Genomic DNA, 57,671 nt, shown 5'->3' on the forward strand with positions numbered 1-57,671 from the left:
AAGGGTGGTCGACACCTGGGATGGAGAGTATTCCATTTTAAAAGACCCATATAATCTATTGCAATTAAAGAGTTATGTGGATACCTTCACCGATGGAAGCGGACTGATTAAGAATATGAAACTGCACCGTAATTCGGGGATACCTCATTATGAGTCCATATTAGGTTCCAGCATGCATTTAAATCACAGACTGAATATTGTACCTTCCAAAAACATGATTTCCAATATTGGTATATCTGCGGATGCCACCCATTCGGTTGCAGACATTAGAATGATACCTGGTGGAATCCGAAGAATATTTTATATGGAAACCTATGAACTTGAATTTCCTGTAAAACATCCTCCTTATGTATTGGAGGATTATGAATTTCTAAACCGTATCGACAGAATCATGGGCAGAGGTCATCCTCTCATTCGGCTGTATCGCAAGTTCTTAAGTATCATCCTTCGTTTAAAATACAAGGATTACAAAGGATTAAAACAAAGCTTTCTCAGTAAGTTTAAAAGAAAACCTAAACTGAAATAAGAAATTATTTCTTGAATCTTATAAAGCATCAGAAAGCGGTGAGTATGGCATGATTATGATAAATGAAGCGGAAAGTACCAGACAGATCAAGGCTGGTGCAATTCTAGGTTATCTCACCATTGGAGTTAATCTTCTGGCAGGATTAATCTATACACCCTGGATAATACGGAATCTGGGACAGGATAATTACGGCCTTTACACCTTGTCCGTATCCATAATCAGTATATTGGTAATGGACTTTGGTCTTGGAGCTGCTGTTACCCGTTTTCTCTCATTATATAATTCCAAAAATGATCAGGAGGCAATTAATAATCTTCTGGGTATTATTTATAAACTGTTTATTTTTCTGGATTTTATCATTCTGCTGGTGCTGGCAGCTGCCTATTTTAACATAGGCAGTATCTACAAGGAACTCTCCTCCGCAGAGATTGAGAAACTGAAAGTAATCTTTATCATATCCTCCTGTTACAGTTTACTGTCTTTTCCTTTTGGAACCTTAAACGGTATCTTAACCTCCTTTGAGAAATTCATTCCTTTAAAAATAAGCGAGCTGGTAGCCAAAATACTTAATATGGGACTGATTTTTGGAGCTCTGCAGATGGGGTATGGTCTGAATATTTTAGTGATTGCCAATGCGGTTACGGGCGGAATAAGTATTTTGTTAAAACTGGTGTTTGTAAAGAAATACACCTCAATCAAAGTAAACTTTCGATATAAAGCAAAGAAAATAACCCGGGAGATTTTTCAGTTTTCCATATGGACGACAGTTATTTCCATTGCACAGAGATTCATCTACAATATTATCCCAAGTATTCTTGGCATATACAGCGGTTCTGTCAGCATCTCAGTCTTTGGTGCTTCAGCCACCATTGAAGGAATGGTTTACACCTTTGCTACAGCTATTAACGGCTTATTTCTGCCCAAGGTATCAAGAATCCTGAATGAGGAAAACAGAGAAGAGTATCTGCTGAATCTTATGGTAAAGGTGGGAAGAATTCAGCTCGTTCTCATTGGAATGATCTTTACCGGCTTTCTGGCTGTTGGCAGGGATTTTATAAACTTCTGGCTGGGAAGCGGATTTCGTAATGCTTATATTTGTATTCTCCTTCTGGTATTGCCCAGTGTAATTGAACTCCCTCAACACATTGCGGCTTTGACAGTTACAGCCTCCGGGATGGTAAAGATGCAGTCCATCGTTTATACCATAATGGCTGGTATTAACATTCTTTTTTCCATGCTGTTGACCAGTGAATATCAGGAGATCGGTGCAGCTGTCTCTGTATGTATTGCCTACCTCTTTCGCACCGCAGCAATGAATGTGGTTTATCATAAAAAGCTTAAAATAAATATCCCTGTATTTTTTCGAGAATGTTTTGGGCGATTATGCCTTCCCTTAGTAATTTCATTGGCAGCAGCTATTTTTATTGCTTTTTTACCAGGTGGTAAAATTATGCTGTTTCTGGCCAAAGGTGCAGCCATGGTAGTTATCTATCTGGGGGTGTTCTGGTTCTGCGGACTTAATACCTATGAAAAGGGATTGGTCTTCTCCGTATTTAAAAAGAGTTTAAAAAAATAAAAGTCCAGATGCTTCGCTATTGAAAGGATTGTATTATGAAAACCAGATTAGCAGTTATTATTCTGCATTACAAGAATTATACAGAAACCATAGACTGCATCCACAGTGCGCTTAAGCAAAATGGTTCCGGTTATGAAATTGTGGTAGTGGATAACGGTTCCGGGGATAATTCCCTTAAAAAGCTTAAGGAAGTATTTGCAGGGGCTGCACATATTACCTTTAAAAGGCTAAAACAAAACACAGGTTTTGCACGTGGAAACAATGCCGGTATCCGTTATGCAAGAACTTATCTGGGGGCTGAAAACTGTTTTGTGTGTAATAGCGATATTGTGTTTGAGGAGAATCTCTTTGAGGAATTATTAGCTGCTGCAGTTAAGGGAGTCGGTGTCATATCACCGGCTGTTTATGATAGAGAGTATCATAAACAGCCAATCTCTGTTAATACCAGGAATCCTTATATCTCAATGCTTTTCAGCTTTCTGTATCTTTATTACCAAAGTGTTATTGACAGGGTGAAAGAAAGATTATATAAATTATTACCCTTTCTGCCGGTTTTGCTTTCTGGCTTAAACGACTCCCCTAAACCTTCTGAGCCTTTGGCGGAAACTGAAACGAAAAAGAAGGCCTATTGTATACAGGGCTGTGCCTTTTTGCTGACCAAGGAATTCTTCAGTCATTATGATAAACTATATCCAAACACCTTTCTTTACTGTGAAGAACTGAACTTGGCTGTCTACCTGAAAAAGGCAGGGATTAAAGGAATTATTGCGGATACCTCCCCGGTAATTCATAAGGGAGGCCAATCGACTTATAGTCAGAATAACAGGGAAAGAATTCTGATTCGAAGAAAATATGCGAAGAAGAGTCTTTTAAAATCGCTGCCCTTACTCCTTTTACCTTACACTGGAATAAGAAGAATATAGCCTATGGAGGATATCCGATTATGAAACGGTTGAAATTAATGACAATTTTAGGAACCAGACCTGAAATTATTAGACTTTCACAAATCATAAAGAAAAGTGACAGCTATTTCGATCATATCCTGGTTCATACGGGACAGAACTGGGACTATGCTCTGAATCAGATATTCTTTGAAGATCTAACTTTAAGGTCACCGGATGTATATCTGGATGCAGTGGGAGATAATCTTGGCAGCACGATAGGAAATATTATCTCCAAAAGCTATGAGCTGATGCTGACAGAAAAACCGGAGGCCCTTTTGATTCTTGGGGATACAAACTCAGCTCTTTCAGCAATTGCAGCAAAAAGATTAAAGATCCCAGTTTTTCATATGGAGGCCGGAAACCGATGCTATGATGAGAATCTGCCGGAAGAAATCAACCGGCGGATTGTAGACCATATTGCGGATGTGAATCTTTGTTACAGCGAACAGTCAAGGAGATATCTTTATGGGGAAGGCATACCAAAGGACAGGTGTTTTGTAACCGGCTCCCCAATGGCAGAAGTATTATCAGCAAACCGCTTAAAAATTGAGAATTCAAAGATATGTGAGAAGCTGGGGTTATCCGAACAGCAGTATATTGTCCTGTCAGCCCACAGAGAAGAGAACATTGATAATGAGAAAAATTTCTTTGAACTTATGAAATCAGTTAACGTACTTGCTGAGACCTATAACATACCTGTAATCTATTCCACTCATCCAAGGTCTGCAGGCTTTATCGAGAAGCGGCAGTTTCATTTTCATCCCAAGGTAAGATCTTTAAAACCCTTTTCCTTTTCAGACTATAATAATCTGCAATACCATTCCTTCTGTACGGTTTCCGACAGCGGCACTTTACCGGAGGAAGCGGCCTATTTCAAGTCATTTCCTGCCGTTTGTATCAGAACCTCGACAGAAAGGCCGGAAGCCTTGGAAAAGGGAGCCTTTATACTGGGTTCCATCTCTTCGGAAGAGGTATTACAGGCCGTAGATCTTGCGGTCACCATGACAGACAGAGGGGAAAAGATTAGTCCGGTACCTGATTATACGGATGAAAATGTGAGCACGAAGGTGATAAAGATTATACAGAGTTATACCGGGATTATTAACCGTATGGTCTGGAGGAAGGATTCATAAGACAAAAAGAGTATTATTTCTGTTGTAACTTGTAATACCCACTCATATAATTTATAATAAAAAGCAAGAATAAGATAAGAAAATGAATCAGATAGGAATGAGTGGTTTACAAATGTCAGAATATATCAATGAACTTTTAGAATCGTATGGGATTAATTCCAGATTATCCTTATACCTGACAACAGGAATAATGATAGTACTTATTATAGTAATCAGTACCCTGCTGTATGTTGCAGCAAAGAAAATATTATTAAAGGTGCAGTCAGGTCTGGCCGCCAGAAGCAAATCAAAATGGAGTGACATTTTAATCAATAACAAGGTGCTGGAACGGCTTATACGTATTGTTCCTGCAATTACCGTGCATGCTTTTGCGCCTACCTTTCCGGCTTATCAGATAATTATACAGCGGCTGGTATTCTGTTATATTGTTTTTGTGATTCTGCTAACCCTTGACAAATTCCTTGATACAGCAGATGATTTGTATCAGACCTTTGAAGTATCAAAGGTCAGGCCCATTAAAGGATATCTTCAGGTAGTTAAAATTATAGCTTATGTTATAGGCACTATAATCGTAATAGGAGTATTGCTAAACCGTTCTCCCTGGATATTATTAGGCAGTATCGGTGCTGCATCCGCGGTACTTTTATTGGTATTCCAGAATTCTATTTTGGGTTTTGTAGCAGGCATACAGTTAACCTCTAATAATATGCTCCAGATAGGAGACTGGATAGAAATGCCGAAATATGGTGCAGACGGAGAAGTAACAGAACTTTCTCTCCATACCGTCAAAATCAGAAATTGGGATAATACCATTACTACGATTCCTACCTATGCAATGGTAACAGAATCTTTTAAGAACTGGAAAGGCATGCAGGAGGCAGGCGGAAGAAGAATCAAGCGATCCATATGCATAGATATGACAAGCATTCGGTTCTGTGACGAGGAGATGCTTCAAAAATACAGCCGTATTCAATATATAAGCGAATATCTTGAAAAGAAACACAATGAAATACAAGAGTATAACAAGCAAAACGGAATTGATCCTGTTAATATGGTAAATGGCAGACATCTAACCAATATCGGTACCTTCCGTGCATATATTGACAGTTATCTGAAACATCATCCCAAGGTACATAAGGGAATGACCTGTATGGCCCGGCAGCTGGAACCCACAGACAATGGACTGCCCATTGAGATCTATGTATTTATTAATGATACAGCCTGGGCAAATTATGAGACTGCTCAGGCAGATATATTCGATCATATCATGGCGGTTATACCGGAATTCGATTTAAGAATATTTCAGAATCCAACCGGCTATGATTTTAGGAAAAATCTAAATCAGCTGTATTGATAGGAACAAAAAAGGTAGTTATCCAATGACTTATGTTAAAGGTAACTATCTTTTGCTATCTTAGCTCCGGTGAAACATCAAAGACACATTCCAGTCCATGGCGAATTTCCTCTAACCACATAAATTCACCCTTTTTGATACACCAGGTAACCTCTTGTCCCAGAAACATATAGGAGGCTGCCTGGAATAAGGTCAGGGCATCATTTTTATTTCTGAACTGTCCGGCTTCCTGCCCCTTTTGAATGATCATAACTACAACCCTGGTCAATTCCTTTTGAAAATCATAACTTCCATAGTCCACTTTCAAATTACATGTAAGCATTTGACTCATGAAGTCTGTACCGAACTTACTGGCTTCTCTGATCAGACTCTCAAAGCAAATCAGCAGCTGATCCCAGTAATTATCTTTGGACAAAATAGAAATGAGAAGATTTGTGATGTTCTTGGTGACTGCGTCATAAAAATTGAGTATGGCATCCTCTTTGGACTTCAGATGATAATAAAAGGCAGTTTTGGAGATATCACAGGCATTACAGATATCAAGTACGGTTACATTTTTATAACCATTGTTAAGAAAGAGTTGGTTCGCCTTTTCTATGATAATATCCCTGGTTACTTTATCAGACATATTTCCTCCACAAGTATATATACATTAATAATATAAAGTATTAATAATGTAATTTATGTTTCCTATATCATACCATAAATCTTTCTAAAGTTCTATATTGACAAAAACATGACAATAAAAATTAACGAGATAAGAATCCCTCTATCCGGGTAATTTGTATGTCCTGCTACCGCTTGTGAGAGATAGGAATAAGCAGCAGCTATGCAATAATAAAATTACTAATTGACATAATAAGGCATATGCTTTATGATGTAATTGTTGCAAAAAGGCAATGGTAGAATTCCATTGCCTTTTTGCATAGAGACACTGGTTTTTGCATTTGATTTTAGAAATAGATAGATTCTAAGTACTATAGTAAATGCTGTGTATACCAATCTTTCAATTGAAAATGGAGAGTATATGTCTGATAAATTAAAGAGAGACAATTACATAGAAATAATTAAGAGGCACCTCATACTGAGGTGCCTCTTTTGACTTTATTGTGATAAAGCATTAGTAATATAAATTATTAATAATTGCAACGCGTATTATATATTATCTGGAGGTTCATATGGAAGCTGTATTGATTAATGGAAGTAGTTTAACTCTTGAGGAAGTAGAGAAGGTATGCAGGCATAATGCACCGGTAAAGCTTGCGCCGGAACAGGAGAAGAAGGTTATAGAATCACGGAGCGTCGTTGATAAACTGGTGGAAGAGGGACAGGTGGTATATGGTGTAACTACAGGATTTGGAATGTTCTGTAATCAGGTGATATCAAAAAGTGAATCCAAAAAGTTACAGCGTAATCTGATTATTTCACACGCAGTTGGTGCCGGTAATAATCTGAACCAGGATGTGGTAAGAGGAATAATGCTGCTGCGTGTTAACAATCTGGTAAAAGGGTATTCAGGCGCAAGGCTGGAAACCATTAACACTCTTATTCAAATGCTGAATACAGGAGTAACACCCCTTATTCCTGAAAAAGGGTCTCTTGGTGCAAGCGGTGATCTGGTACCTCTGGCACATATGGTGCTGCCTATGATTGGAATGGGTAAAGCGGAATACAAGGGGAAAATATATCATGGTGCTCAGGCGATGGAGCTTGCGAACATCCCCATCCTTGAGCTGACAGAGAAAGAAGGGCTTGCACTTATTAACGGAACACAGGTCATGACAGCAATTGGAGCACTTACCGTGTTTGATGCCATGAATCTGCTTAAGATATCTGATGTTGCTGCTGCTCTAAGCTATGAAGCTCAGAATGGTATTATCAATGCCTTGGATCCCAGACTTCACGAGGTCAGACCACATAAAGGACAAATTGATACGGCAGCTTTACTTTGTACTCTTTTAAAAAACAGTAAGAATATAACAAAACAGGGTGAAATCAGAGTACAGGATGCCTACTCCCTTCGCTGTATTCCGCAGGTTCATGGAGCCAGCAAAGACGCTCTTCATTATGTCAAAGAAAAAATAGAAATAGAAATGAATTCTGTAACGGATAATCCCATAATTTTTACGGATACGGAAGAAGGCATCTCCGGCGGTAATTTCCATGGTCAGCCAATGGCTATTAGCTTTGATTTCCTGGGAATTGCAATTGCTGAACTTGCTAATATCTCAGAACGGCGAATTGAGAGAATGGTGAATTCCTCTCTAAGTGGGCTGCCTTCCTTTCTCATAGAAAAGGGCGGTGTAAACTCGGGCTTTATGATTGTACAATATACTGCAGCTGCACTGGTGTCAGAAAATAAAGTATTAGCTCATCCAGCAAGCGTAGACAGCATACCCTCCTCTGCTAATCAGGAGGATCATGTCAGTATGGGAACCATTGCAGCCAGAAAAGCAATGAGTATCATGGAAAATGTACGAAGAGTGCTTGCGATTGAATTAATGTGTGCCTGCCAGGCAATTGACCTTCGCGGAGACAAAGGCCTGGGTATAGGAACAGGTGCAGCATATGCCCTGATTCGTGAAAAAGTAGAGAAACTGGATGAGGACAGACCACTCTATGAAGATATTAATAACTGTGAGAATTTAATTATAGACGGCTCCCTGGTATCCGCTGTTGAAGATAAGGTCGGAGTTCTTGCCGTTTAGTTCTTTTCTGGCATATAGAAACCAAACAGCGCTGCTGTGGAATGGAGGATTATGGAGAATAAAAAAGTAATGGATGCCATGAGAATAAAACTGGAAGCTGTATTACCTGAATATCCGGTTTTTAAAGAAGGGGTAAGACGTGCTCCCAAAAGAGAACTGACACTTAATGAAAGGGAAATTAAGCTAGCCATAAAAAATGCATTACGTTATGTACCAAATTCACTCCATGAGGCGCTGGCTCCTGAATTCTTAGAAGAGCTGAGAACGAGAGGCAGAATCTACGGTTACCGTTTTATGCCAAAGGAACGAATCTATGGTAAGCCTATGGATGAATATAAGGGGAGCTGCCTGGAAGGGAAGGCCTTTCAGGTGATGATTGACAATAATCTGAATCATGAGGTTGCACTTTATCCATATGAATTGGTTACCTATGGTGAGACGGGGCAGGTATGTCAGAATTGGATGCAATACCAGCTGATCAAAAAGTATCTGGAGGAGCTGACGGAGGAACAGACTCTGGTTGTTATGTCCGGTCATCCAATGGGAGTATTTCATTCTGCTAAAACCAGCCCAAGAGTAATCATAACCAACGGACTAATGGTCGGTATGCATGACAATCCTGCTGACTGGGGAAAAGCAGCCGCTATGGGAGTGAGCAACTACGGGCAGATGACAGCAGGTGGCTGGATGTACATAGGGCCTCAGGGAATTGTCCACGGTACCTATAATACCCTGTTAAATGCCGGACGAAAGGTTCTTGGAATCTCTGGTGAAGAAGATTTAAAAGGCCATCTGTTTATCACCTCCGGCCTTGGTGGTATGAGCGGCGCACAACCCAAGGCCATTGAAATAGCCGGCGGTGTAGGTATTATCGCAGAAGTGGATGAAACCAGGATAAATACACGCCTTGAACAGGGTTGGATATCCAGGGTAACTGGAAACCTGGAAGAAGCCTTTTCACTGGCAAAGGATTATCTTGAACGTAAACAAAGCATCTCCATAGCCTATCATGGTAATATTATCGATTTACTGGAATATGCCGTTAAAAAAGATATCCATATAGAATTACTTTCCGATCAGACGTCCTGTCATGTGCCATATGACGGTGGTTATTGCCCTCAGGGACTGACCTTTGAACAGCGGACAGAACTCTTACAGACAAACAAAGAACATTTCAAAGTACTGGTCGACCAGTCCCTGCAAAAGCACTTTCGTCTCATAAAAACCTTAACGGATAGAGGAACTTATTTCTTTGATTATGGAAATGCTTTTATGAAAGCCGTATTTGATGCCGGGGTAACAGAAATTACTAAAAACGGAAAGGATACCAGTGAAGGGTTTATCTTCCCCTCTTATGTTGAGGATATCATGGGTCCTATGTTATTTGATTACGGTTATGGCCCTTTCCGCTGGTGCTGCTTAAGCGGTAATCCAGAGGATTTGATCAGGACTGATGCAGCAGCAATGGAAATGATTGATCCTAATCGACGGGGCCAGGACAGGGATAATTATATCTGGATTCGAGATGCCAGAAAGAATAATCTGGTAGTCGGTACCCAATGCAGAATTCTGTATCAGGATGCTTTTGGCAGACGTGATATTGCTCTTAAATTCAATCAGATGGTAAGAGAGAACATAATTGGACCGGTTATGCTTGGAAGGGACCATCATGATACTGGCGGAACCGACTCACCTTACCGGGAGACCTCCAGTGTTTATGATGGAAGTAATATTACTGCTGATATGGCAATACAATGTTATGCCGGGAACGCAGCCAGAGGAATGAGCCTTGTTGCCCTTCATAACGGAGGTGGTGTAGGTATCGGGAAATCCATAAACGGAGGTTTTGGATTGCTGTTAGACGGCAGTGAAAGAGTGGATGAGATCATACGGGCGGCTATTCCCTGGGATACCATGATAGGAGTAGCCAGAAGGAGCTGGGGAAGATGTGAGAATTCCATGGAAACCGTAGCAGAATACAATGAAGTCATGCAGGGAAAGGATCATATAACGCTTCCTTACCTTGCAGATGATAAACTAATTGATAAACTGCTTGCCGACAGCAGGAGCTTAAATTAAGAAGTGTGAGAGGTAATCATGAATTATATCATTCGAAATGCTGCTGAACTGGTAACCTGCGCCGGAGGTGTCAAGGCGGGCAAGGAAATGAAAAATATCGGAATTATCAAAAATGGCGCAGTCATCATAGAAAACGGGTTAATTACGGCTGTTGGAACGACGGAAGAGCTGGATAGAAGAGCTACAGCAGAGTATACCGTAATTGATGCCTGCGGGAAAGCTGTCCTGCCTGGCTTTGTAGACTCACATACCCATTTTATCTTTGGAGGGTATCGTGCAGAAGAATTCTCCTGGAGACTTGGTGGTGAAAGCTACATGGAAATCATGAAAAAAGGCGGAGGAATTATAGCGTCTGTTACTTCCACCAGAGAAGCCGGACGAGAGGAATTACTGCAGGCAGGAAAGAAAAGGCTTGATAAGATGATGGAAATGGGAATTACAACTGTGGAAGGAAAAAGCGGTTACGGTCTGGATAAAGCAACGGAAATACAACAGCTTCAGGTAATGAAGGAATTAAACCGTATTCACCCCATGGACGTTGTAGCTACTTTTCTTGGACCGCACAGCGTACCCACAGAATATAAAGGCCAGGAAATGAAATTTCTTGATTATATGCTGCAGCAAGTTATGCCGATTGTAAAAGAGTCAGAGCTTGCCCGGTTTGCGGATATTTTCTGTGAGAATAATGTCTTTTCAGCAGAACAGTCCGCGTATTATCTGAAATCAGCAAAGGCTATGGGATTTGAGCTTAAAATACATGCAGATGAAATGTCTGATCTTGGCGGAGCTGCACTGGCAGCCAGAATGAACTGTATCTCTGCAGATCACCTGCTGAAAGCCTCAGAAGAGGGCATACAGAGGCTCTCCGAACAGGGAGTAATTACAACATTACTGCCGGCTACTGCCTTTTGCCTCAAGGAGGATTATGCCAGAGCAAGAGAAATGATAAATGCAGGATGCGCGGTGGCCCTGGCCTCAGACTTTAACCCAGGCAGTTGTTTTACCTACTCTATCCCCTTATTGATTTCTCTTGCTTGTATCTATATGAACATGACCATTGAAGAAACCATTACCGCTTTGACCATTAACGGAGCCGCAGCACTTGGTCTCCAGGAGACGACAGGAAGTCTCGAAACAGGTAAGAAAGCAGACATTATTATGCTAGAATATCCGTCCATACATTTTCTTCCCTATCATACCGGTATTAACCTGGTAGAGATGGTTATGAAGGATGGAAAAATTATAAGGAGGCACCAGACCAGCTGATGAAAATAAATCTGGAACGACTGGAGAAGAATCTGAAGGAATTATCGCTGTTCGGACGAAAGGAAGACGGCGGCATTGACCGTTCACTGGGAAATGAAGCGGAGGAAGAAGCAAGAAGCTGGTTGCTTGAAAAGGCACTGGATATGGGAGCTGCTATAAAAATAGATGCAATGGCTAATATATGGATTAACTGGAAAACAAACAACTCCGATAACAAACCAATCACTCTTGGCTCTCACCATGATGCTGTATCTGACGGTGGAATGTACGACGGTGCTCTGGGTGTATTAATGGGACTTGAAATAATGCAGACCTTAAAGGAAAACCAGGTGCCGCTTGAGCATCCTCTTCAGGTAGTATCCTTTACTGCTGAGGAACCCAACCCCTTTCAAATCTCTACGATGGGAAGCAGAGGAGTTACCGGTAAACTTACATTAGAAAAGCTGCAAGCCTCCAGACATCTTATAACCGGTGAAAGCCTTGGAACTGCAATAAAACGAGCCGGTGGTAACATTCAGGGATTGCTGAAGGCACAAGTAGGAAAGAAGGATATGGCAGCATTTATTGAATGCCATATCGAACAGGGGCGAAACCTCTTTGACAATAAGCTTTCTGCCGGGACAGTAACGAAAATTACAGGAATATACAGAGAATTCGTAACAGTAAAGGGTGAAGCAAATCATGCAGGAACCACACGGATGGAATACCGCCATGATGCATTTTTGGCCGCTGCACAAGCCGCTCTAGTGGTTGAGGAGACAGCAAAAGCATTAAAACGCAGGGACGTGGTTGCCACGGTCGGCTGGGTTGAGGTTAACCCAAATTCCGCCAATATTATATCCGGTAACACAAAGTTTATAATGGAACTTCGTTTTCCCGGGGAGATGGTCAAACAACAGATGCTCCAAAGGATTGAGAAGGACTTTTTAAAGATCGAGAATAACCGTGGAATAAGCTTTCAACGTGAAATTATACTGGATCAGGCACCTGCACCAATGGATGAAGGAATAATGAAAATAATAGGGGATGAGATATCAAAAGAACAGACTCCACTGTCACTGGCAGCAGAAGAAAGCAGTGGGCTGGAATTTATCAATCATGTTCCAATGCTTGTCAGTATGGCAGGCCACGATGCAGTACACATGTCCGGAATTACAAGAACCGGTATGATTTTCGTGCAGAGCATTGAGGGGAAGAGTCATTGCAGAGAAGAAAAAACAGATGGCAAGGATATTGAAATAGCAGGAAATGCATTGCTGAATGCAGTTCTGAGACTGGATAAGGAGTTAACCAATGAAAACCTTAATTAGACCCAAATTAGTATATTTTAAAGGGACTTTTCAAGATAATATTTCTGTTTTAATAGAAGATGGGACTATTATACAAATCGGTGATGTTTTGGATATCAGGCTTAAACATACACCGGAACAGGAGTTTATATGGGAAAACATGGTTATGTTACCTGGAACGGTAAATGTACATAATCACAGCTTTCAAAGTTTGTTAAGAGGCCTGGCGGTTGGAAAGCCCTTTTTGGAGTGGCGTGACAAGGCCTTATACCGTATTTCTCCCTTGTTAACCCCGGAGGATATCTATGTAGGAGCACTGCTGGCATTTGGGGAAATGATGAAATATGGTGTTACCTGTGTCTCAGATTTCTTCTATCTGCATAATAACGGTCTTGAGGGTGATATGGCAATCATTCAGGCTGCTAAAGATATCGGAATCCGACTGGTACTTGCCAGAACCATGTATGATTGGACGGGTGCCCCCAAAGGTTACATAGAGACTGTCCCGGAAGCTGTTATGAATACCAGATATCTGGCTAAGCAGTATAATAATGCGGCAGATGCGATGACAACCATACTACCGGCTCCGCATAGCCTTCATGCTGCCACACCTGAGATGATACAGGCCGGACATGCTTTGGCGCAGGAGCTTGGAACGAAATTTCATATACATGTTGCCGAGGAACCCTTTGAAGTTAAGGAAGTTTTGGATAAATACCAACTGCGTCCCGTTGAATTTTTTGAAAAGCTTGGTGTATTGGACGATAAAATGGTCATGGTACATGCTGTATGGCTGAATGAAAGAGAGAAAGAGCTGATGGCAGATAAAAAAGCCAGCCTTGCTTATTGTCCGTCCAGTAATATGTTTTTGGCTGATGGTGTTACAGACATTGCATGGATGGCTGAAGCAGGCATTAATATTGGTTTGGGCAGCGATGGTGCCTGCAGCAATAACCGTATCAGTGTGTTTGAAGAAATGCGTATGTCCTCTCTTTTACAAAAAGTCACGAAACTTAATGCTCTTTTGATTGATAGCGAACAAGCTTATCATATGGGAACTGTTAATGGAGGTACTCTTTTGGAGCTTCCCATTGGTGAAATCAAAGAAGGTTATAAAGCAGACCTTTTAGGAGTGGACCTTATGGATATCTCACTGCAGCCTTTTTTCTCGGACTATGAACAGCTCCTCCCCAATATTGTTTATTCTATGCAGCCTGCCGCCATTAAGGAAGTTATTGTAAACGGGCACCGAACTGTGCATAAAGGAAAATTGACAACTATCGAAGAAGGCGATATTGTAAAGCAGGTTTCAGAGTTAAGCAGAAGAATCCATACGGCGATTAGATCTTCTTAATGGTTAAAAAGTATTTCTGCTTCCATCAAAAGCAGTAGTTTCCTTCTTAATATCTTGCTCAAGTATAACTTTGCCCATATCGACACAATATGTCATATATCGACATATAAATATAATGCCTGGAATTTTAACCTGACTACTTAAGCTGCAGTTGGATGTGCTTGGTAAATGCTTATGCTGGGCTGAACTTCTATTTTTGTGGTAGACAAGGCGTGATTAGCAAGTCTTATTACGAAAAGCTCTATACAGTGTACTCCAAAGCGGGCGGTTAGAACAGTACAAAGATTTTTCATACTTGTTCCAGTTTCGTAAAATTACAGGCCAAAAGTATTTATCAATATTGACATTAGGAGGTATTTATGGCAAAAGTAGAGCTTGACCCTTTATTAATACCAAAGTATGTTAATCAACTATTTGTACCGCCGGTCTATAAACCTGTTACAGTAAAGGATCAAAAAACAGGGAAAGAGATTAGTCACAATTATACCATTACAATGAGTCAATTTATGCAACAGATTTTACCAAAGAAATTCCCCAAAACTACAGTTTGGGGGTTTGAAGGGAAGGTTACTGATCAAAAAAGCGGTAAAACCTATTATCAGCATAGTTCTCCCGGTGCTACGATAAAGGCAGTAAAAGGAATACCGGTTAATGTACAATGGGTGAACGCTATTACAGAACAAAATCTCTTTGCAGTAGATCCAACCCTTCACTGGGCCAATCCCAATAATATGCCAATGCCGGAACCACCGTTTCTTCCTTATCCGGAGGGGTATCCACTGGCTCAGAGCCCGGTGCCTCTTGTTGTTCACGTGCATGGTGCAGAAGTCAGATCCGACTCAGATGGTTATCCGGATTCCTGGTTTACAGCAGGAGAACAAAAAACAGGAAGTACCTTTACGAAATCACGTTATTCCTATCCCAATGAGCAGGAAGCCGCAACTTTATGGTACCATGATCACACTTTAGGGTTAACCAGACTAAATGTGTATGCCGGACTGGCTGGCTTTTATCTCATAAATAATCCGAAGGACAGTAGCTGTGACTATCTGCCGTCAGGTGAATACGATGTTCCCCTTGTAATTCAGGATAGGTCCTTTTATGATGATGGTTCCCTGCTGTATCCCAGCAACGGAATAAATCCGCAGCTGCACCCGTATTGGCGTCCGGGATTTACGGGAAATACCATTATGGTAAACGGAAGAGTATGGCCTAATTTCAAGGTTGAGCCAAGGCAATATCGTTTTCGGTTATTAAACGGTTCAAATAGCAGAATTTATAAATTTAAGTTATCCAATAATCAGTCCTTTACCCAGATCAGTTCAGATGGTGGATTGCTGCCGCAACCGGTAGAATTAAAAGAATTACTCTTATCACCTGCAGAGCGTGCGGATATTATAGTTGATTTCTCTATGCTTGCAGCAGGAGAGGCTATTATTCTTGAAAACATCGCAAATACACCTTTCCCTAACGGTGCACCGGCAGATCCAGAAACCGTGGGACAGATTATGAAGTTTACCGTATCAGATAAATGTCCTGTTGTTCCGAAGAAAATACCGGATAAATTAAATACAATACCCAAGTTGATTCCGAATGTGCTAAATACAACGGTAACATTAAATGTTGCAGTTGACGCCACCGGACTGTCAGAACTTCTTTTAAACGGCCAGATGTGGCATGCGCCTGTTTCAGAAGAAGCTATTATCGGTTCCACCGTTGAATGGGAGATTGTTAATATGACCAATGGAGCACATCCCATTCATATACACCTTATCCAGTTCCTGATAAAAAACAGACAGAATTATGATTCCGTGAAATACGCAGAGGAATGGACGAAACTTAACGGTACTCCACCATTGGAAAATCCGACGGTCACACTGTCTCCGGAGCCTTATCTTCAAGGTGATCCCATTGAGCCGCCCCTTAATGAGACCGGCTGGAAAGATACCGTATTGGTAATGCCAAATCAGGTGACAAGACTCCTGATAAGATATGCACCTCAGGAAGCCAAAGAAAAAGATGCAAGACCTTGTGTAAATCTGTTCCCTTTTGATCCAAGTTACGGACCCGGTTATGTTTGGCATTGTCATATAATTGATCATGAAGACAATGATATGATGAGACCTTATAAGGTGGTGCCTTGTATTGGCTGTGATATTCAAATAGATAAATTGAAATAGACTTCAGCTGTTGCTTTTGGCAACAGCTTTATATATTTTTAGTATATTCAATATTGAATTGATGTTAATTTAACAGAAATAAAATGAATAGAAATAAAATGAATAGAAATAAATTAAATCTTTTATAACCTTTTATTACATTATGTAACATAATCAGGATATTATGTAAGAATTATGTAACATAATTCGACAATTTTCATATTATGTAATGTAATATAAATCAAGGAGGATTTTATAATGGATAACATCATTCAACCTAATGCTCAGGAAGAATTAATACCTTGTGAGAAAACTTGCCCGGCTAGTGCATTTCAGTTAGCAACCGTTTGTGTTCCGGTTACTGTAGTTCCCTACGCAAAGGCTGGTATTCCTACGACCACTTGTTACGGAGAACCCTATGTTTCACCAGGTAAAAAGGAATGCTGCGGTCGTCCTAATGGTACCTGTTCATTTACTTTAAGCCAGAAAATTCTCGTAGAAGTACCTGTTGTTTTCGGTGCAAAAGCAGCTGTTGGAAATACTTCCGTTGATTGTGACTGTGTAAGTGCCAAGGATTTAATCATAAAAGATAATTATACAGAAGAAGAGTCAGAATTAGCATAGATACGAACGGATTATATCAATATACACATTTCCCCCAGGTATAAAAATGCTGTATATTTCTGCCTTTTTACACCTGGATTTAAAAAAATAATAATCAAATATATTATTATTTATCGTATTGGATGCATAGGGTACTGCAACCAATACGATTTTGAAGTTTATTCGCTGTCTTCACCAGAATCCTTATTTTCATTATCTGATAAAGAACCCTTTTGCAATTTGGGATTCTTTCCACAGAAGATAACAAGGGCAATACCAAACAGAAATAAAAATATAGCGATAAACTGGGAGGTTGATAATGCTCCAATATGTCCTCGTACCAGATCTCCCCGGAAGAATTCAAGAATGAATCTGCCGGCACTGTAGAATATCAAATAGAAGCCTGCTATCTGTCCGTCTGCCTTCACACGTCTTGATAAGAAGACCAATACTGCAAAGTGCAAGAAATTAAGCCCACTGGAAAGTGGCTGAGTCGGAATAAGCGCTACCTCATTTGGTGCGAACTTGGATTCGTGAAAAATAATATGAAAAAAGCTATCGGTGTCATTTCCATAACAGCAGCCTGCAAAAGTACAGCCTACACGGCCGAAGGCCTGGGCTAAAGCAATAGAAGGCATTACAAGGTCAAAATATTTCAAGAATTCCAATTTCTTTATACGACAGAAGACAAATCCGCCCAGAATACCGCCTATAATACCGCCATATACAACAAAACCTTCAGATACATTCAATAAAATCGAAGGGTCAGCCGCGATTTCTTTCAGCTGTGTAAGTAGGTAGAGAAGCTTTGCACCAAGAATACCTCCGCCCAGACACCACCAAAAAAGTGCAAAAATCAATTCGTGCTTTAAACCAAGCCTTTTCGCACGAAATTCTGATACCAGATAGGCTGCGAAAGCGCCAATGGCAATCATAAGTCCGTAACCGTATACGGTAAAAGGACCTATCGTAAATAATTCATTTCTCATGAGTTATGAATCCTTTCTTCATTCCATTATAATTTCTTCCTATAATGTTTTATTTGTGATATATGTATATATTTTCATTATAAAACATGGTAATTATTTTGTATACATAAAAATACAGATACTAAGGGGACTGAAAACTCATTGTGCTGTTCTGAATGCCCCGCTTTGCAGTACACTGCGTTGCAATTTTGGAACGTAACACCAATATATCCCCAAAATCATGTTTGGCTGTATTTCTTAAATTGCCTCCCACAAAATGGAATCTCCAGTCCGGTGAAACAAGTTTTCACCACACCCTGGGAAAGCTTTGTAAAATGAGAGCCTTTATTTGTTCTTAACAAATTTACATTGATTTATAACATAAAAAATAGTAATATTATAACATTGGAGTCCATCTTACATCACAGGAGCTTCAATATAGGTTAATTACCACATAGCAGGTTATATCAAAGCTGTAAGAGAACATTCCGTGCATATGGCTCTTATGGATTTGGTAACAAAGGATAATTACATAATGAGGATGATAAATAAGCGGATATAGAGCTCAACATACAGACTGAGGTATGGACTTTGGATTTTAAAGGTCCTAGGACCGTGAATATAGCGGGAATGATTAATAATTGATAAGAGAGGCATACATAATGAAAGACAACAAGACTTATCTGCAGGTAAAAGGCGGGAAAGCACTTCGTGGAGAAATAGAGATCAGCGGTTCGAAGAACTCGATACTGGCATTAATTCCGGCTATGTGTTTAGGGGAAGGAGAAGGTGTACTAACACATATCTCTGAAATTTCCGATGTAGAGGCTATGAGAGGAATATTAGCAGAAATCGGACTGGAGATGATCAGTTATAACAACACAGTGAAGATAAGCGGAAATATGACATATTCGGAATTGAGTAAACGATATGTTACGAAAATACGAGCCTCCAACCTTTTTCTTGGCGTATTATTAGCCAGATTCGGTAAAGCAGTGGTCCCCTTATCCGGAGGGGATAAGATTGGTAACAGGCCAATCGACATCCATTTGTATGTATTTAATAAATTTGGAATTCGTACTGATATAATAGATGGCTACGTTAAATGTGAAGCAACCGTATTTCCTTACAAGGGCCAGGAGATTTTCTTAAGATTTCCGAGTGTAGGTGCAACGGAAAATGCCATGCTGGTTGCCAGTGCCGCGGAGAGCGAGACTGTCATTTATAATGCAGCCATGGAACCTGAGATTGTAGATATGGCAATCCTGTTAAGTTCAATGGGTGTTAAAATAACCGGTGCTGGTACACCTGTGATACGTATTAAGCCAAATGCAGCCAAACTGCAGAGGACAGTACATGAAGTCATTCCCGACCGGCTGGAAGTCGGAACCTTTCTATTTATGATAGCGGCTACAAAAGGTAAGGCTTTATTAAAGAACGTAATCCCGGAACATGTGATTTCTGTAATTACGATTTTGTCGGATTCCGGTGCAGTAATTAATGCAAGAGATAATAATATCTTTATTGACGCTGCTAATTGTGAGCTTCAGGCAATAAATGTTGAAGCACTGCCATTTCCCGGCTTCCCCACAGATTTGCAGCCCTTTGCTACGGTTTACTCCTTGAGCTGTAATGGTAAATCTTCTGTTAAGGATGCCGTTTTTCCGGTAAGGTTCAATCACTTGTATGAAATCAGTAAAATGGGTATGAATTATGAAAGTATGCACTCACAGGTCATCATAAACGGGATTCAGAAATTGGCAGGAGCAACCATGAAGGGGACTGATATTAGAATGTGTGCGGCACTGGTTATGGCAGCTTTACTGGCAGAAGGTGAATCTAAGATCTATGGATTGGAGCATATCTTAAGAGGTTATGATAATTTCTTCTTAAAGCTTCTTGCTCTTGGTGCAGATATTTCCCTTATGAACAAGGGGGTCCCAGAGCTAATTGTCAGTCAGAATGCCTATAGTGGTTAAGTATTTGGTTGAAATTTATCGAAATAGTTGAAATTCATAGTAAAAAATGTTATCCTATTAAGGATATACGAAGTAGAGTAACCTAATTCATAAATTTAATAATTGTATAAACTACAATTTAGTAAATAATATAGGAGAGCTTATTCCAATAAGCTCTTTTTTAACGAGTACGAAAGTGCTTCACCTAAAATACGTACAAACAGATGGGAGCAATTATGATTAAAGCAATAAACTTTTCCTACTCTTTTCCGGATAAGGAATTATATAAAAACATTTCATTTACATTAGAAGAAGGTCAGCATTGTGCTTTTATTGGCACCAGTGGCAGCGGAAAAAGTACTTTATTGGACATCTTGATGGATCCAGATAAATATATGTTCGACGGTAAATTAGAGGTAGCTCCCGATTGCCGTATTGGTTATGTAAGCCAGTTCTCACAGCTTGACAAAGCAAATGAAATCACTGTCTTCCAATATATAGCGGAGAATTTCATGAAACTTCAAAATGAAATTACTGCCATATGTACCGAAATGGAAACCTCTGAAAACCTGGATGTTTTACTGGAACAGTATCAGGAAAAACTGGATGCTTTTGAAGCCATTGGAGGGGATGATTATGAAAATATCATTAATAAGAAACTAAATCTGGCCAATTTAAGTAAACATGAGAACCTGAAGGTTTCTAACTTAAGCGGCGGAGAGTTTAAATTGATTCAGGTAATAAAAGAAATGCTCACCAGCCCGGAATTAATGATTATGGATGAGCCGGATGCCTTTTTGGACTTTGATAATCTGAATTCCCTTAAGAACCTTATAAACTCACACAAAGGGATAATGCTTATTATAACCCATAACAGATACCTGCTGAATCATTGCTTTAATAAGATCATTCATCTTGAAAATAAAGAGTTACAGGAATTTGACGGCAGTTATGTTGAATATAATTTCTCCCTGCTTCAGACTAAGATAGAATTGCAGGAACTGGCTGCTGCGGATACAGAAGAGATAGAAAGAAATGAGATGATTATAGACAAGCTAAGAGCCATTGCAACTGTTCACACAGAAGCAGCCAGAGGAAAAGCCCTGCATGCCCGGGTTAAAGTATTGGAAAGGCTGGAAGCCCGTAGAATCAAAGCTCCTTTTGTAGAAATCAAAGAACCGCAAATAGAACTTGTAGCAAATGATGTAGTTGAAGATACCATTGTGTTAAAAGTTGAGAATTACAGTGCGGCTTTTCAAGAGATTCTTTTGGAGAAAGTAAGCTTTGAGATAAAATCAACGGATAAAGTGGCACTCATCGGTTCAAACGGAACCGGTAAAACGACTTTACTTCGTGACATATACAAAAATAAAAATGCAGCCATAGAAGTTTCTGAAGCTACTAAAATGGCCTTTCTGTCTCAGTTACAAGGAGAGATGCTAAAGGAGGACAATACAGTACTGGAAGAATTCTTTGAACTGGGCTTTCAGACCAGAGAGGAGATAAAACAGCATATTCTGAATTATGGCTTTGGTGAAGAGGTCCTTACACAAAAGATTGGTTCCTTATCAGGCGGTGAAAAGAATATGCTCCAATTAGCTAAGATATCTGTTGGCAGATCAAACCTTCTGCTTCTTGATGAGCCCACCAGCCACCTGGACACTTATTCTCAGATAGCACTGGAAAAAGCAATAAGAGACTATAAAGGTGCCGTGCTGATGATTTCCCATGATTATTACACCATAGCAAATTGTGTGGATTATGTATTGTTAATTGAGGATAAGACCATAAGAAAGATGAGCATGCGTAAATTCAGAAAGATGATTTATGCAAATCATTTTGAGAAAGACTATCTTGCAATAGAAGAGAAAAAGAAAGCAGTAGAAACAAAGATAGAATCCGCTTTGAAGAACACTGATTTTGAACAGGCAAAGGTATTGTCAGAAGAGTTGGAGGAACTGGTTAAACAGTTATAAATTCTTCTCCCGATAAACAGCAGCTTGGTAAGTTTTTAAATTACAGCAGAAGAAAAATAACCACCTTTTGATATTGTTTGAAAGGTGGTTATTTTTACGTGGACACAATATGTGACCTTTTGAAACTGATCCATTTGTGCTTAACCAATATGCGAACTTCTAAACTGACCTATTTATGCTTGACCAATATGCGAACTTCTAAACTGACCTATTTGTACTTGACCAATATGCGAATTTCTGAAACTGACCTATTTGTGTGCAACTTTTATTAAAAAGTATATGGCACATACAAAATAATAACGATATGGTATTCTATGCGAAGGGATACTGACAGAATGTTGAGATAATCAGTTAATGAAAGTGAGGATATTAGAATGAAGCAGAGTTATACAGAAATTAATGCAAAGACCTGGGATAAGTGGTCAGAAAATAACTGTGAATGGTCCATACCCATTACTCAGCAGGAATATGAAAAAGCGAAAACAGGAGAGTGGGGGGTGTATCTGACCCCCTGCATAAAAGTCCCCCATGAATGGTTCGGTAGCCTGAAGGATAAAAAAATACTTGGATTAGCAAGCGGCGGTGGACAGCAGATGCCGCTGTTTACAGCATTGGGAGCAGAATGTACGATCTTTGATTACTCCGACCGTCAGTTAGCAGCAGAAAGAATGGTGGCAGAAAGAGAGGGCTACAATATCAGAATTATAAAAGGAGATATGACAAAACCTCTCCCCTTTGAAGAGGAATCCTTTGATATTATTTTTCATCCTGTTTCTAACTGCTATATTGAGCATATTCAGCCTGTTTGGAATGAGTGTTATCGGATACTGAAAAAGGGAGGAATACTATTAGCCGGATTTGCGAATGATATATGCTTTTTATTCGAGGATGAAGCTCCATTAACCGTTGTTAACAAACTTCCATTTAATCCTTTAAAAATGGAACCGGAAAAATACGACCGAATGGCTGATAATTATGAAGGCATTCAATTCAGCCATAGTATGGAAGAGCAAATCGGAGGCCAGTTAAAGGCTGGTTTTACTTTGACAGATCTCTATGAGGACAGGGACAGACCTGGCGGGGCAGCTATTCGTGACTACGCTTCTCAATATATGGCAACCAGAGCGATTAAGCAAAGGTAAAGTATGCTGTCTACTGTTTAGAAAGCAATAATAGGAGAATTTTAGATGAGTAATGAAAAAAATCTTTCTTTATTTAACAAAACCATTGATGGCAATAAATCATGGGCAGAACTCTTTCAGTCAATCAGTGCTTTTAAGCCGTTAATAGAAGCTATATTTAAAGTACATGATCTGGAAGCCGGCAAAATTGAAAATCTCACACCTGGGACAAATGCGGTCTTTCGCATCCATAATAAGGTCATAAAGATATTTGCACCAATTGAATCGGGATACAACACCGGTTCAGATTATGCAATTGAACTGTCCTCGTTAAAACATGCAAATGAGGTGCAAATTCCCGCACCATTATTGCTGCATGCGGGTGAGATGAACGACAGATATCTTTTTCATTATATTATAATGGAGTTCATTAACGGAAAAGAAGCCGAACATAAATTAAAGCAATATCGAACCCTCCAAAAAAGAAATTTTGCATACAGACTAAAGGAAATAACAAGTAAATTAAATACAAAAGTTCAATTTAGGGATATTCCCATAGTAGCATTGGCAGATATACAAAACAGTGAAAGATGGAGCGGCTTCTCGAAGGCTTTCTGTCAGGATAGAAAAGCATATATTCAAAATAGTAAGTATCCTGAGTATGTATATACACATGGTGATTTGACAGGTGAAAATATGATTATAGATGAAAAGGAGGAAATCTATATAATAGATTTTGCTGACAGCCGTATTGCTCCTTATTTCTATGAGTGGCCGCCAATTGTCTTTGCATTATTTGGCTGCGACCAGATCATGATGGAAGCATACTTTGGAGATTATCACAAGGATGAGTTCTATGATATCTTAACGCTGAGTTTCGTTCTTCATGAATTTGGTTCAAATATACTGGGACAAATCTGTAATTTACATAATATCACACCTGACTCTATCAAAGATATGGCGAATCTCAAATTACTGCTGCGGACATGTGTGGAAGGTGGAGGGACAAAAGTCAGCTAGTTTTATATTATGGTCAAAAGGCAAAGCTATAGCAATAAGCTGGTTTCATTTCGACTCAGTTAGGATTGGATAATGTTTATTCTACCTATTATGTGTTCCACTGGACGAGCAGATAGAGCCATTAAGAGGATATAATACTCCTTTCGAGGCAATTATGCTGTAATTAAGTGCAGGTTGTGACATAATAAATCTGCGTAAAGCAGAAAGGAGTTTCTATTTGAATTCTATTGTTACAGAAAATAGGAAGAATTTTATACCAATAAAAAACAACTGGTTAAAAATGAAAAAAGCGAATAAGTATAGTGGAGGAAGACTATGAAAAAGATACTTAAAATAACAGGTAAAGTATTGCGGGGTATTTTACTGACACTAATTGGATTAATAGTTATCTCAGCCATAACACATAACATTTTGAAATCAATTGAAAAAAGCAAATATAAAATGGGCCAGACAATAACTGTAGATGGTAAAAAAATGCAGGCATACGTAACTGGGCAAGGAGATAAAACGATTGTTTTACTCAGTGGATTGGGGACGGCATCACCTATTATAGATTTTATGCCTCTTGCGGATAGATTAAGTGAAGATTATAAGGTTGTAATTCTTGAAGGTTTTGGATATGGCTTTAGCGATACGACAAAAGAGACAAGATCAAATGAGAATATTGTAAATGAGATTAGGACAGCCCTAAAAGAACTGCAAATAGGGGGACCCTATATATTGATGCCTCACTCTATATCAGGTATTTATTCACTGTATTATGCAATGAATTATCCAGATGAGGTGGAAGCAATTATCGGTATTGATGAGTCTGTGCCGAATCAAACGAAAATCAATAAAGATCCGGATATGTCATCTGCTTTAACGTTACTTAATAATTTCGGTATCATAAGGGATATTACGTACCTATTACCAAGTGTTGATGATGGTATGAACCAAAATAATTATTATACAGAAGAACAATTAGAAATAAATAAAATGGCAACTGCCTGGAATAGTGTAAATGTCTCTGTGATAAATGAGTTTAATATGGTAAATACAAATACAAAAGAATTATACGACGTGAAATATCCATATGACCTGCCGGTATTATCATTTTTAGTAGAAGATACAGAAGGTAATGATCCTGAGTGGATTCCGCTTCATGAAGAATTAATTTCGAACACGGAAATGCAAAAAATTGAAATTCTTAGCGGCAGCCATTATTTACATTGGACGAATGCTGATAAAATTGCTGATATGACAAAAGAGTATATCACTGAGTATGTTAAATAGGATATTTATCAATATATTCTGAGAATGCAGGAAGGAGTGGTGTGACCACTCCTTCTCTTTACATGATTTAGTTTTAAATTGCACATCAATGAGGATTATTCATACTTTTCAGCTTTCTCTCAACCTGACCTTACCTGCCGCACTTCTTCTTCTGGAATCTTCGATGGCAGCATAATGCTTCTTTGTCGTATTGACATCCTTATGTCCCAGAACATCTGCTACCAGGTAGATATCACCGGTTTCTCGATACAGGCTGGTACCATAGGTGCTTCTTAGCTTATGAGGTGTAATACGTTTTAGGCTGGTAACCAGGGAGGAGTATTTCTTGACCAGATTTTCCACGGACTTAACACTGATCCTTTTCTTTTGAAGAGACAGAAAAAGGGCTTCTTCACTACCAGCTTCCGGCAGGATGGTTTCTCTTTCCAGGAGATAGATTTCCAAGGCCTCCCTGACCTCTTCGCCAAAGTAGATGATTGATTCCGAACCGCCTTTTCGCTTAATTTTAATACCGTCATTATGAAAATCCACATCATTTAAATCAAGCCCTACACATTCCGACACACGGATTCCTGTACCCAATAAAAGCGTAATAAGAGCCAGATCCCTTTTCTTTGTTTTCTCATGATATTTTAATTGCTGCTTTGTCATCTTCTCACCGGATTCTATCTGATCCAGAAGCCGTGCCACTTCGTCAATATCAAGTCTTATAATTTCTTTCCCGTGCAATTTTGGGATATTTACCAGAGCAGCAGGATTGGTAGTAATCATTTCTTTCTTAAAATAATAGTTATAGAAGCTTCTTAGAGAAATAAGCTTTCTTTTTTTGCCGTTTTCCTGATTTAAATGCTCCATATCCCCTTTCTTATAATAGGAGAGATAGTCCAGATATTCCTCCAGGTCAATCGCCTTAATCTGATCCAGCACCTCCAGTTTAATATCCTTAACAGCCAGGTTTTTAAAAGCCGGATTGCTGTAGATCAGGAATTCAAAAAATACCCGTATATCATATGCATAAGCGATTCTTGTTAAAGAGGAGGTGGTAGGTTCAATTCCTCTGAAGAAATCCTTGCAGAAAGGAGGAAGTTCATCCAACACCTTTCGCAGACGTTTGGTATTGTATATGTTCATTTGGTCATGATAAGTATGTTCTGCCATAGTCAAACACCTCTGTAATTAAATTCTCATATCTATTCTTAGATTTGCCTAAAGTATACCATGTATTAGGCAAAATGACCATAAAATTCATTAATAACAAAAAAATGACATAATTTTAACACGTTTACACATTAAGGTATAAGAGGATGAAAGTTAGGTCTGTATTACATTTTTTCAGGTTTTTCTTCATTTACAATCTGTAAAATATGCGGCCTGCTTTAAGTATCATGATAAGAAAATTGTATAGAATTACTTGCATTATATTATAGCATTAAAATAATCCGATTTGTTTTTATTGCGAGTAATGATTGCTACGTTTTATTGTAATTCGAAAGATTTATATCAGATGCGCAAATATTTAATGAGGGAGGGATGAAATAGATTAAGGTAACCTGATAACTCAACTGTCTTACAAGCTATTTCATACCAGATGGCAGATAGGGCAGAACTTGCATATTTGATATTTATAATGTCATGGCAAATAAACAGATGTTCGGATACACAGGATTAAACTATCTGAACGATTGTCAATATACAGAAGGAAGATAGAAATATGGTCAAATTAAGAAACAACTGGAAATTGATAGGGATTCTGGCTCTGGTTCTTATATGCCTGCCCTTCACAGAAGTATCGGCGGCATCCAAACTGAACCTGTATCTATACAGTACAAAGAAGAACCTGGTCTACACCAGTACACAAGCAAAATATACATTTAATGGTAAGACCATTAATATGAAGGACACACCAGGTATTATTATTGAGGGAACTTCGCTGGCTTCCTTTCTCGATGTTTTTGTTAATTCGGAAATCGGCCTAAAGTATTCCTACAACAAATCCAAAGGTGTTCTTACCCTGTCACAAAATGATAAAAAATTAGTACTGACAGAGGGCAGTAAGACCGCAGTGCTGAATGGGAAAAAAGTTACAATACCCCAGGCACCTACAAAAATAACCTTTAAAGATAACAAAAAAACGAAATACATGGTTCCGGTCACTTTTGTAGCCGAAAGCTTTGGTTATGTATATACCTGGAATTCAAGTACTGCTACCGGTGAAATTACCAGTCCCTTGAATCTATCCTATAACGGCAGTAAAGTTGCTTACACAGGAACCAAAGGTGTTGTTACCATTGATAAGAAAAAGGTTGATGTCAGTGACATGCCTAGTATTATTATTAATAATACCGCACTGCTTCAAGCTTATAAAGTATTTTCCTCTTCCTCCATTAAGGCTGATTATAACTTCGATAAGTCAACGGGGGTACTTACTTTATCCAACAGTACCACAAAAGTTCTACTGACTATGGGTAAGAAAACGGCATATGTTAACGGGAAAGCCAGAACAATGGACACCGCTCCTTTGCTCGTAACCAACCTGGATACAAAGGTAGCATATGTAATGGTCCCGGGCAGCTTTGTTGCTTCTTATCTGGGTTACGATTACAAGTGGGATTCTGCATCTAAAACTTCGATTTTAACAAAAAGTAAGATTATAACTCTGCCTGATTCAGGAAACGGCGGCCCTGAATTAAGTGATGATCCCATACCTGATACCACAACCTTTAGCTGGGGTATTGCCGCTTCTAACCTCGAGGAATACACGAAATTAAGCAATTTAGGAAATACCCTCGAAGTATCACAGGATACACAGCAAAGTTCTTACATAACAGGAATTACGAAAGTGGAAGCCACCGCGAACAGTGAGACCTATGCAATAAGCGGAACTGCTCCCTTTAGTAAAGCAACACTTACCAAACAGGATACTCAGCTCACCCTGCATATTAAAAATGCTATGGGCAGCAGCCAGACCCTGTCCTTAGGCGGCAGTCTTGCAAGCCTTATAACACTTAACGCCGACACAACAGAGACTACAGCCTTTAATTTCGTATTTTCCCTTGCTGAGCCGGAGCTTAAGTATGAATTATCCTTATCCGCAGACAGCACCACACTGTATGTTAAGCTCTATCGTAATTATATCAATCTTATTACGGCAGGAGTTTCTACCGGAGAGGAATTTTTACAGATATCCGGTATGAAGGATTTAAAGGTAAATTTAACTGAAGCAGGCAATATGATTACGCTGCAATTTCCTTCTACCGTAAATGGTATTGGAAATAATAACATTCAGACCAATCTCGCTGCACTGAAATCAGTTACCAGTTCAACGTCAGGCAATACTTCTGTGATAACCTTTGAAAAGAACTCAAATGCCGGTTATCGTGTTGAACAGAATGGAACCTCTTATAAAATAATTTTTGAAACAGAGGTAACCACTGGTTATTCCATTGAGTTCAAGCTTCCATCAGATCTATCCTTTTCTGATATTACTTCGGAAGATCAGTATTATAAGAATAGGATATTAATCGAGTTACCCGGTGACAGAACAGATTTCTATAATCAAAATCCCGTTGCCTGGTCTGATAATATCATTAATAAGCTGGGGCTTCTGGTAGAAGGCGACAAGACAAAGATTGTTATTGATACTGCCGTACTGCAAGGCTATAAGCTTACAGATCTGGGTAATAACAAAGTTGGTATAACCCTTGGCAATCCGAAAGATATCTATAAGAATATCGTAGTTCTGGATGCAGGTCATGGTGGTACGGATCCAGGTGCCGTAAGAAGCTTAAACGGTAAGACCATATATGAAAAAGATCTGAATTATAAGATTATGTATGAACTTACCAGACAGTACTTTAACAGCCCTGATTCGGAAATAAAGGCTTATTATTCCAGATATGATGACACAAAGGTAGACCTCTACGGCAGAGCAGCTTTTGCTGATCTTGTTGGCGCAGATATGTTTGTAAGTCTTCATATGAATGCCAATACAAATTCCGATCCCAAGGGAACAGAAATCTATTACTACAGTGCAAATACCTCTAAGAACTCAGCCGGACTTAACAGTAAGACACTGGCAACCCTGGTTCTTAATTCTATGACTGATAAGCTGGAAACTCAGAAACGTTATATCTCCAGCCAGAATCTGGTTGTTACAAGAGAGACTAATGTTCCTGCAATTCTGATAGAGCTTGGTTTTATGTCAAACAAGAGTGATTTAACCTTGTTAACAAACAGTGATTTTCAGAATAGGGCTGCATTGGCAATCTATGAAAGCATTTGTGAAGTATTTGATGCTTATCCCACAGGCCGATAACAGGTAAGATGGACACAAGAGAGGGGCTGTTGCAGATAATGCAGCAGCTCTTCTTATACAGTCTACAAGATAAGACGGAATGCAACAGATTAAAATCAGTTTTTGGTTGGAAATTGATTTCAGCAGGATATAACAGATTCCAGCAGGTTAAAGCCTCCAGTCAATATAAGCATTACTGTTAGGGAGTAACAATGATTAATGTGCCAACGCACAGATGGGAGTTAATATGCTACGAAGGATTAGAACGAAATATATATGGGCTTTTTTAATACTCTTTTCAGTAAGCAGCTTACTGCTTCATAAGAGTACTGTTTTGGCTGCAGCAGATAAAACAGCACCTAAATTAACGGTAACAGCAAATACAGAGGCACCGACGAATGGTAAAGTAAAGGTAACAGCAAAAGCAACAGATGCTTCCGGTATCAAATCGCTCAAATGGGCCAGTGGAAAAAGAACAGCAGCCTATTTTAAAACAGCGGGAACTGCATTAAAAATCAATTCAAAGGGTACAGCATCCGTTTCTTTCTCCGCAAATAAAACCTATACCTTTTATGCGCTGGACAAAGCAGGTAATGCTGCCGTTAAGACCATAACCATATCAAATATTGATACCCTTGAGCCTGCGCTTGCAATTGCATTAAGTACCTCTGAGGTTACGAAGGGAAATGTTGTGTTATCTCTTACAGTAACCGAAGAAGGTAAAGGCATCAAGAGCCTACAGTATATGACAGGTAATAGAAAAGCTGAGAACTTTTCAGAGACTTCAAAGGAAATTGCCCTGAAAAGTACAACAGCCGATGACGCGAAAGAAAATGTCCATACATACACAGGAAAATTAACGATAACACGGAATAATACCATTACCTTTTTGCTAAAGGATCTAGCAGGTAATACTGCTCTTAATACGGTAAAGATAAGCAATATCGATAAGACTGCTCCGGTATTTTCCTATACTTTAAGTACGCTGAATCCTACAAGCAAAAGTGTAGAAGTAACGATAAAGGGTGAAGACAAGGAATCAGGTATCGCCTCTGCTTATTATATGTCCGGAGAAAAAAGCTCTGCTGATTTTACTGAAGGAGCCTATGAGACAGCTGCACTGAAAGAAGACGGTACAGGAACCTTTGCTGCAACTGCAAATGGGACTTTTACAGTGCTTTTAAAAGATAAAGCAGGCAATGAAACAATTGGTTTGGTACAGATTACGAATATTGATGTTACAAAACCCACCTTAAGCCTTTCCTCCTCCGTTATGAATCAAAAGGCAACAATAACCTATAGTGTGAAAGATGCTTCAGGAATTGGGATGGTCAAATTCCTAAAAGGCAGCAATACTTCGGTATCCTCGGCTAAATGGGATACGGCCAAGGATATTACTGCTGCAAAGAAATTTACTGCTACAGGGTCAGGTATCTATAGTGTTATGGTAGAAGATAAGGCCGGTAATCGTACCATTAAGACGATTGAAATACAGTTGGAGCTTAAGGCTGTCTGGATTTCATATCTGGAATTTGCAAACTATGGTAAGAACGGTTTTACAAAGGCTACCTTTGAGAAGACCATCGATACCATGTTTGATAATGTTGTAGATCTGAAAATGAATGCTGTCGTAGTACAGGTACGTCCTTTCGGTGATGCTATGTATCCTTCCGCGTACTTCCCCTGGTCAAAATATGCTTCTGGAACCCAGGGTACCAGCCCGGGATTTGATCCACTGGCTTATATGGTAGAAGCAGCTCATAAGAGAGGCCTTGCCTTCCACGCATGGCTTAATCCTTACAGAGTAACTACAGGAAGTACAGACTATTCCAAGCTGGCAAAAGATAATCCTGCCAGAGTATGGAAAGAAGATAAGGATTCCTCTAATGACAGGAATGTTCTTTCCTTTAATAATAACCTGTACTATAATCCTGCAGTAAAAGAAGTACAGGATTTGATTGTTAACGGTATTAAAGAAATCGTTACGAATTATGATGTGGATGGTATTCATTTTGATGATTATTTCTACCCTGCACTTGGAAGCAATTATAAGAAGAATTTCGATTCACAGGAATATGAAGCTTACGCTGAGATTTGTAAGAAGAACAATGTAACTCCAATGACAATTGCCAACTGGAGAAGATATAATGTCAACACCATGGTAAGAAACGCTTATAGTACCATTAAAAAGATTGATAAGAGTGTGGAGTTCGGTATCAGCCCGGGAGGTTTCATTGATTCTCTGGCAAGTGATCAGTCCTATTATGTAGATGTAAAGACCTGGCTGTCTTCCGATGGATATATTGATTATATCTGCCCTCAGCTTTACTGGACCTTCTCACATGCTACATATCCTTATGACAAGATTCTAAAGACTTGGCTGTCTTACCGAACCAGTTCGACGGTTAAGGTGTATGTAGGAATTGCAACCTACAGATCTGGTTCCAACATTGAAAAGGACTGGCTGAATGATCCGAATGTTCTTAAGAATATGGTGGAATACGGAAGGGATACAGGGCTAGTGGATGGTTATATGTTCTTCCGATATGACTTCTTTTATAATAAGACTACCAAACCAGGCGTAGATCTGATGCTAGAGATCTTGTAGGAGTAGGAAAAAAGAATTGTTCTGATATTAGAGCGTTTTGCAGGAAGCATAAATACCAGTTTTTTGTTATGTATAACTAAAACAAAAGAAATCGTAATAGATTGAATATACAATAATTATGAGGTACCGCAATTCCAACAGGAGTTTGCGGTATCTTTTTAGCTTAGCTGGCATTTGCAAAAGGAAACAGCAAAAATATGATTAAAATTATACAATAATTAGCATAGATAATTTTACCGGTTTATATTAAAATAGATTGATAAATATCGTGTATAGTAGCATAAACAGGAGCGACAATGAAACAGGGTAGCAGGATGGAAGTACTGGATGCCAAAGATATAAGACTGGATAACAAAGATATAAGACTGAATAAAACAGATATTACAAATATAAGTGTTGTGTTCTAGGATATTATGAAAGGGCGTGTAAGAAAGCCTGCGTATATTGAGCTTATAGATTTGCTGAAAAGCTAGTGAAAGGAAAAACGAGTAATAAATCCCTTCGAGAGTTACAATTTAGGAATGTGAAGCATAAGAGAAATAAGGAGAGTAAGACAAATGAGAATACTATATGGAACAGGTAACCAGGCAAAACTGTCCTCCATGAGAAGAGCGCTTAAGAATCTGGAGGTGGAAATCGTCGGATTAAAAGATCTCAACTGCGACCTCCCCAAAATAGAGGAGACAGGAAAGAATCCTCTGGAAAATGCAAGAATAAAGGCCTATTCTTATTATAAAGTTTTTCAGACCCCTGTATTTTCCTGTGATTCGGGTTTGTACCTAAAGGGGTTACCTGAGGAATATCAACCTGGTGTCCATGTAAGAAGAATAAAGGATATAGAATTAAGTGACAATGAAATGCTTGCTTATTACAGCAATTTGGCAGCTAAATTCGGAAATATATCAGCACGTTACCAGAATGCAATCTGCTTTATATTGGATAAAGATCATGTATATGAGAGTATGGACGACTCGTTATCCGGCGAGGAGTTCTTTTTGGTAGAGAAACCTCATAAGAGAAGAGAACCGGGATTTCCATTAGACAGCATTTCTGTACATAAGGTTACCGGACAGTATTATTATGATATTGAGGCTATCGATGCTGCCGATGAACAGGCACTTGATAGTGGCTTTTATAAATTTTTCAGAAATATATTCAGGGAAGAGAAGAGATTATAATGAAAGGAAATTATTGCACCTGAGGTGAAGAGACCTTTTATAATTTAAGCGATTTTAAAATTCGCCTAATAATATGTTGATATTTCATCTGTCCATTTTCAAATATATAAGTATATGATATTATTGCTTAAAAGGAGAGATGCATATGGATAATATTGATATAGGAATTTTAAGTGAATTAAAGAAGAATGGAAGAGCCTCTGCTTCCGAAATCAGCAGAAAAGTAAGTCTTTCTATTCCGGCGGTTGCAGAAAGAATTCGGAAGCTTGAACAGTCAGGTATTATAGAACAATATACGATTAAAGTAAGCCGCTCTAAAACAGGGAATAGGCTTCTTGCCTTTATATTTGTTAATATAAATAAAAATGAAAATATCGATAACTTCAGAAATATAATCGTAAAACACAGTTGTGTCCTCGAATGCCATCATGTAGCTGGTGAATATGATTATCTACTGAAAGTAGTCCTGGAAGATACGGAAGCTCTGGAGTATTTCTTAACCAGTATCCTGAAGAAAATCAAAGGAGTAGACAGCTCAAATACAATTATATCGCTGACTACTTTGAAAGAAGAACTAAATCTTTCGACTGTAAGGAGTTGTTCATATGATGCTAAAAGGTCTTAGATTTGGTATGTTACTGCAATTATCTATTGGACCAATGTGTCTGCTGGTGTTTCAGACTGCCTCCTCCAATGGATTTCTTAGCAGTCTGAATCTTGTAGTGGCAATATCCCTGATCGATGCATTTTACATTGGTTTATCCGGCCTTGGTATAACAGCAGTACTCCGCAGAGAGGGAATACAGAAAATCATGAAATTCTTTGGCTGCCTTATATTAATCCTTTTTGGTTTGAATAATTTTTCTGGTTCCTTTGATATTGCTATTCTTCCAAAGCTTGCATTGTTTTCAAATGTTTCAGGGCGGAATCTGTTCCTTCAGGGATTACTGCTAACGGCATCAAACCCGCTTACAATTCTTTTTTGGAGTGGTGTGTTTACCACACAGGTATTAGAAAATCACTGGAATAAAGGGCAGTTGTTTGAATTTGCAGCCGGTTGTGTATTATCTACTTTAAGCTTCCTTACATTTATTGCTGTTTTAGGAAGTGTAATTGGAAACTTTCTGCCGTATCTTGTAATTCAGCTTCTTAATGGACTGGTGGGTGTCTTTTTGATATTCTTTGGTATAAAGATGCTTTTTGGGAAAGAGAAGGAGAAGCAGGCAGAACGATTGTAAAGGAACTTATCTCTCGTCTTGACTTTCTGTATTTTTAATGATATTATATGAAAAAATCAAACAAGATGACGAAGAAAGTAAGGATATTCTGAAAGTTACAGAGAGCCGTGGCAGCTGAGAAGCGGTACCGACAGGAATAACCCCAAAATCACTTCTGATTGGCAGTTCGAAAGCTTTAGCCGGTAGACACTGACGGATTTCCTCCGTTACAAGGAACGCATATGTTGGTATGTCGTAACAGGTGAATGTACTTTCAGCTCTCATCCTCTTACGGATGGGAGCTTTTTTGTATTCTCCCTTCGAACCTAGACCTATGCGACAAAAGGGAGGTGAAAAGGGCATGATAAATGCCGTTCTTATCCTAAAACCATTTCAGGATTTTAATTGTTTGTACCGTGAAGATCTTGTGGCTGCATGGCAGTATAAATAGAAATCTGTTTGCCCACAGCATCCCGGTAATATATCAGGTTGAAAAGTGAGGTTATGAAATGGAAAAGGAATACTTTAAATGGACGAATGCATATGGTTTCACAGAAAATGAGAAAAAAATCTTAAACTGGTGGGAAGAGGAGAAGATTTTTCAAAAGTTAAAATCCCAAAATAGTAAAGGGCCTAAATACCGTTTCTTTGACGGTCCGATTACTGCAAATAATCCCATGGGAATACATCACGTCTGGGGAAGAACCTTAAAAGATACTTTTCTTCGTTTTAAGGCAATGAATGGGTTTGAGAGCCATTACCGAAACGGTTTTGATGGTCAGGGGTTATGGGTTGAGGTTGAAGTAGAAAAAGAGCTTAAGTTTGAAGCGAAAAAAGATATCGAAAAGTATGGTATTGACAACTTTTCACAAAGGTGCATAGAGCGGGTAGAACGCTGTGCAGATATTATAACTGACCAGTCGAAACGCTTAGGTCAATGGATGGATTGGGAGAATTCCTACTACACCCATAAAGACGAGAATATCACAGGTATCTGGACCTTCTTAAAGACTTGTTCCGATTATGGATGGATAAAGAAGATTCACCGTCCCATGCCCTGGTGTCCGCGCTGCGGTACTTCTTTATCGGAACATGAAATGACCGGTTCCTATAAGGAACTTGAACATGAAGCTGTATTTGCAAGGCTTCCGTTAAAAGAAAAAGAAGCAGATATCCTTGTCTGGACTACGACGCCCTGGACACTGGCTGCCAATACTGCATTGGCAGTGAATAAAGATCTGGATTATGTGCTTGTTCAGTTAGACGAAGGAAGACCCTTATGGATGGGAAAGAATTATTATAATAAAAAATACTCCTGTGAAGGCAAAAATGAATGTGTCAGAATTCTGGAAGAAGCAAAAGGTGACGTTCTCAGTGGCTTGCAATATGAGACCTTTTTTCCTGAAATAGAGGTGCAGAAGAATTTACAGCATAAAATCGTATTGTGGGAAGAAGTCACGGAAGGTGATGGGTGTCAGGTAGTTCATATAGCTCCCGGCTGCGGTGCCGAAGACTATGGGCTGGGGGTGACAGAAGAGCTTCCCAAAATTGTTCCAATAGATGAAGCAGGCATCTTTTACAACTCCTTTGGTTTTCTTAAGGGAAAAGAAGCAAAAACCGTAAGAGCAGAAGTATTTCAGGAGCTGAAGCTCAGAGGAAAACTTCATTACACACAGAAGCATAAACACAGTTATCCTGTATGCTGGCGCTGTAAAGAGGAGGTATTATTTCGCCTTGTAGACGAATGGGCAATTGATGTAGAAGAAATACGTCCGAAACTTCTTGAGAATACAAGAAAAGTAACCTGGAACCCGCCTTACCAGGAGAAGCGCATGACAGATTGGCTACTTCATATGGGGGACTGGTGTATTTCCAGAAGCCGTTATTACGGACTTCCTCTGCCAATCTATGAATGCAGCTGCGGCACTGTTACAGTAATTGGTTCACGAAAGGAACTGAAGGAGAAAGCGGTTCAGAAAGCTTTGGTGGATGAATTACCCCATCTGCACAGGCCTTGGATTGATGCTATTACCATAAGCTGTCCTCATTGTAAAAAGGAAGTATCTCGTATAAAACAAGTCGGAGATGTATGGTTGGATGCCGGAATCGTGCCCTTTTCCACTATGAAATATTTTGAAGACAGAGACTATTGGAAATCCTATTTTCCTGCTGAATGTGTTATTGAGATGAAGGAGCAGATTCGTTTATGGTTTTATTCCATGCTGTTCATGAGTACTGTTCTTACAGGTGAGCCGCCTTATGAGCAGGTAAGCACATATGGTATGGTGACGGCAGAAGACGGTAGTAAATTCTCCAAAACCGGGTTCATGATACGATTTGATGAAGCAGCAGCTGCAATCGGTGCAGATGCTTCCCGCTATTTGTTTGCCCAGACACCTATTGCTAATGATGTTCGTTTCGGTTACAATCTTGGGGAAGAGTGTAAACGAAAATTGTTAAACTTTTATAATATTGCTGTATTTTTTACTACCTATGCTGAAATCGATCATCCCTTCATAGATTTAAATGCTTTGCAGAACCTGCCATTGGACCAATCCGATCAATGGCTGATGTCGACCATATCAACTGTCATCCGGGAGACCGAGAAAAGTTACAGGGAATATAATACCAAGGATGTTTTGCAATTATTTGAAAAAGCAGTAGAGGATATTTCCAATTTCTATATCCGCATAAACCGGAAAAGATATTGGAAAGAAGGGGAAACGGACGATAAAAAGGCTGCATACACCGTACTTTTTTATTGTCTGAAGACTCTTACACAAATTGCTGCACCCATCATCCCTTTTCTTACGGAATATATCTGGCAGTGTGTTATCAGAAAATATTCTGATGCAGAAGAATCCGTACATTTAAGCCTGTGGCCGAGAACACAGGAAAAATGGATAACCGAAGGAATGCCGTTACTTTCTATGGTACAGAATACACGGGATCTTCTAAGTTTATCCTTAAAAATCCGCAATGAAAAGAAACTGAAAGTAAAACAGAAACTGGATTGTGCTTATCTCTGGTTCCAGCAGTTATCTGACCGTCCGGATTCTTATTTTGAGAATATTTTAAAAACTGAGATGAATGTGAATCGGATTGAATATACAGAATTCCTTACTGATTTCAGGCAGCCCGTCATTAAACTGAATTTTCGAGAAGCGGGCCAGATACTAAAGGGAGAATTAAATACTGTTAATAATATACTAAAAGAACTTTCGACAGCTCAGACAGATGAAATTGCTCAAAGGCTGTTAAAAGGAGAAGCTGTAAATCTTCCAGGTATTCGTAAGCCTCTGGAAGCTGGAATCTTTTCAGTGGAGTATACAGACAAAGCTTCACTGGGGGCTGCGGTCCAAAATAATCTTGGTATTGCTCTGGACATAAATATTACTGAGAGTCTTAAGCAGGAAGGGCTTCTTCGAATGCTTCTAAGACAATGTCAGGTTGCAAGGAAAAAGGCAGGTTATAAGGTCAGTGATAAGATTTACTTGAATATAGATTGTAGCAAAGAACTAAAAGACCTTATAATCAAAGAAAGAGCTATGTTTGAAAGTGAGCTGCTGGCTTTCCTGACTACGGATTTCGAACCTGATTACAGAGAGGATATTTTATTGGAAAAGCATCCCTTTACAATTAATCTTAAACTGACCAACAATTAATTTAAACTTCGAAAGACTGCTGCCGGATAAGTACAGCTGCTTATCCGGCAATTTATAATCGTTAACTTCTATATTGAAAGCTTATTTTTCTCTAAATCATATAGCTTCTGACCGAAAAAGAGTTATGCAATAAGGGGTAATTATTAAAACATAATTTTGTTACACAAGGGGGACTGCATTTATGACTACATCTGATATCTTGTTACAGCTGAATCATTCCTATCCGCTTTACTTTAGGAGTTTGGAGCTGTTAAGTGAAGGTGGTTCCAGAACATTTTGTGCCTGGAGCGACCATGAGAAATACTTCTTGAAGGTTATACCTTTTGCTTTTTGCGATTCTGCCAAACAATCTACGGATATTTTATTGTATCTGGAGGAAAATAGATTTCCTTCCCCTTCTGTAATTAAAACAAAGAGTGGGAAGGCATATGTTGAAGGGCAGGACAAAGAGAACATTTTAGTAGTATTTAACTATCTTGAAGGGGAAGAACCGGAGCCAGATGACAATTTGGAATTGGCAGGCGAGTTGATTGGTAAACTCCATCAACTGATGAGAGCATACAAGGAAGACCTTCCCGAGCATAATAAAAAATATTTTATTAATCGTTACATAGATTTACTTAAACAGATGAGCTATGATGAAAATAAGCTAAATAAATTCCGTGAATATGGAGAATATCTCTGGAGCAGGGTGGAAAACCTCCCCCGAGGCTTCTGTCATGGAGATTTATATCCGGGTAATTTATTTAAAACACTGAAAGGAAATTACTATATATTAGACTTTGATACCGCTTCCTATGCTTTTCCCCTATATGATTGTGTACTATTCTGCAATCGAACAAATTATTTTGATTATGAGGAGGAGGGGCTGCTTCGATCTAAGAAAGCATTTCAATCCTTTTTAAAGGGCTACAGCAGGTATTCTATTCTTAGTACGGAGGAAATAAATGCCTTTAACGATTTACTGGCAATATATCATTATCAGCTGCAGGCGACCATTCTGGAAATTCATGGCCCAAATTGTGTGGATGAAGAGTTTCTTGACAGACAGCTTGATTGGCTTATGTGCTGGCGTAAGCAGTGCGAGAAAGAAGAAAAGTGCGTTACAAATAAACAATTATAATTATATTATACGTTTTTTACTATGGGTTAAGGAATAAAATAAGAAATATTTCAACCGAAAGTTTGTGCTTGCGTACCACAAACTTGGTATGCGCAAAGAGCGTATGCAAGAATAGAGGTTAAAATGGCATATAATGTGGAGTTTTGGGCAGCTTTGGACAACTTGGTAGAGCAATCGGAAATCATAATAGACCGTCCCAAAGGTACTGTTCATCCAAATTACCCTGACTTCTTGTTTAGGGTAGATTATGGCTATTTAAAAGGAACTTCTTCTATGGATGGTAAGGAAATAGATGTCTGGCGTGGAAGTGATCCGGGTGAATATATAGATGCCATTATATGTACGGTAGATTTAACGAAAAGAGATTCAGAAATCAAGATACTTATAGGCTGCAATGAGGAAGAAAAAGAAAAAATATATCAGACACACAATTCCTCCAAGTATATGAAAGGTATTATGACACGTAGATAACCTCCACTCTAAACAGTTAACAGAAATATCAATATCAGGAGCAAAGAGGGTTCTTACAGGTCAGCTTGTTATGTGCAGCTGTAAGAAGCCTTTTTTACATATCATTATTCTATGATAAATACCAATTGCTTTCTTAGCAACTCACAATTTAGCTTTTATCTGCTTCCGTATAGATATGTATGGTGTTCTTAATTGTCTTAGCTGCATATAATGCCTGGTCTGCGTTAACGATAAGCCTTGCCGAATCCATATGCTTGTAATAACCGGATATTCCAATACTGGCTGTTAGCTTAATATTTTCCATATTTTCAAAGCTTACAGACTGAAGGTCTTTGCTGATCTTTTCGCAGGTCTTAACAGTATCTTCCACAGAGGCGTTGGGAAATAAAATACAGAATTCGTCGCCACCATAGCGAAAAGGGATTGCATCTGTACAGTTTTTCTTTAAAATACGCCCCATCTGCTGAAGGCATTCATCACCGAATATATGTCCGAAGGAATCGTTTAAGGTTTTAAAATTATCGATATCAAGCATCACAAAAATACAGTTATTATCAGCGGTTTCAGTATCCATATCTTTTATGGTATCATGCAAAGCCCTGCGGTTGAAAATACCCGTCAATTCATCCATCTGCAGTTTCTTCTGCAGCTGCTGCCTTTCCAGTTCTTTTTGAATACTGGCTGCATTTTTCTCCCGTTCAAAACGAATGACAACCATGCTCACAGTAGAAAAGGCAAGCAGTATAAATAAAGAAATCAGGAAATCGACTAACCTGATTGAATCTTCAAAGATATTAACTTTGTCCAAATCCCATGTAATAAATAATTCTGATGTAACCATACCGACCATGCTCAGAGCAGAAGTAATAACAGTAAGACGATAATCTGCATAAATAATGGTTAACATAATAGGAAGGGCAAAGATAAAATATAGTGCTGAAAAGGCTACATGAACAGTAAACAACACAAAACATATAACTACAAATAATAATGAAATGATATAAACCTTATGTACTTGTGAAATCGTCTTTGAATGTATTACAATAAAATTAACCAGGATACATATAAAATTAACGGTAAAAGGTATAAAGATGTATTTAATTATAAACATCGTAACCGAAGTGTTTAGATATTCAGAATTACACATAATATATCCCAAAGCTAATTCTATGAAAAAGGAAAAAATAAATAAGCCAACGGATGTCTTAAAATGAAGTTCCAACCATTTATTGTCAATGCGGTTATATTCTATCTGTATCTCTTTTTCCATTTCACTGATATGTGTTTTATCCATAATGCTCCTTATGTTAGCTGTCATCTTTTTGATAGCAATTCATACTACTTTTTTGTCATTATAATACCAGAATATGCAAAATAAATCAATTCTTGATGACTTGTTATTTTAATAACGAAGTAGATACGAGGGGATTCCTTGTTATGTGAATCTATTATATAAAATAATCGGAAACATAATCAGATAACAGTTCAAATAACAGGTTCAGATAACAGGTTCAAATAACAGTTTTAAAACAGATTAAGATAACAATTAAGTTAACAGATCAAAATAACAAAGTCAAAATAAGATTAAGGCAAAAAAATTCAAGATAAATTTAAATAAGAATAGTGAATAGATAATCATTAAGTACGTTTAAAATTTTAACCTGTTATCTTGACAGTTATAAATGTTTTAGGATATAATATGAATGAATTAAATACAATTCATTCATGTGAATAAACTATGGAGGTACGCTTTTGGAAGATAAAAAAACATTGATTTATAACAGTGCAAAAGAATTATTCAGTTCAAATGGCTTTAAAGACACAAATATATCTGTGATAACAAAAAAAGCCGGAATGGCAGTTGGGACTTTCTATAATTATTATTCCTCCAAAGAAAAACTGTTTATGGATATCTTCCTGGAAGAAAATGAAAAACTTAAAAAATCCTGCCTTCAGTCACTGGATCTGAATCAGAATCCAATGATTGTGGTAAAGCAGATGCTGAAGCTTAATACAGAGGGGATAAGAACAAACCCAATCTTAAGAGAATGGTACAACAGAAGTGTTTTTGAAAAACTTGAGCAGGTATATCGAGAAGAAAATGGTCTTGATACAGTAGATTTCTTATACGATAGTTTTCTCGAACTGGTAAACCTCTGGCAGGAACAAGGAAAAATGAGAAAAGACATCGACAGTAAAATGATAATGATGATCTTTGCAGCGATTACGAACATCGATACACATAAAGAAGAGATTGGGTTTGAATATTTTCCGGAGCTTTTGGAGCATATGACGGAACTTATCATGAATAGCCTTATGAACTGCTCCAGCTGATGAAACAGGAGCAGTATTTTTTGAAAAGAAATGAACGAATGAAAAAATATTCATTCATTGCCTTTTTTCTTGTTTGGGTGGGAATGAAATTTGCACAGAAGGAATCAAAAAGAGAGGACTTAGAAACGCTTCATGAAATTGAAATAGAAAGGAGATACAAATGCTAAGTTCAAAAGAAAAGAAAAAGAAATTACGCCTTTGGCATATTATATTAATAATACTGTTAATTCTTGTGTTTGCTGGCTTTACAGCAATATTGGTTGATGGCAGAGAACGGAATGAACTGGAAACCCTGACCATTGAAAATATAGATTTCACACACCTGAAAGATGGTATTTATGTTGGAGAATATAGCGGAACAAAAGGGCATTTCAGAGATGCCACAGTCGAATTGACAATAGAAAATGGTAAAATACAAGACATCAGAGTACTGAAAGGAGCACTGGATAACAAAGGTAATCCTGCTAAATTATCAAAAGGTGTTACCATATTAGATTTATTTCATAAGGTAATAAACGCACAATCATTACAGGTGGATGCCATCAGTGGTGCAACACTTACATCAAAAGCGCATCTAAAAGCACTGGAAGCGGCATTGAAGAAAGCAAAAGATGAAAAATAAAAAGGAGGCCTTTATGAAAACAATTATTATTTCTTATTCTTACACAGGCAATAATGAAGCACTTGCAGAAATGGTTGCCAAGGAATTATCTGTAAAACACTATAAAATAACTACCTCAAAGCCTATGACAATGGTTACAATCCTTCTTGATATGATGTTTTCCAGGGTACCTAGAGTTGATCCTCTACCGGCTATCGTTAAAGATTACGATATTGTACTTTTTTTCGGACCAGTTTGGATGGGGCAGACAGCTTCGCCGCTACGGGCATATTTAAATAATCTAAAGCGCAATTCCAAACCCTATGGTTTTATTTCTATAAGCGGAGGAGCAGATGGTGGAAATCCGAAACTGGCTCAAGAACTCTTAAAGAGAACCGGCAATCCCCCTGTACTACTTTTAGATCAACATTTATCAGAATTATTACCTGTAAAATCTCAGGTTACCAGAAAAGAAACATCTTCCTATAAAATCAACGAAGCCGATTTAATGCAACTCACAAAACATACACTGGAAGCTGTCAAAGGAATCCTCTGATAAAAAATCCTTTGACAATTCATCTCCCAAATGTTAACATAACACAAAATGAAAGGATCTGAAAATATGAATCATTGCTTAAACAATCAAATCAGACGCAGATATAGATACCTGCTCGTGTAATTATGCGCTATACGCATAGTTACAGGAGTATTTGTCTTGTATCTATGCGGTTTGGTGAAGTAGAATCATATTTCAGAAACTTGAACCGTAATAGAAGGGTTTAGACCCGGTCTATTACGGTTTTTTTATTTCAAAGGAGGAGACTTACCATGCAGAAAAAAATCAGCAAAGATATTGCAGCATGCATACCTTTCATGACTTATTTACACAAAGGATTAAGAATATAGATTTTAAATGGGAGGATGTATTAAGCTTTGAAGGAGCTTCAGGACCATATATTCAATACACCTATGCAAGGGCTAAGAGTATCTTGCGAAAAAACAGGGATTATACAGCTGCTTTAGATATCGATTTTGAAGTACTGTCAGAGGAATACAGCTATCAGCTAATAAAAGGCCTGAATAGCTATACAGACACAGTTATAAAAGCGGCAGAGAATTATGAGCCTAGTATGATAGCACGGTATGTACTTAATCTGGCACAGGATTTTAATAAATTTTATCATAAATGTCCAATCAAGCAATCAGACAATCATATAAAAAAGGCCCGATTACTGCTTGTATACGGAGTTCAAAAAATAATAGGTGAAGCTATGTCATTACTGGGCATAGAGTGTCCGGAAGAAATGTAAAAAATAAAATATGAGAAATGATAACACATCAATCTCCAACTTCATATATTAATATGTATGCATCATATCTCCAGCTTTTGCCTCCCTATTTGGGTTTACCTATATAATAACTATATATGAACAGACAGTGTATTTCTATACATGTGGTCGGGTCTCCTAGCAGAGACAGTGGTAGTTTATCCATGGGACAATTATAATAATTGTTCCCATGGATTTTTTTACCCTATACATAAAAATCAGAGAGGAATAGTCCATGGAAAAGAATAAGTTTAAAAGGGTTCAAAGATGCCTTTTACTTATACTCCTGATAAACTGGCTGGTTGCGCTGCTAAAGATTTTGATAGGTGCATTTTCAAAAAGCACAAGTGTGACAGCGGACGGACTCCATTCGCTATCCGATGGGATGTCCAATATTGTAGGGCTCATAGGAACAGGTATGGCAGCGAAACCAGAAGACAGAGAACATCCTTATGGTCATAACAAATACGAGACCCTTTCCGGACTTTTTATTGCAGTTATGCTCTTTTGGGTTGGTTTACGGGTTCTTATTAATGCTATTCAGGTAGTAAGAAATCCTGTCAAGCCTGAGATTTCCCTGCTAAGCCTTCTGGTATTATTTCTTACCTTGGTGATCAACTTTTTCGTGTCAATGGGGGAATATAGAGAAGGCAGGAAACTTGGCAGCTTGATTCTCATTTCAGATTCAATTCATACCAGAAGTGACATTTATATTTCTCTAGGTGTTTTATTTACGGCTATTGGAATAAAGCTTGGATTACCTAATATCATCGATCCTATTCTTTCACTTATTGTGTCCGGCTTTATCTTATATAGTGCATATGAAGTAGGAAAGCATAACTGTAACATTCTTCTTGACAGAGTAGTGGTGGATACAGAGGAAATCAGAAATATCGTAATGAGCTTTGAAGAAGTGAAAGATACTCATAAGATACGAAGCAGAGGAAGTATTGAGAATCTGTATATTGATATGCATATACTGGTGGAACCCTGTCTGAATATACAAGAGACCCACAAACTGGTTCACGAGATAGAAAATGCCATTAGATCTCATATGAATCAGAGCGCACAGGTAAATGTACATCTTGAACCCTATATAGCAGAAAATACAAATTAAATTATTATAAAAAATAAATGATCAAGTGAATTCATATTTTATTAACTGCTGATCGCATTTGTTGTTTAGAAAAAATGTGAAAATATTTGACAAACAATAACTATCATGATAGTATACATTTATTACCATATTAATACCTTTACTAAGTGATTATTAAGGAGGAAAAAATGAAATTAAAACATAGTTTAGTAAGTTTCACAATAGTTTTTATGCTTGTACTAGTAAGCCTACATCCAAGTAAAGCAAGTGCAGCAACAGGTATTGATTTATCATATTGGTATACTGATTCAAGTGATATATACTATTGGGATACTTCTACAATTAAAACTTTTACCGGTACTAATGTTACAAACAGTTTACTTTCAACAACAAAAATAAATGAATACGTTTCATTGGGATTCTCAAGTTGGAATAGTGCTACTGGTTTATCGAGAAATATCGTTGCAAGTCAATCACAAGCAAATTTAGCTATTGGTGGTATTAGTAGCAGTGATGCATCGAGTATAGGCATACCTGTAAATGTTGCTGGAGTAACATTATATTCTGGAACATTTGCAATTAATGGATATTATAACAATTCAACTAAGTATATATATAAAATTTCTAGTCCAACTAATCTATATTTGGTTAATTCTTCAGCAACAAGTAGTTTTACTGAAACCACCTGGAAAAAAGTAGTTGTCCATGAAATGGGGCATGCATTTGGTTATACAGGACATTATAATAGTGGTAATATAATGCAAGAATATATAGAAAATGTTACTTCAACTACACCTAGTACCAATGAAAAAAATCATATAGGTCAGGTATATTGATAAGGAGAGAGATTATGGCTAGAAAATTTATAATTTTATCTATATCTTTAAGTATTTTGGCATTGGTAATGGTTTTTAATTTTAACAGAAATAATGAAGAAATTAATGAAAATTCATTTAATATTAATATTACTAAAGATAATGATGTAATCGGAAATAAAAGCAATATATCTGCAGTATATGTTGATGGTTATAACACTTTAAATGAATTAGCAGCAGCATCTGGTTTAGTTGTCAAAGGGACTGCAGGATCAGTAATTGAATATAAAAAATTAGGTACAGTTACTGAATTTAATATTGAAGAAAGTATACAAGGTATTGATAATAAAGTTATCAAAATAATTCAACTTAATGATAGTAAACTAATTGAATCAGGAAAAGAATATGTTCTGGCGTTAGATAAAGACTATGAAAATAACACATATTATATTTTGGGTGGAAACCAAGGAATATTTGAAGAGAGTAATGGAAAAATAATTACTTATAATGATTCATATGATGAAATCATAAATAATATCTCTGAAAGCAAAAGTAATAACAAGATTTCTGCAGATAACTTAGATCAAGTATTCGATATTTTTTCAAAGTATATAAATAATTAAATTTTTAATAGGATAGATTAGTTACAAAAAAGGTTCTTGGTAAGGAACCTTTTTTTGTAATTTTAGAATAAAGTTTAATCAAATTATTAATCTTTTTTTCTTATTTCTACTTTTACTTATTCTCTATTGTTGAAACAGGTAAAGAGGATGGCTTCAAGCCAAATAAGTCTTTTATATAAATGGCACACAGTTAATGCAACATTCAAAAAATATTCCAAAACTAAACTGATATAAATAATTCTGTGGTCTGTATAATTGCTTAATAATTGTCAAAAACTTAAATACCTTATGCTGATACATTTGAATTCTCTATATTCATATTGACATTATAGGGTATACTGTGTATAATCTCGAATAACATAATTCAATGTTTTCATGTCCAATCTGTAAGCTGTTTAATAAATATAAAATACTTGCTAGCTGTTATTGAGGAGGTCTTTCAGTATGACACTAAAGGAAATTGCCAAGCGTGCAGGGGTATCAGTTTCCACCGTTTCCCGTATTATCAATTCAGAAGATGGTAATTTTGCACGTAAGGAAATACGTGATAAGGTGTGGGAGATCATCAGGGAGACGGAATATGTCCCGAATCAGTCAGCCATCCAGTTAAAGCAGAACAAAAATGGTAAGGTTAAAGTACCCTTAACAATAACCTGTATCCTTGGAAGAACCAGGAATTTAGAGGATAATCCATTCTTTGCGCAGGTTGCCCGAGCCGTTGAGCAAAAAGCCCTCAGTTTAGGTTATGTGATTTCTTTATCCTATTCGGTATTGGATATAACCAATCTGGATCTACTCAAGAAAATTGAATCTGTAAAAACGGATGGTGCAATTGTTATTGGACGTTTTGAAATGGGAACAATTAAATTCTTGAAAGCTCATTATAAAAATATTGTCTATGTAGGCCGTAATGTAATAGATGCCGATTTGGATCAGGTAATTTGTGACGGTTATGAAGCGACCCGTGAGGCTCTAAATTATCTGATCCAATGCGGACATAAACGAATAGGTTATATTGGTGAAACGGTTAATGAAGCCCGCTATAATGCTTACATAAACATTGCCTCAAAAAAGAAACTGGAATATGACAACAGTATCGTCTGTTCCTGTCCCCAGAACGGAGCCGGGGGATATCAAGGTGCAGATATGCTGTTAAAGAAAGCGAAACCCTTACCCACCGCAGTATTCTGTGCTACAGATGTTACAGCGATTGCGGCAATCCGTCGTTTTACAGAAGCAGGCATAAAGATTCCGGAGGATATATCTGTTATTGGTATGGATGATATTGAGCTTGCAGGTTATGTGTCACCAATGCTGACCACCATTGGTATGCCCAAATCTGAATTGGGTAATATTGCTGTGCAAACACTTGTCAACCGCATGAATAAAAATCACAAATTACCTATGAAAATATTTCTTCCTTATAAATTAGCAATCAGAGAGAGTGTTGCAAAGCATATTTAAAACGAATAAAGCTTTCTTTATAATCTATAAAAGATAAAACTTCAGCTAAATCCAGCAGCCAAAGGTAGATACGACCCATACCAAAAGAAATAGCAGTTCGGAAATACATAAGAACCTTAAATCCCAGAACCTCCATAATAAATACAATCAACTGACTGCTGTACGACGGTTTTTCTTTTACCGTCGTGCGGCAGTTTTTAGTCATCACTATTTAATTCAGCAATAAAGCTTTATTGCTGAATTTGATAGAAAAAATCCTCTTTGGAATTACATATTGTAAGATTTCCATCAATGCGTCCAAAAAATCTATCTCTTAACCCAGGGTATTTCTTTTTACATCTGCTTACGCAACCAAATTCCAGATTGCAATTACTCTCCTTTGCATATGCTGCAATCTCATCCTTGTTGAAATTAGAACAGCGTTTACATACCTTTACTTTTTTCATAGTCAATCACCTTATCCTTTATGCAGTATTCTTATTTACCGATTCAATTAAGAAAAAAGACAGCATCAAATTATGTGGCATAAGCTACTATTTTACTTAAAATATTGTACATAAGACTACAGCTTACTATTTCTACTGTCTGGCAACGTTTCATTCTATAGATTAGCACAGTTAGAATGTAACCGTTCCTGTCTGCATAGGTCCAAGCACAACAATTGCTTCTTTAACATGAATTTCATATACATCTAAAAACCTGCCTGCCATTTCCAGTGTTCTTTCAAAGCCTGGAATCTGCGTTATAAACATGTCCTTTAATTCATCAATGGTAAAGTCGCTCTTATGAACGGTAGCTTTTTGGCTGCGAACATGAATATGTCCATCGGCAGGTGCAGGGACAGTTGTGAAAGCAACCTCATTATTTCTTGCAAATTCAGTCACCTTTGGCATATTTCTGTTAGTAGAAAAGTAAATGACGCTGGGTCTGACCGGATCAAAACAACTTGATACACAGCGGATATTCGCCTTGTTGTCAATCGCTGTTGCTAATGCAATAGAATATGCTTTTTGAACAATTTCCTGATATTTTTCAGTATACTCCATACTGGTCTACCTCCTTATGATTATTATGCTTTTAGACTAACATGGTAACCTTGACAGCATTATGTCAGTGTTTTAAAATAAATAAAAGTAATCATTTTCTTGTTCATCGAAAGGAATAAAAAATGAAGATTGACAGACTGATATCGATTATTTTGCTGCTACTTGAAAAGAAAAAAGTCAGCGCCAGAGAGTTATCGGAAACATTTGAAGTTTCACTTAGAACAATCTATCGCGATATAGAAACAATTGATATGTCTGGCATACCGATTATTTCAACTACCGGAGTCAACGGTGGTTTTCAGATTATGGAAAAATATAAAATTGACAAGAATGTATTTTCCGTTTCTGACCTCGTAGCCTTATTAAGAGGCTTACAGGGGGTATCAGCCGTCATGAGTAGAGAAGAAATAGTTCATACTACAGCAAAAATACAAAGCCTTATCCCTGCAGAACAAGCCAATGAAATAGAGTTACGTTCCAATCAAGTTTTATTAGATTTACAGCCGTGGAAAGAACATCCCAAAGTGCAAACTTATTTTTCTGAAATCAAAGAGGCTGTGAAAAACCAGCAATTGATTTCTTTTGCGTATTTTAATCGTTCCGGGCATACAAGTAAGCGTAAAGTTGAACCGTATAGAGTTATGATAAAAGCACATAGCTGCTATCTAATGGGGTTTTGCTTAGTACGAAATGAATTTCGTTTATTTAAATTGGTACGTATGTCAGAGCTGCAAATTCTTAACGAGTTATTTTCATTGCGGGAATTGCCCAGGGAATTACCGCATATAATTTCTGAATTTACGGACATGATGGATAAAAAGCAAATCACCGTTAAATTACGTATTCACGAATCTGTGAGGGATAAGGTCATAGATTATTGCGGAAATGAAAATATTACCCCCTTTAATGAAGATCATTTTATAGCCCTGTTACCGTTTATTGATGACGATTCCGGATATAATCTTATTCTAGGCTTTGGCGATAAATGTGAATGTTTAGAACCTGTGGAAGTTAGAAATGAACTTATCCGTAGAATCGATAATCTGGCCAGGCTTTATACCCGCCCGCTTCTACAGTAATTTATGGGGAATGCTAACGGCAAGCAGGCCAAGTATAAGCAGAATTGCTCAAATATTAATGACTGTACCAGAGATGTGCAGGTAAATGCAGAAACTATCAGGAACAATAACTGTCTGGTGCAGTTCTTTCCTGATATCATAACCATGGTTTGAAAAATACATGATACAACGTGCTTTAACAGTAGCCAAATAAAAAATAATGCGGTAAAATAAAAAGAAGCTGTAACCAATTTATTAACAAAAAAGCGGATTCTAAACTATTATTTAGTTGAGAGTCTGTTTTTTTGTCTTCTCAAAGATTTTAAAATACAGGATTTATGCATATTAACAGCTACGCAAACGTTTTACCTTTTTACTGTTGCATAACTATTACTTCTAAAGTATAATCATAAATCATAGTAATCATATATGAATTAATATCATCTGTTTTGATCAGAAGCTATTATCTTTGACTTATCAGCAATAGTCAATAGCAGGCTTTATGAAGGAGGAAAGGAGTATTTATGAAAATCAGAAAACTGTTTACGTTCGGATTAACAATGGCATTAGTAACGGGGGTATTGGCTGGTTGTGGCAACAAGAGTAAAGATGTGGATGTATCAAGTGCAAAATCTGTGGAAATTACGAATGTATCTTACGATCCTACCAGAGAATTTTATGAAGCCTATAACAAAGAATTCGCAAAATACTGGAAAGAGAAGACCGGTCAGGAGGTTACTGTTGTGCCATCCCATGGAGGCTCCGGAAAGCAGGCTCGTTCTGTTATTGAAGGTAATGAAGCAGATGTTGTCACCCTGGCACTGGGTTATGATATTACTGCTATCGAAGAAGCCGGACTTATTGAAGCCGGATGGCAGAGTGAATTTGAAAATAACAGTTCTCCTTATACTTCAACAATCGTATTCCTGGTTCGTAAAGACAATCCAAAACAGATAAATGATTGGGATGACCTGATAAGAGAGGACGTTAAAATAATCACTCCCAATCCTAAGACCTCCGGTGGTGCCAGATGGAATTACCTGGCTGCCTGGGGATATGCTGATAAAACCTATAACCACGATGAAACGCAGATTAAGGAGTACATTAAGAAGCTTTTCCAGAACGTATTGGTGCTGGATTCCGGTGCCAGAGGTGCAACCACTACTTTTGTGGAAAATGGTCAGGGAGATGTACTACTGGCCTGGGAAAATGAAGCTTACCTTTCCATTAAGGAAAACCCGGATGAATATGAAATAATTACACCAAGCATAAGCATCCTTGCAGAACCGCCTGTAGCCCTTGTGGATAAGGTGGTAGATGACAGAGGAACAAGAGAAGTTGCTACAGCTTACCTGGAATATCTCTACTCTGATGCAGGGCAGAAGCTAGCAGGAGAGAACTATTACAGACCTACGAACCCAGAAATATTAAAAGAATTCAAAGATGTTTTCAACCTTGATCTGGAACTGTTAACCATTGACGACCCGTTATTCGGTGGTTGGAAACAGGCGCAGGAAAAACATTTCGACGACGGTGGTATATTTGATCAGATATATACCGGTGAATAAAAAAGAATAAATGGAGGCTTTAAGACCTATGAAACGTCGTAAAAGAAAGCAGGTAATCCCTGGATTTGGAATTTCCATGGGAGTCACTTTAACCTTACTCAGCTTAGTTGTACTGATTCCAATGGCTTCTCTGGTACTTAATGCCTCTACGATGGGAATACATACTTTTTTTGATACGGTTACGGACAAACGAATTGTATCCGGTTATGTGGTGAGTTTTTCCTGTTCCCTTATTGCCGCAATTATCAATGCAGTTTTTGGTGTGATATTAGCCTGGATACTTGTACGGTATGAGTTTCCTTTTAAGAGATTGATAGACGGGCTCATTGAACTTCCCTTTGCCCTGCCTACAGCTGTTGCCGGTATCGCCCTTACCACCCTTTACTCTGACAAAGGAATGATAGGAAAATTTCTGGGAGCATGGGGAATAAAGGTTTCTTACTCAAAACTTGGAATCATTGTTGCTATGGTATTTATAGGAATACCTTTTGTAGTAAGAACCATACAGCCGGTGCTTGAAGATCTGGATCCCCAATATGAAGAAGCAGCGAATGTTCTTGGTGCCAGCAGAGCAAAAATATTCTTTCGTATAGTATTTCCGGAGATCAGACCGGCACTGCTTACCGGTTTCGGTCTTGCTTTTGCAAGGGCTGTAGGAGAGTATGGCAGCGTTGTCTTTATAGCAGGTAATATTCCCTTTAAGACAGAAATCGCTCCTCTCCTGATAATGAGTAAATTGGAACAGTTCAACTATGACGGTGCGAACGCCATAGCTTTAGTGATGCTGGCCTTTTCCTTTATTATCTTATTTGCCATTAACTCAGTGCAGGTATATGCCAATAAATTTACCAGGGAATAGAAAGGAGCCGTCATAATGCAAAAAACGCAGCAGAAGGAATCAAAGTTCATACCGGTTTTTCTGATTACCATAAGTATTCTGTTCTTGTTTATTATGCTAATCATGCCCTTGGTGGTTGTAATTACGGAAGCTTTAAGAAATGGTATTGAAGTATATAAGAAAGCAGTATTTGATACCTATACCTTAAAAGCCCTTCTATTAACCCTGGAAGCTACTTTGGCTGCAGTGGCAGTAAATACAGTATTTGGTCTGTTTGCAGCCTGGACTGTAACAAAATATCAATTCAGGAAGAAGAAACTGCTGACAACTTTAATAGACATTCCCTTTGCCATTTCACCTATCATAGCAGGTCTGATATTTATTCTTACCTTTGGGCGAATCGGATGGACTCATGGCCTGCTGACATTACTGGATATCAAAATTGTCTTTGCAGTTCCTGGCGTTATCCTTGGTACCGTTTTCGTAACCTTTCCCTTTATATCAAGAGAGATCATACCCGTTCTCAATGCACAGGGTTCTGATCAGGAAGAAGCAGCAGCTATTATGGGGGCCGGAGCCTTTCGAATCTTTCGAAGGATTACTTTTCCTCAGATTAAATGGGCATTTCTATATGGAGTCGTATTATGTACCGCCAGAGCAATGGGAGAATTCGGCGCAGTATCTGTCTTATCGGGACATTTAAGGGGCAAGACGATAACCTTACCCCTGCAGGTGGAAATATTCTTCAGTGAGTTTAACTTTACCGCAGCTTTTGCTGTATCCTCAATGCTGGTAATTTTAGCTGTTATCCTATTAATTATCAGAAATATTCTGGAATATAAAATGAAAAAGGCTGGTGTCTGAAATGCATGTAGAAATGAAAAACATAAATAAAACCTTCGGAGATTTTAAAGCCTCCGATCATATCAGCTTCGGTATAGAAAAGGGGAAGCTTATCGGTTTACTAGGCCCCAGCGGAAGCGGAAAGACAACCATTCTTCGTATGCTGGCAGGTCTTGAATATCCGGACTCCGGCGATATCTTTATCAATGGCAGCCGTGTCAATGATCTGCCTGCCAGTAAAAGAGGGATTGGCTTTGTATTTCAAAATTATGCCTTATTTCGTTACATGACGGTATACGACAACATTGCCTTTGGTCTTGAAATCCAGAAGAAAAATAAAAAGGAAAGCAAGGAAAGGGTGGAGGAATTACTGTCACTCATCGGACTTGAGGGATTAGGTAACCGTTATCCACACCAGCTGTCTGGCGGACAGAAGCAAAGAGTTGCATTTGCAAGGGCTCTGGCTCCTAATCCTCAGCTGCTTTTATTAGATGAACCTTTTGCAGCCATTGATGCCAAGGTTAGGCAGGAACTAAGAAGCTGGCTGAAAGAAACTATCAATAAGGTTGGTATAACAAGTATCTTTGTTACCCATGACCAGGATGAAGCCATCGAAGTAGCTGATGAAATCATAATAACGAACAAAGGAAGAATTGAACAAAAAGGTTCTCCTCTGGATATTTATCGTAATCCTGAATCTCTCTTTGTTGCAGAGTTTGTAGGTCAGTCATCACTCTTAGAGGATTACAGCAGACTCATCGGCTTTAAAGGAGCACAGAGTGGTTCAAAAGCCATAATCCGACCGGAATTTATAAAAGTCAGCAGAAAAGAAGAAGCTCTTCTCTATCCGAATTCCGTAGAAGCCGGGATTGTTGAGAAAGTTTCCTTTCGTGGAAGCTATTCAGAAATAAAGATAAGAGTGAAAGATTATCAGCTCACCGCCACCAGATCTTTAGAGGAAGTTCCATTAAGTACAGGGGAAGAGGTGAATGTACTGATTTACCGTTTGTTTACCTTTGGTGAGCAAGGCAATCTGGTTTTGGAAAATAAAGCAATAGAAGATAAGAATCCTATCTATATATAACATTTTTCTATTTCATGTTTTGATTAAATCTTAGCGGGATTGATGGACTTTGATAAATATTCACGGAGGATTTCATGGGAAAAAAATTAAAGCTAAAACAGCTTACTACAGATATATTGATAATTGGCGGAGGAACTGCAGGCTGTTATGCAGCTCTTACCGTCAGGGAACATTCCGATGCCGCCGTTCTTATAGCGGAAAAAGCTAATATTAAACGCAGCGGATGTCTGGCAGCTGGTGTAAATGCAATCAATGCTTATATTGTGAAAGGCAGAACACCGGAAGACTATGTAGAGTATGCTAAAAAAGATGCAGACCATATTGTTAGGGAAGATCTCCTGCTTACCATGTCCCAGGGGCTTAACCGGGTTACTAAGAAGCTGGAGGACCTTGGACTTATCATACTAAAGGATGAGCAGGGGGAATATGTAGCCAGAGGTAATCGTAACATAAAAATAAACGGGGAAAATATCAAACCAATTCTGGCAGATGCCGTTAGCAGCTTGGAAGATGTTAAAATATTAAACCGGGTAAATGTTACGGATTATATTATAAAGGATAACCGGATACTTGGAGCTTTTGCCTTTAGTATAGAGGAGGAAATACTCTATGAAATAAGAGCAGATAAGGTCATTTGTGCAACTGGTGGTGCCGCAGGATTATATCGGCCTAATAATCCCGGATTCTCCAGACATAAGATGTGGTATCCCCCCTTTAATACAGGCGCCGGATATGCCATGGGAATACGTGCCGGAGCAGAGATGACTACCTTTGAAATGAGATTCATTGCCTTAAGATGTAAGGATACCATTGCTCCTACAGGCACCATCGCACAAGGTGTAGGTGCCAGTCAGGTGAATTCTTTCGGTGAGGTCTATGAAACCAAATACGGAATTACGACCTCTGAACGTGTATACGGTACAGTGAAGGAAACGCTTGAAGGCAGAGGTCCCTGTTATCTTAGAACGGAAGGCATCACCGCCTTGCAGGATGAAGAACTCAAAAAAGCTTACCTGAACATGGCCCCCAGTCAAACCTTAAAGTGGATTGAGGCCGGAAAGAACCCCAGTCAGCAAAATGTAGAAATTGAAGGTACCGAACCTTATATTGTCGGCGGGCACACGGCCAGTGGGTATTGGGTGGATACAAAGCGACGCACTACCATAAAAGGCTTATACGCAGCAGGAGATGTGGCCGGTGGATGTCCCCAGAAATATGTAACCGGTGCTTTGGTTGAAGGAGAGATTGCCGCTCTGGCCGCACTTGAAGATAGAAAGCAAGAAGATAAGGAGAAAAAATCTACTGCATACAAAGCAGAAAATCAAACTCCGGCAGCGGAACAGGTTACATGGAATGAGACAACTAAGACCTGCTCTTCACCTAATATCCAGGATATAGATGAAACCTCGGAAGAACTTCGCCTTGCAAGCAAGAAACTTCAGGAATTGGAAGCTATCTTAAATTATAAGAATCCGGTCTTTGCAATAGAGCAATTAGAGGAAGCCATGCAAAAAGTAATGGATACTTATGCAGGCGGCATATCAAATAACTATCAGTTCAATGAGAAACAGCTTACGATTGCAGATGAGAAAATAGACCAGCTGATTAAACTTAGCAGTCATATCCGTGCAGAGGATATGCATGAATTAATGTTTGTCTATGAATTAAAGGAGCGGCTGGTGCTTGCAAAATCCGTTATAGCTCACTTGAATGCAAGAAAAGAAACCAGATGGCACAGTTTTGCAGAGAATCTGGATTATCCTGATAAGAAGGATGAATGGTTGAAATATGTGAACTCCAGAGTAGTTGATGGGGAACTGAAAATAATTTACAGAGATTTAGTAGGACGGGGGGAAATATATGAGCATAGCAATTCGTAAGGAGAGCTGCACCGGCTGCAGAAAATGTATGCAGGTATGTCCCGGAAGTCTGATTAAACTGACAGAGGATAAAAAAGCCTATATCAAATATCCAAAAGACTGCTGGGGATGTTCCTCCTGCTTAAAGGAATGTAGCTTCGGAGTTATATCCTTTTATTTGGGGGCAGACATCGGAGGTATGGGCAGTAAGTTGATTACCGGCATGGAAGGAGATATCGTCCACTGGCAAATCGAGAAGACAGACGGTGAAATAACTGTTATTGATATAAACCGTAAAGCTTCCAACCAATATTAAGGAAAAGAGAAACAGGAGGAAATACTGATGAGTGAATTAACACATCTTGATGAGCTAGAGGCTGAAGCAATCTTTTGTATAAGAGAAGTTGCAGCAGAATGTGAGAAACCGGTTATGTTATATTCCATCGGCAAAGACAGTTCGGTAATGCTGCATCTTGCCATGAAAGCATTTTATCCGGAGAAGCCCCCGTTTCCTTTTATGCATATCGATACCACCTGGAAGTTCAGGGAAATGACAGAGTTTCGCGATCGTAAAGCGAAGGAGCTGGGGATTGAAATGATCGTTCACAGTAATCAGGAGGGGATTGACCAGGGCATCAATCCCTTTGACCATGGCTCTGCTTACACGGATATCATGAAGACACAGGCTTTAAAACAGGGTTTGAAGAAGTACGGCTTTACGGCTGCTTTTGGCGGCGGTCGCCGTGACGAAGAAAAGTCCCGTGCAAAGGAAAGAATCTTTTCTTTCCGTAATGAAGCACAGGCCTGGGATCCCAAGAATCAGCGCCCTGAAATGTGGAAGCTCTATAACACTAAGATCAACAAAGGTGAGAGTATGCGCGTTTTCCCTATATCCAACTGGACAGAAAAAGATATCTGGCAGTACATACAGCGTGAAAATATTGATATCGTATCTCTTTATTATGCCAAGGAACGCCCCATAGTCTATCGCGATGGCAATATAATTATGGTAGACGATGACCGTTTAAAGCTATTGCCGGGAGAGCAGGTGGAATACAAAACCGTACGTTTTCGTACTCTTGGGTGCTATCCCTTAACCGGTGGTTGTGAATCAACAGCGGTTACACTGGATGAAATCATAGATGAAACCTTGAGTGCCGTGTCCTCAGAAAGAACTAGCAGAGTTATAGACAATGAGGCAGCCGGCAGCATGGAGAGAAGAAAAAGGGAGGGATATTTCTAGATGAAG

The 57,671-nt window shown here is 38.5% G+C and carries 49 protein-coding genes and 1 riboswitch (2 of these 50 running past the window's edge); of the genes, 43 read left to right on the forward strand and 6 right to left on the reverse strand.

Annotated features, from left to right (window positions below; translation table 11 throughout):
• From R2R35_RS00570 to R2R35_RS00590, 5 genes are all read left to right on the forward strand, one after another.
• Positions 1 to 526: the 3' portion of a hypothetical protein gene (locus R2R35_RS00570; protein WP_317732555.1), read on the forward strand. Its footprint begins 488 nt before the window's first position; 526 of the gene's 1,014 nt are visible here — the last part of the coding sequence; the start codon falls outside the window, past its left edge; it ends in the stop codon at positions 524 to 526.
• A gap of 49 nt (positions 527 to 575) precedes the next feature.
• On the forward strand, positions 576 to 2,102 hold the full coding sequence (locus R2R35_RS00575) for an oligosaccharide flippase family protein (protein ID WP_317732556.1): 1,527 nt from the start codon (positions 576 to 578) through the stop codon (positions 2,100 to 2,102).
• A gap of 35 nt (positions 2,103 to 2,137) precedes the next feature.
• A complete protein-coding gene (locus R2R35_RS00580; protein ID WP_317732557.1) occupies positions 2,138 to 3,025 on the forward strand; it encodes a glycosyltransferase family 2 protein in 888 nt (295 codons plus the stop codon).
• Positions 3,026 to 3,045: 20 nt separating this feature from the next.
• Positions 3,046 to 4,179 (forward strand): non-hydrolyzing UDP-N-acetylglucosamine 2-epimerase, encoded by a 1,134-nt coding sequence (gene wecB / locus R2R35_RS00585; protein ID WP_317732558.1) that lies wholly within the window; start codon positions 3,046 to 3,048, stop codon positions 4,177 to 4,179.
• 82 nt (positions 4,180 to 4,261) lie between these two features.
• The gene (locus tag R2R35_RS00590) at positions 4,262 to 5,533 is read left to right on the forward strand and encodes a mechanosensitive ion channel family protein (RefSeq protein ID WP_317732559.1); all 1,272 of its coding nucleotides are present in this window, start codon (positions 4,262 to 4,264) and stop codon (positions 5,531 to 5,533) included.
• Positions 5,534 to 5,588: 55 nt separating this feature from the next.
• Here R2R35_RS00590 and R2R35_RS00595 read toward each other — a convergent pair whose 3' ends face one another.
• Complete coding sequence (locus tag R2R35_RS00595; protein ID WP_317732560.1) at positions 5,589 to 6,161, reverse strand: TetR/AcrR family transcriptional regulator; 573 nt, start codon at positions 6,159 to 6,161, stop codon at positions 5,589 to 5,591.
• Positions 6,162 to 6,711: 550 nt separating this feature from the next.
• Between R2R35_RS00595 and hutH the strand changes: the two genes are divergently transcribed.
• The 7 genes from hutH to R2R35_RS00630 all read left to right on the forward strand — a co-directional run bounded on the left by hutH (position 6,712) and on the right by R2R35_RS00630 (position 17,012).
• Positions 6,712 to 8,241 (forward strand): histidine ammonia-lyase, encoded by a 1,530-nt coding sequence (hutH, locus tag R2R35_RS00600; RefSeq protein WP_317732561.1) that lies wholly within the window; start codon positions 6,712 to 6,714, stop codon positions 8,239 to 8,241.
• A 51-nt stretch (positions 8,242 to 8,292) separates the two neighbouring features.
• Positions 8,293 to 10,320: a urocanate hydratase gene (locus tag R2R35_RS00605; RefSeq protein ID WP_317732562.1), complete on the forward strand. Its 2,028-nt coding sequence runs from the start codon at positions 8,293 to 8,295 to the stop codon at positions 10,318 to 10,320.
• An 18-nt stretch (positions 10,321 to 10,338) separates the two neighbouring features.
• On the forward strand, positions 10,339 to 11,586 hold the full coding sequence (gene hutI, locus R2R35_RS00610; protein ID WP_317732563.1) for an imidazolonepropionase: 1,248 nt from the start codon (positions 10,339 to 10,341) through the stop codon (positions 11,584 to 11,586).
• Entirely contained in the window at positions 11,586 to 12,896 is a 1,311-nt protein-coding gene (locus R2R35_RS00615) for a Zn-dependent hydrolase (RefSeq protein WP_317732564.1), read from the forward strand. The genes hutI and R2R35_RS00615 overlap by 1 nt, the downstream gene beginning before the upstream one ends.
• The gene (locus R2R35_RS00620) at positions 12,880 to 14,229 is read left to right on the forward strand and encodes an amidohydrolase family protein (protein ID WP_317732565.1); all 1,350 of its coding nucleotides are present in this window, start codon (positions 12,880 to 12,882) and stop codon (positions 14,227 to 14,229) included. The genes R2R35_RS00615 and R2R35_RS00620 overlap by 17 nt, the downstream gene beginning before the upstream one ends.
• Positions 14,230 to 14,588: 359 nt before the next feature.
• Positions 14,589 to 16,409 (forward strand): multicopper oxidase family protein, encoded by a 1,821-nt coding sequence (locus R2R35_RS00625; RefSeq protein ID WP_317732566.1) that lies wholly within the window; start codon positions 14,589 to 14,591, stop codon positions 16,407 to 16,409.
• A 237-nt stretch (positions 16,410 to 16,646) separates the two neighbouring features.
• Complete coding sequence (locus R2R35_RS00630; protein ID WP_317732567.1) at positions 16,647 to 17,012, forward strand: hypothetical protein; 366 nt, start codon at positions 16,647 to 16,649, stop codon at positions 17,010 to 17,012.
• 158 nt (positions 17,013 to 17,170) lie between these two features.
• Here the strand turns inward: R2R35_RS00630 and R2R35_RS00635 are convergent, their stop codons facing one another.
• The gene (locus tag R2R35_RS00635; protein WP_317732568.1) at positions 17,171 to 17,980 is read right to left on the reverse strand and encodes a prolipoprotein diacylglyceryl transferase; all 810 of its coding nucleotides are present in this window, start codon (positions 17,978 to 17,980) and stop codon (positions 17,171 to 17,173) included.
• A 641-nt stretch (positions 17,981 to 18,621) separates the two neighbouring features.
• Here R2R35_RS00635 and murA point away from each other — a divergent pair.
• The 5 genes from murA to R2R35_RS00660 all read left to right on the forward strand — a co-directional run bounded on the left by murA (position 18,622) and on the right by R2R35_RS00660 (position 25,309).
• Positions 18,622 to 19,938, forward strand: coding sequence for a UDP-N-acetylglucosamine 1-carboxyvinyltransferase (gene murA / locus R2R35_RS00640; RefSeq protein WP_317732569.1), 1,317 nt, complete (start codon positions 18,622 to 18,624; stop codon positions 19,936 to 19,938).
• Between the two features lie 215 nt (positions 19,939 to 20,153).
• Positions 20,154 to 21,893 carry an ABC-F family ATP-binding cassette domain-containing protein gene (locus R2R35_RS00645; RefSeq protein ID WP_317732570.1) on the forward strand — a complete coding sequence of 580 codons (1,740 nt, stop codon included), beginning with the start codon at positions 20,154 to 20,156 and terminating at the stop codon, positions 21,891 to 21,893.
• A gap of 374 nt (positions 21,894 to 22,267) precedes the next feature.
• A complete protein-coding gene (locus R2R35_RS00650; RefSeq protein ID WP_317732571.1) occupies positions 22,268 to 23,035 on the forward strand; it encodes a class I SAM-dependent methyltransferase in 768 nt (255 codons plus the stop codon).
• A gap of 45 nt (positions 23,036 to 23,080) precedes the next feature.
• Positions 23,081 to 24,034 carry a phosphotransferase gene (locus R2R35_RS00655; protein ID WP_317732572.1) on the forward strand — a complete coding sequence of 318 codons (954 nt, stop codon included), beginning with the start codon at positions 23,081 to 23,083 and terminating at the stop codon, positions 24,032 to 24,034.
• 315 nt (positions 24,035 to 24,349) lie between these two features.
• The gene (locus R2R35_RS00660) at positions 24,350 to 25,309 is read left to right on the forward strand and encodes an alpha/beta hydrolase (protein WP_317732573.1); all 960 of its coding nucleotides are present in this window, start codon (positions 24,350 to 24,352) and stop codon (positions 25,307 to 25,309) included.
• A 108-nt stretch (positions 25,310 to 25,417) separates the two neighbouring features.
• On the opposite strand, the gene R2R35_RS00665 is transcribed toward R2R35_RS00660, so the two are convergent.
• Positions 25,418 to 26,467, reverse strand: coding sequence for a tyrosine-type recombinase/integrase (locus R2R35_RS00665; RefSeq protein WP_317732574.1), 1,050 nt, complete (start codon positions 26,465 to 26,467; stop codon positions 25,418 to 25,420).
• Positions 26,468 to 27,020: 553 nt separating this feature from the next.
• Here R2R35_RS00665 and R2R35_RS00670 point away from each other — a divergent pair.
• From R2R35_RS00670 to R2R35_RS00705, 8 genes are all read left to right on the forward strand, one after another.
• Positions 27,021 to 29,624 carry an N-acetylmuramoyl-L-alanine amidase gene (locus R2R35_RS00670; RefSeq protein WP_317732575.1) on the forward strand — a complete coding sequence of 868 codons (2,604 nt, stop codon included), beginning with the start codon at positions 27,021 to 27,023 and terminating at the stop codon, positions 29,622 to 29,624.
• A 226-nt stretch (positions 29,625 to 29,850) separates the two neighbouring features.
• A complete protein-coding gene (locus R2R35_RS00675) occupies positions 29,851 to 32,211 on the forward strand; it encodes a glycoside hydrolase family 10 protein (protein WP_317732576.1) in 2,361 nt (786 codons plus the stop codon).
• Between the two features lie 557 nt (positions 32,212 to 32,768).
• Entirely contained in the window at positions 32,769 to 33,389 is a 621-nt protein-coding gene (locus R2R35_RS00680; protein WP_317732577.1) for a non-canonical purine NTP pyrophosphatase, read from the forward strand.
• 145 nt (positions 33,390 to 33,534) lie between these two features.
• The gene (locus R2R35_RS00685) at positions 33,535 to 34,014 is read left to right on the forward strand and encodes an Lrp/AsnC family transcriptional regulator (RefSeq protein WP_317732578.1); all 480 of its coding nucleotides are present in this window, start codon (positions 33,535 to 33,537) and stop codon (positions 34,012 to 34,014) included.
• Positions 33,995 to 34,627: a LysE family translocator gene (locus tag R2R35_RS00690; protein ID WP_317732579.1), complete on the forward strand. Its 633-nt coding sequence runs from the start codon at positions 33,995 to 33,997 to the stop codon at positions 34,625 to 34,627. Before R2R35_RS00685 ends, R2R35_RS00690 begins: the two co-directional genes overlap by 20 nt.
• 488 nt (positions 34,628 to 35,115) lie before the next feature.
• Positions 35,116 to 38,271: an isoleucine--tRNA ligase gene (gene ileS, locus R2R35_RS00695; protein ID WP_317732580.1), complete on the forward strand. Its 3,156-nt coding sequence runs from the start codon at positions 35,116 to 35,118 to the stop codon at positions 38,269 to 38,271.
• 181 nt (positions 38,272 to 38,452) lie between these two features.
• A complete protein-coding gene (locus tag R2R35_RS00700) occupies positions 38,453 to 39,394 on the forward strand; it encodes a phosphotransferase enzyme family protein (RefSeq protein ID WP_317732581.1) in 942 nt (313 codons plus the stop codon).
• A 123-nt stretch (positions 39,395 to 39,517) separates the two neighbouring features.
• A complete protein-coding gene (locus R2R35_RS00705) occupies positions 39,518 to 39,865 on the forward strand; it encodes an inorganic pyrophosphatase (RefSeq protein ID WP_317732582.1) in 348 nt (115 codons plus the stop codon).
• A gap of 148 nt (positions 39,866 to 40,013) precedes the next feature.
• Here the strand turns inward: R2R35_RS00705 and R2R35_RS00710 are convergent, their stop codons facing one another.
• The gene (locus R2R35_RS00710; protein WP_317732583.1) at positions 40,014 to 41,159 is read right to left on the reverse strand and encodes a GGDEF domain-containing protein; all 1,146 of its coding nucleotides are present in this window, start codon (positions 41,157 to 41,159) and stop codon (positions 40,014 to 40,016) included.
• 458 nt (positions 41,160 to 41,617) lie between these two features.
• Here R2R35_RS00710 and R2R35_RS00715 point away from each other — a divergent pair, with 458 nt between their 5' ends.
• From R2R35_RS00715 to R2R35_RS00755, 9 genes are all read left to right on the forward strand, one after another.
• Positions 41,618 to 42,199, forward strand: a complete 582-nt coding sequence (locus tag R2R35_RS00715) for a TetR/AcrR family transcriptional regulator (RefSeq protein WP_317732584.1) — start codon at positions 41,618 to 41,620, stop codon at positions 42,197 to 42,199.
• Positions 42,200 to 42,219: 20 nt separating this feature from the next.
• Positions 42,220 to 42,366, forward strand: a complete 147-nt coding sequence (locus R2R35_RS00720) for a hypothetical protein (RefSeq protein ID WP_317732585.1) — start codon at positions 42,220 to 42,222, stop codon at positions 42,364 to 42,366.
• Entirely contained in the window at positions 42,360 to 42,821 is a 462-nt protein-coding gene (locus tag R2R35_RS00725) for an FMN-binding protein (protein ID WP_317732586.1), read from the forward strand. The genes R2R35_RS00720 and R2R35_RS00725 overlap by 7 nt, the downstream gene beginning before the upstream one ends.
• A gap of 13 nt (positions 42,822 to 42,834) precedes the next feature.
• A complete protein-coding gene (locus R2R35_RS00730; RefSeq protein ID WP_317732587.1) occupies positions 42,835 to 43,356 on the forward strand; it encodes a flavodoxin family protein in 522 nt (173 codons plus the stop codon).
• A 304-nt stretch (positions 43,357 to 43,660) separates the two neighbouring features.
• On the forward strand, positions 43,661 to 44,110 hold the full coding sequence (locus R2R35_RS00735) for a DALR anticodon-binding domain-containing protein (RefSeq protein WP_317732588.1): 450 nt from the start codon (positions 43,661 to 43,663) through the stop codon (positions 44,108 to 44,110).
• A gap of 106 nt (positions 44,111 to 44,216) precedes the next feature.
• Positions 44,217 to 44,303, forward strand: a riboswitch (NiCo riboswitch).
• Positions 44,304 to 44,363: 60 nt separating this feature from the next.
• Positions 44,364 to 45,245 carry a cation diffusion facilitator family transporter gene (locus R2R35_RS00740; protein ID WP_317732589.1) on the forward strand — a complete coding sequence of 294 codons (882 nt, stop codon included), beginning with the start codon at positions 44,364 to 44,366 and terminating at the stop codon, positions 45,243 to 45,245.
• Positions 45,246 to 45,412: 167 nt separating this feature from the next.
• Positions 45,413 to 46,060 carry a matrixin family metalloprotease gene (locus R2R35_RS00745; RefSeq protein WP_317732590.1) on the forward strand — a complete coding sequence of 216 codons (648 nt, stop codon included), beginning with the start codon at positions 45,413 to 45,415 and terminating at the stop codon, positions 46,058 to 46,060.
• Between the two features lie 14 nt (positions 46,061 to 46,074).
• Positions 46,075 to 46,662 (forward strand): hypothetical protein, encoded by a 588-nt coding sequence (locus R2R35_RS00750; RefSeq protein ID WP_317732591.1) that lies wholly within the window; start codon positions 46,075 to 46,077, stop codon positions 46,660 to 46,662.
• Between the two features lie 444 nt (positions 46,663 to 47,106).
• Positions 47,107 to 48,126: a LacI family DNA-binding transcriptional regulator gene (locus R2R35_RS00755; RefSeq protein WP_442872261.1), complete on the forward strand. Its 1,020-nt coding sequence runs from the start codon at positions 47,107 to 47,109 to the stop codon at positions 48,124 to 48,126.
• 230 nt (positions 48,127 to 48,356) lie between these two features.
• On the opposite strand, the gene R2R35_RS00760 is transcribed toward R2R35_RS00755, so the two are convergent.
• Together R2R35_RS00760 and R2R35_RS00765 are read right to left on the reverse strand one after the other, a co-directional pair.
• Positions 48,357 to 48,572: a hypothetical protein gene (locus R2R35_RS00760; RefSeq protein ID WP_317732593.1), complete on the reverse strand. Its 216-nt coding sequence runs from the start codon at positions 48,570 to 48,572 to the stop codon at positions 48,357 to 48,359.
• Between the two features lie 171 nt (positions 48,573 to 48,743).
• On the reverse strand, positions 48,744 to 49,172 hold the full coding sequence (locus R2R35_RS00765; RefSeq protein WP_317732594.1) for a pyridoxamine 5'-phosphate oxidase family protein: 429 nt from the start codon (positions 49,170 to 49,172) through the stop codon (positions 48,744 to 48,746).
• A gap of 122 nt (positions 49,173 to 49,294) precedes the next feature.
• On the opposite strand from R2R35_RS00765, the gene R2R35_RS00770 reads away from it, so the two are divergent.
• The 9 genes from R2R35_RS00770 to R2R35_RS00810 form a co-directional block, all read left to right on the forward strand.
• Positions 49,295 to 50,251, forward strand: a complete 957-nt coding sequence (locus R2R35_RS00770) for a helix-turn-helix transcriptional regulator (RefSeq protein WP_317732595.1) — start codon at positions 49,295 to 49,297, stop codon at positions 50,249 to 50,251.
• Positions 50,252 to 50,754: 503 nt separating this feature from the next.
• Complete coding sequence (locus R2R35_RS00775) at positions 50,755 to 51,798, forward strand: sulfate ABC transporter substrate-binding protein (protein ID WP_317732596.1); 1,044 nt, start codon at positions 50,755 to 50,757, stop codon at positions 51,796 to 51,798.
• Between the two features lie 28 nt (positions 51,799 to 51,826).
• Positions 51,827 to 52,657, forward strand: a complete 831-nt coding sequence (gene cysT, locus R2R35_RS00780) for a sulfate ABC transporter permease subunit CysT (RefSeq protein WP_317732597.1) — start codon at positions 51,827 to 51,829, stop codon at positions 52,655 to 52,657.
• Positions 52,658 to 52,672: 15 nt separating this feature from the next.
• A complete protein-coding gene (gene cysW / locus R2R35_RS00785) occupies positions 52,673 to 53,500 on the forward strand; it encodes a sulfate ABC transporter permease subunit CysW (RefSeq protein WP_317732598.1) in 828 nt (275 codons plus the stop codon).
• 1 nt (position 53,501) lies between these two features.
• Positions 53,502 to 54,563, forward strand: a complete 1,062-nt coding sequence (locus R2R35_RS00790; RefSeq protein ID WP_317732599.1) for an ABC transporter ATP-binding protein — start codon at positions 53,502 to 53,504, stop codon at positions 54,561 to 54,563.
• 74 nt (positions 54,564 to 54,637) lie between these two features.
• Positions 54,638 to 56,443, forward strand: coding sequence for an adenylyl-sulfate reductase subunit alpha (locus tag R2R35_RS00795; RefSeq protein ID WP_317732600.1), 1,806 nt, complete (start codon positions 54,638 to 54,640; stop codon positions 56,441 to 56,443).
• Complete coding sequence (locus R2R35_RS00800) at positions 56,424 to 56,738, forward strand: indolepyruvate ferredoxin oxidoreductase subunit alpha (protein ID WP_317732601.1); 315 nt, start codon at positions 56,424 to 56,426, stop codon at positions 56,736 to 56,738. Before R2R35_RS00795 ends, R2R35_RS00800 begins: the two co-directional genes overlap by 20 nt.
• A 27-nt stretch (positions 56,739 to 56,765) precedes the next feature.
• A complete protein-coding gene (gene cysD, locus R2R35_RS00805) occupies positions 56,766 to 57,665 on the forward strand; it encodes a sulfate adenylyltransferase subunit CysD (protein ID WP_317732602.1) in 900 nt (299 codons plus the stop codon).
• Positions 57,666 to 57,671, forward strand: the 5' portion of a protein-coding gene (locus R2R35_RS00810) for a sulfate adenylyltransferase subunit 1 (RefSeq protein WP_317732603.1). The gene runs 1,698 nt beyond the window's last position; only the first 6 of its 1,704 coding nucleotides appear in the window; its start codon is at positions 57,666 to 57,668; its stop codon lies off the right edge, out of view.

It is taken from the genome of Anaerocolumna sp. AGMB13020, from assembly GCF_033100115.1.
GTDB lineage: Bacteria > Bacillota > Clostridia > Lachnospirales > Lachnospiraceae > Anaerocolumna.

What these genes read in the sequence shown, in the direction of transcription:
- R2R35_RS00590 (WP_317732559.1), top strand. Translation starts at nt 4,262, where the DNA reads ATGAATCAGATAGGAATGAGTGGTTTACAAATGTCAGAATATATCAAT.
- R2R35_RS00705 (WP_317732582.1), top strand. Translation starts at nt 39,518, where the DNA reads ATGGCATATAATGTGGAGTTTTGGGCAGCTTTGGACAACTTGGTAGAG.
- R2R35_RS00735 (WP_317732588.1), top strand. Translation starts at nt 43,661, where the DNA reads ATGCATACCTTTCATGACTTATTTACACAAAGGATTAAGAATATAGAT.
- R2R35_RS00710 (WP_317732583.1), bottom strand. Translation starts at nt 41,159, where the DNA reads ATGGATAAAACACATATCAGTGAAATGGAAAAAGAGATACAGATAGAA.
- R2R35_RS00620 (WP_317732565.1), top strand. Translation starts at nt 12,880, where the DNA reads ATGAAAACCTTAATTAGACCCAAATTAGTATATTTTAAAGGGACTTTT.
- R2R35_RS00630 (WP_317732567.1), top strand. Translation starts at nt 16,647, where the DNA reads ATGGATAACATCATTCAACCTAATGCTCAGGAAGAATTAATACCTTGT.
- R2R35_RS00675 (WP_317732576.1), top strand. Translation starts at nt 29,851, where the DNA reads ATGCTACGAAGGATTAGAACGAAATATATATGGGCTTTTTTAATACTC.
- R2R35_RS00670 (WP_317732575.1), top strand. Translation starts at nt 27,021, where the DNA reads ATGGTCAAATTAAGAAACAACTGGAAATTGATAGGGATTCTGGCTCTG.
- murA (WP_317732569.1), top strand. Translation starts at nt 18,622, where the DNA reads ATGAAAGACAACAAGACTTATCTGCAGGTAAAAGGCGGGAAAGCACTT.
- R2R35_RS00635 (WP_317732568.1), bottom strand. Translation starts at nt 17,980, where the DNA reads ATGAGAAATGAATTATTTACGATAGGTCCTTTTACCGTATACGGTTAC.
- ileS (WP_317732580.1), top strand. Translation starts at nt 35,116, where the DNA reads ATGGAAAAGGAATACTTTAAATGGACGAATGCATATGGTTTCACAGAA.
- R2R35_RS00685 (WP_317732578.1), top strand. Translation starts at nt 33,535, where the DNA reads ATGGATAATATTGATATAGGAATTTTAAGTGAATTAAAGAAGAATGGA.
- R2R35_RS00725 (WP_317732586.1), top strand. Translation starts at nt 42,360, where the DNA reads ATGCTAAGTTCAAAAGAAAAGAAAAAGAAATTACGCCTTTGGCATATT.
- R2R35_RS00730 (WP_317732587.1), top strand. Translation starts at nt 42,835, where the DNA reads ATGAAAACAATTATTATTTCTTATTCTTACACAGGCAATAATGAAGCA.
- R2R35_RS00760 (WP_317732593.1), bottom strand. Translation starts at nt 48,572, where the DNA reads ATGAAAAAAGTAAAGGTATGTAAACGCTGTTCTAATTTCAACAAGGAT.
- R2R35_RS00580 (WP_317732557.1), top strand. Translation starts at nt 2,138, where the DNA reads ATGAAAACCAGATTAGCAGTTATTATTCTGCATTACAAGAATTATACA.
- R2R35_RS00770 (WP_317732595.1), top strand. Translation starts at nt 49,295, where the DNA reads ATGAAGATTGACAGACTGATATCGATTATTTTGCTGCTACTTGAAAAG.
- cysW (WP_317732598.1), top strand. Translation starts at nt 52,673, where the DNA reads ATGCAAAAAACGCAGCAGAAGGAATCAAAGTTCATACCGGTTTTTCTG.
- R2R35_RS00595 (WP_317732560.1), bottom strand. Translation starts at nt 6,161, where the DNA reads ATGTCTGATAAAGTAACCAGGGATATTATCATAGAAAAGGCGAACCAA.
- wecB (WP_317732558.1), top strand. Translation starts at nt 3,046, where the DNA reads ATGAAACGGTTGAAATTAATGACAATTTTAGGAACCAGACCTGAAATT.
- R2R35_RS00795 (WP_317732600.1), top strand. Translation starts at nt 54,638, where the DNA reads ATGGGAAAAAAATTAAAGCTAAAACAGCTTACTACAGATATATTGATA.
- hutH (WP_317732561.1), top strand. Translation starts at nt 6,712, where the DNA reads ATGGAAGCTGTATTGATTAATGGAAGTAGTTTAACTCTTGAGGAAGTA.
- R2R35_RS00700 (WP_317732581.1), top strand. Translation starts at nt 38,453, where the DNA reads ATGACTACATCTGATATCTTGTTACAGCTGAATCATTCCTATCCGCTT.
- R2R35_RS00775 (WP_317732596.1), top strand. Translation starts at nt 50,755, where the DNA reads ATGAAAATCAGAAAACTGTTTACGTTCGGATTAACAATGGCATTAGTA.
- R2R35_RS00625 (WP_317732566.1), top strand. Translation starts at nt 14,589, where the DNA reads ATGGCAAAAGTAGAGCTTGACCCTTTATTAATACCAAAGTATGTTAAT.
- R2R35_RS00650 (WP_317732571.1), top strand. Translation starts at nt 22,268, where the DNA reads ATGAAGCAGAGTTATACAGAAATTAATGCAAAGACCTGGGATAAGTGG.
- cysT (WP_317732597.1), top strand. Translation starts at nt 51,827, where the DNA reads ATGAAACGTCGTAAAAGAAAGCAGGTAATCCCTGGATTTGGAATTTCC.
- R2R35_RS00745 (WP_317732590.1), top strand. Translation starts at nt 45,413, where the DNA reads ATGAAATTAAAACATAGTTTAGTAAGTTTCACAATAGTTTTTATGCTT.
- R2R35_RS00605 (WP_317732562.1), top strand. Translation starts at nt 8,293, where the DNA reads ATGGAGAATAAAAAAGTAATGGATGCCATGAGAATAAAACTGGAAGCT.
- R2R35_RS00765 (WP_317732594.1), bottom strand. Translation starts at nt 49,172, where the DNA reads ATGGAGTATACTGAAAAATATCAGGAAATTGTTCAAAAAGCATATTCT.
- R2R35_RS00615 (WP_317732564.1), top strand. Translation starts at nt 11,586, where the DNA reads ATGAAAATAAATCTGGAACGACTGGAGAAGAATCTGAAGGAATTATCG.
- R2R35_RS00665 (WP_317732574.1), bottom strand. Translation starts at nt 26,467, where the DNA reads ATGGCAGAACATACTTATCATGACCAAATGAACATATACAATACCAAA.
- R2R35_RS00655 (WP_317732572.1), top strand. Translation starts at nt 23,081, where the DNA reads ATGAGTAATGAAAAAAATCTTTCTTTATTTAACAAAACCATTGATGGC.
- hutI (WP_317732563.1), top strand. Translation starts at nt 10,339, where the DNA reads ATGAATTATATCATTCGAAATGCTGCTGAACTGGTAACCTGCGCCGGA.
- R2R35_RS00790 (WP_317732599.1), top strand. Translation starts at nt 53,502, where the DNA reads ATGCATGTAGAAATGAAAAACATAAATAAAACCTTCGGAGATTTTAAA.
- cysD (WP_317732602.1), top strand. Translation starts at nt 56,766, where the DNA reads ATGAGTGAATTAACACATCTTGATGAGCTAGAGGCTGAAGCAATCTTT.
- R2R35_RS00680 (WP_317732577.1), top strand. Translation starts at nt 32,769, where the DNA reads ATGAGAATACTATATGGAACAGGTAACCAGGCAAAACTGTCCTCCATG.
- R2R35_RS00750 (WP_317732591.1), top strand. Translation starts at nt 46,075, where the DNA reads ATGGCTAGAAAATTTATAATTTTATCTATATCTTTAAGTATTTTGGCA.
- R2R35_RS00575 (WP_317732556.1), top strand. Translation starts at nt 576, where the DNA reads ATGATTATGATAAATGAAGCGGAAAGTACCAGACAGATCAAGGCTGGT.
- R2R35_RS00690 (WP_317732579.1), top strand. Translation starts at nt 33,995, where the DNA reads ATGATGCTAAAAGGTCTTAGATTTGGTATGTTACTGCAATTATCTATT.
- R2R35_RS00740 (WP_317732589.1), top strand. Translation starts at nt 44,364, where the DNA reads ATGGAAAAGAATAAGTTTAAAAGGGTTCAAAGATGCCTTTTACTTATA.
- R2R35_RS00660 (WP_317732573.1), top strand. Translation starts at nt 24,350, where the DNA reads ATGAAAAAGATACTTAAAATAACAGGTAAAGTATTGCGGGGTATTTTA.
- R2R35_RS00755 (WP_442872261.1), top strand. Translation starts at nt 47,107, where the DNA reads ATGACACTAAAGGAAATTGCCAAGCGTGCAGGGGTATCAGTTTCCACC.
- R2R35_RS00645 (WP_317732570.1), top strand. Translation starts at nt 20,154, where the DNA reads ATGATTAAAGCAATAAACTTTTCCTACTCTTTTCCGGATAAGGAATTA.
- R2R35_RS00800 (WP_317732601.1), top strand. Translation starts at nt 56,424, where the DNA reads ATGAGCATAGCAATTCGTAAGGAGAGCTGCACCGGCTGCAGAAAATGT.